Origin of the sequence: Methanoregula sp. (assembly GCF_041645475.1) — an archaeon.
GTDB lineage: Archaea > Halobacteriota > Methanomicrobia > Methanomicrobiales > Methanospirillaceae > Methanoregula.
This window is the reverse complement of record NZ_JBAZQA010000008.1, coordinates 1-57,671: the sequence shown is the minus strand read 5'-3', so window position 1 is coordinate 57,671 and position 57,671 is coordinate 1. Positions and strand designations below refer to the sequence as shown.

Here is a 57,671-nt window from a genome sequence, read left to right as displayed (position 1 = left end):
TCCCGTTAACGCACAGGGTTACCCCGAGAAGGATCGTGATCGCGCCAAGAACCTCCATCAGCAGCACAAAGACACCCGCAGGACTGATGTGGAGGAGAATGGTGAGGATAAGCGAGATGATACCCGTTGCCAGGCGGCTGTAAAATCCCTCGGGTACGGCACTTTTACCTTTTGTCACCCGGAAGAGGAGCATGCTGGCACTTGCGAGCATCCAGACCGTGAGGACGGCGAGGATGCCGGTCATCCAGTAGTCCATGGGCAGGAGAAACGCGAGGATTCCTGCACAGAATATGATGATTCCCGAGAGGAGATCCCGGGCCTTGTACATCCGGGGCAGCCCGGCCCGGATGGTCCGGATAAAGATCATGCCTGCAATGCAGAGGATTGCAAGCGGGAGGAGCAGCTCGAAGATGTTTTTGAAGATCCGGACCGGGTTATTGAGGATAAAGAGCCCCACGATTAAGAGGAGCAGCCCGTACACAACCTGCTCCTGCCAGATGAACCGCTGGGTTGCAAGGGTCTCTGCCATACTCTCGTTGTCAACCCTCCGTGTATCCATGATCAGGGTCATGAATGTGTCGCTGATCATGAGAACCAGCGGTGCGTCATCGATGAGGTGGAGCAGGGGATTTCTTTTCGGATCATACCGGTCCAGGTGCACCCGCCATCCGGTCCTTGTCTCGTGCACATGGAACCGGCCTTTCCGAAAGCTAGCAATGGTGCCCGGGGAGGGGACATTGATCCGGGACCGGATCCATCCGGCATCAAGGGGTTCGGTTACCGATGCCTTCGGTATCTCGACTTCCCATATACCCTGACTCAACGGGTCTAACAGATCATCCAGCCTGGTCAAAAATCCGCTCCTTCTGCTGCTCTCCTGTTGATGATTAGTGGGATGTCATATAATTTGAAGAAAACGAATGGAAAAAACCTGATGCGGGCTGACCGGAGCACATCTTCCGGAGATGTTTTCTTGTGTATCCGGCCCAGCTATCCGGCCCGTCACGGTATCGCATAATCATTTCCCGAAAACCGGGTGCCGTTAACTCCCTTATGCGGCGGGTTTGCTGCCTGACCGCGGGGAATAATTAATCTGGTTGCGTGCATTACAGAAGAGTGTCATGCTACGAGAGAACCGCTCTCCTGAAATTCCTTCTGCAGGCAATAATCCGGGTACCCCGGTCATCTCGTTCCTGTCAGAAGCGGACGCAGGACCGGTAACGCAGCTCTATGCCGACATCTTTCTTGCCGATGAACCCACGTCCGTGCGCATAGCGCCCGATCCGGCCCGGCTCCTCCCCCTTGCCCACTGGTACGTGGGCCTCCTTGCCCGGCGGGGATTCAGCTTCGTTGCCCGGGCCCCTCATACCGGCGAGCCGGTCGGGTTCCTGTTCAGTTTTGACATCACGGATGATTTTTGCGAAGATCCCATGCGGTATGCAGCCTACCTTGACAATTTCCGGGAGGCGATCGCCATGATCGATGAACTGGAAGAGCGTTTTCTCGACCGGCGCAGTATTCCTCCCGGCGCAGTCCTGCATGCCCTGCAGGGTGGCGTCAGCAGGGATTACCGCCGGTGTGGCCTGCTCAAGGCCATGATGGAACGGCTGGTAACCCGGGCCCGCGAGCGGGGATACCGGCAGATCGTTGCCGAATGCACGAACCCGGCTTCGCACAAGGCATTACTGGCATCCGGGTTCTGCCAGGCCGGCTTTTTAGCATACGACACCTTCCAGATCAACGGTGCGCCCTGCTTTGCCGGGCTCAGCGGAGGGCTCTCTCTGATGGTGCTTGATCTCTGACTGCCGGATTTCCGGCAAAATGGCCGCTCATTTACGGCGTTTTGTGACACATTCGAGAGAATGCCCGGATACAATCCCCTTCAATAATCCAGCCCTCTGACCGGATCCAGATTGATCCTGCTATGTACTGCCCCATTATTTCGAGTGAATGATCCTGAGCATCTCGATCCTGCTGTGGATGACAATAATGCAGATCCCTACTCCCAGGGAATTTGCAATAATCATCTGGGGGATGTTTTCCATGAAGATTGTACTGGCAACACTGAACGGGTTGACCAGGACAAGGATCAGGATGCCGTGCATCAGTTCCATGAGAGCGCCAAAGATCATTGCGAGAACAATCCCGGGTAATTTCCCTTTGCTGAAATGGTACAGTGCTCCGGCAAGGAGCCCGGCAAGGATCGTGCCAAGCGAACAGGCAACAGCAGATGCCCCGCCCAGGGACAGGCGCTGAATGCCACCGATGAGCCCTACTGCAAGACCGGCATACGGGCCGGCTATCAGGCCGGCAACGATAGGACCGATGTCCCGGATATTCATGATGGAGTCGTACTCGGTCTGCATGCCGACATATGTCCCGAAAATCGAGAACAGGCCAAACAGGACGACAAGGATGATATAATCCCGGAACTGCGCTGTTTTCGTTATGACCCGCTCGATCGGTTCCAGTTTTGTGACGATCTCGATAAAAACAAAGATAAAGATTTCAGCTGAGGCAAAAAGGGTGAGATACGGTCCCAGCATACTCCCTGAACCCGCTGTTGTCATCCTGCTCCCTAAAAAATTGTCTTACGGACTTATGTTATCCGCATGTTGTTAATTGTTGTCCTTATCTCTTAAAACCGGTTACGCCTCAAGCGGGCGATCCCCATGGGTGTTTTATCCCCGGGGGTTCCTGGCGCGACGGCCGGACAAAAGCCCACGGAGTTTTCTGTATGCCCGGGTTTTCCTGTACGGGTAAAATCCGGAACCGGTTGGGACTAAAACAGTGAGAATCCTCCCCTTTTCCGCTGCTGTGAAAATCGTTAAATACACCGGTTGGCAGACATGAACGCATGCCACTCATGACATGGAATGATGAACTGAGTGTTAAGGTCAAGGAGATTGACGACCAGCACAAGAAACTCATCGGACTTATCAACTGCCTTCACGATGCCATGAAAGGCGGACAGGGAAAACAGGTGATGGAATCCACCCTCCAGGAACTTGCATCCTATACCGTCTACCACTTCCAGGCTGAAGAGAAGTACATGCAGAAGTTCAGTTACCCCGGGTATCATGCGCACAAGCTCAAGCACGATGCCTTTGTCAAAAAGGTCTCCGATTTCCAGAAAGATTTCGAGGCCGGCCGCCTCGGTCTCTCCCTGGAACTCATGAATTTCCTCAAGGAATGGGTTACAACGCATATCATGGATACCGACCGGCAGTATTCCGCAACGTTTGTAAAAGCCGGGCTTAAGTAAAACGGGCATGTCGCGGGATTATCCCGGGGGCTATAGTATCCGGCCCCTTTGCAACCGGTGGCCCGGGGGGAGAGGAACCGGTCAGGGCCGGAAGTACCACATCCTCCCGTTGCCATCTTTCTCTTCTTCCAGGGTCCGGTCTTTCACGCACTGCTTTACATATCTCCTGAACAGCTCTTGGGAAATATCCCCGGCCTGCCAGGTCATGGTGGCGAGACAGAATTTTCCTTTGGACCGTTTGAGATAGTGATCCAGTTTCTTCTCCAGCCTTGTTTTTATGGGATCGGATCGTTTCCCGGTTTTTTGTGATGTGTTGTCAGGGCCGCAGGTGGTGGACCTGCCCAGGTTTTCCGCACCGGTTTTCCAGATATACTTGCACCGCTTGCAGCGCAGGGTCTCGAGGAGAGGATAGACCCGGTCGCTGCCACAGAAAGGACATACTGGCATGGTTCTTCAAACCTGTACCGGAACGATCGGCCGTTTTCTGTGCATCCTGCAACAACAGGTGGAAAACAGGGTCCGCATTCCGTTCACGGTAAAAATTTCCTGCAAACCCTTGTAATCATGTTGCTCTCTCAAAGGCCCCATGATGCAATGGTTCCGGTTCATGATTTCACGTACTCCCGGACCGGCATATCGAGGTTGAAATTTCCCGTGCTTACCATGCGGACATGCGAGCCGGTCACCTTCCTGTACGTAGCGGGATAGAGGTTACGGAAGGTGATATTGCCGTCTGCCCGGATTGAGCTGAGAACGCTTGAAGTGAACTCGTCCGAGAGCCACTGGTTGATGTCCGGATCATAGGTTGCCCCGAGCGAGGGCTCGCTTTTAGCTGCCCCGGTCAGGTAAAGGATACCCGGGGCCGTAACATTGGTTACCATGCTCTCCCCAAAACAGGTATCCACGAAAAAGGCCATCTGCCGGTACTGGTGGTTCTGCCCCATCGAATCCGTAAGCGCGGCAAACTCCTTTGCAGTCAGGACTGAATTACCGGTCCCGAATACAATCTCTCCCGGTGAACCATGACTCGCAATGTACACAAATACATCCGTGCTGGTATTGCCCTCGATGACTACCGGCGTGGATTCGCTCTTGTTGCCGGTCATGATGTTTTCGAACGTTGATGCGCTCACATTTGCACCATAGTAATCCACATCCGCCGCTGACCTGATATTGGGTCCTTTCGGGGTATTATGGACATCTCCCCTGAGGGGATTTTCCGGAACGGTGGGAACATCGTCGTATATCATGAGGATGATGTCTTCGTCGCTGACACCGTTCTGGCGGAGCAGGGTATAGACCGTGAGAGCATCGGACTGGTGCCGGTAATTGGTCCACCCTCTCGAAGGCCCGACAATCACGGCCTGAAAGTTTGTTCTGTTTACCGGAGCACTATAGGTTCCGAGAAGGGCTCCGGAAGAGGACATGAGTCCGACCGAGGCATGGGATCCCCCGGCCGATTCACCGCCGGTTTTGTCCGGAACCGTGCTGTTCACTGAATCGAGGACGCGGAGGGTCCGGAACGTGCCGTTGCTCACCTGCCAGTGGGAGTAGTACGAGGAGATCGGATCTACCCCCAGCACTTCATCGTACTCGAGGCCGCCACTTGCGCCGGTGATCCAGGGCATGGGTCCGCTCTTGATCTTCTCAAGCGCTGTGCGGACGCCCTGCGCATCCCAGCCGGTGACCGTTCCCTCGCCATACACGACCCGCCGGACCGAGTCCGGAAGCGACTCGAAGGGCTCTTTTTCCTGCCGGGCCTCGGTAAACGCAGCAACCAGGAGGGCATCATAGGCAGGCGCTGCATAATCTGCCGGGCGCTGCCCGAATTTCTTCTCGTATGCTTCAGTAAATCCGGTTGAAGGATCTGCCGTGGGGTTCGTGCCCTCGAGCCCTTCGGCAGCAGCACCAAGTGAACTTACCAGGACCGGTGTGGCTGCGGAATCGGTAAAGAAGAGTTTTGTCCGGCTTCCGGACCGGTCAACCGCCCGCTTGATCCTTGCAGCATCTTCCGGATAAGCAACGGCAATAAGGTAATCCGGGTCTGTCGCCAGAGCATCGGCAACATCGGCTTCAAGCGCAGGTGATCCTTCGTTGAACTGGCGGATGAAGGGGACATCGATGCCGTATTCGGTTGCAAAGAATCCGGTCCAGTCATAGAACGTGTCGCCATAGGTGCTGCTGTCCGCGAGCAGGGCTACTTTTGTTGCCCCCTTGCCTTTTAAGATCGTGAGGATGACCTTGACTTGGGCTGCGTCGCCCTGCACAGTCCGCCAGACATACCCGTTCTTTCCAAATGCCCTGAGAATATCCCCGGATGTCGCGGACGGGCTGATGAGGACTTTCTTTTTTGCAATGAATGCGGGAGCGAGCGCGTACACCTCATCACTTTTTTCCGGTCCTATCACGATATGGATGGAATCGTCGTTCAGGAGCACCCGGCCCAGCTCTGTTGTATTTCCAGAGCCCGTGTCCCTGTACACGAGCTCAACCGGCCTTCCTGCGATCCCCCCCTGGCTGTTGATGGTGTCTTTGGCCCATTCGAGCGGCTCTTTGAATTCCACATCGCCGGTTATCGGGAGGAGGACGCCGATACGGACCGGGGTATTTGCGTGGATTACCATATACCCGGCCCAGGCTGCGGCCAGAAGGATTACCATGATGAGAGCGATGAGCCCGAGCGTTTTTTTGTTGATGGATATCACCGTTGCCTTTAAGGAAACCGGGTATTCACGCGTGAGAAGCAACCGGTTTTATGTACCACAAGATGGGGATACCAAAAAGATAAGGATAGTTATCCGGGCCTCATTGTTTTGCAGTCCGCTCATCACGCTGTCAGTCCTGTCCGGGGTTGTCTGCGTTCCTCCATCGCACATTCGTGGAAGATCTGGGTGGATGAACCCCCGGCCCCGAACACTCGGGGAAAAAAGATTATCCGAACCCAGGTGGAAGCCCGTCCCGGATGTTTCGTGCTTTCTGTTTGTTAAGTTCCTTCACGTAGTCATCAAACCAGTGGATTCGTGTACTTACCGGGAACGGAATTTTTAAAGTACTAATAATTGCTTCTCCCGTATCTAATGTCTGGATCTCTACTTCCATCTTTGATAAATCCTGTTTGGCACTTCCCATTACGATATCACGATCTCCACGATCACCGAGTCCCATGACAACAAATGTGTTAATTTGGGCTAGTACTTTCGGATCAACATTTTTTGGTTGTTGTGTAATAACACAAAGACCAACCCCAAATTTTCGTCCTTCCATGGCGCATTCACGGAATATCTGAGTCGATGCTCCACCACTGGATAATACTCTCTGCGCCTCATCGATTGCGATTAATACTTGTTTTTTAGCAGGAGTGTCATCATCAACACCAAAATTCTCTGTCGTTTCTCGATGTTTGGCGAGAATTTTTCGTGTAATTATTGATAAAATAAAAAGTTCGCTCCTCTCACTCATCCGGGGAATGTCAATGAGAACGACTTTCTGATTGTGTAAGGCAGTTAATATTTCGTTAAATACCGATGTCTTTTCTCGGAAGAATTTTTTATTACCCTGAACGATAATATCGATTTTTCGTTTGATCGATTTTAGTGTTGAAGGATAGAAACTGCGTAATTTGTTGGCAATTTCCGGATAATCCCCCTGATATACATTTTGATTAGTTGCATTTGGCAGGGTATCTATATCGGTGTTAAGGAAAAAGGGAATCGTTTTACTACAATCGAAATCATCTAGAGATTCGATTACTTCCCATTGTGGCGGAGATAACTCAAAAAGGAGGCCGAGATCGCTCATTCGGAAATCATCGTATTCAAGCATGAGTCTATTGGCGGAATAGTTTTTTCTATGGGTTTCATCAATTGTGAAAATTGCTAGATGGTCTTTTCCTTCGGTATATGCTGGTAAACCGAATGTTGTTTTTCCCGTGCTCGAGGGTCCACCTGTTAAATATTCCCCATGTGGATCCACAATGAGAAGACCAAAATTATGAACTTTCATGCACGATGCACAGAATACCCGCATGAAATTGCTCTTTCCCATACCCGTTGTTGCAAATACTCCCATATGTTGAGGCAATACTTCGCTGGGGATTTTTACCGGGACCTCTTTGAGGTCATTCTGGCCAGTTCGCATCACCCCTATTTCGATATCTCCCATCAGTTTTGTTAAAAATGCAAAATCTTCGGCTTTCGGAATTGTGACTTCGGAAAATTTTATTGGGACTGTACGGGGTTTCCTGAATTTTCCTGTCTCATCAATAAATCCGAGAGGGACCGCTTCAATTCCGAGAAAAACATCTTCACCAAGACCGTAGAATTGTTCGCTGAATGGACGGGTATCCCAGTTTTGATCGGCGAAATTACTCTCATGGAATAGATCGATTACCTTTGCAAAAAAAGTATACTTCTTTCTTGCATCCTGAATTTTAACAATATCCCCAACAAACAGGTTCGCATCGTGAGGTACAATAAACCGATATGACAGCACGCTCTTCCCGATCAATCGGAATTTTGTCTTGTCTGAATTTTCAATATCGTTTAAAGTCATCATGAATATCACCAAAAAGTAAGTCAAAAATTTCCTTGTTCAATCCGTGCGATGAAAAACCCTTCATGAGATCCTGTCGGATTTGTTCCATCACCGTTTTGTCGATTACAACGGTCCTGTGAGCATCCAGTAGGGGATAAGGGTATCCAGGTATTCGCCCATCATCGGAACATGCAACTATTGAGTTCATAATCAGTTCAACCGTTTTTTCATCCGTTCCTTTTGGCAGTTCCATTTTGAGGGGGAAATTCTTAGATGGATGTACGGAAGCCACATACAGATCTCCCTGTCTTCCCCGTTTGTAAACCGCGCTATCAAGCAGATGTTCATTAATCCGAACCCACCAAGGCCCTGACATGCCAAATTTACGGGCCATGCCCCCAACTGTAGGTAATAGGGGATGCCCACCCCCCCATGTCGCATGAGTCCGTTTCGTGATTGCTGCAAGGAGTACGCCACGGTCCTGTGCGGTCTGGATAATTTTCTGCAATATGGGATCATGATTCTGGTCCGTTACGCGTAATGCCCCATCAAGGAGAAGAAGGGATCCTTTGGGAAGCTGCTTGGTCTGTTGTAATGCAATCCAGTATTCAAGGGTGTCACGGAGAATTTCCGATACTTTTTCTGCATCATTGTTTTTCAGATTTGTTTCAGGAAATATGCCAAAACAATCACTCATGAGGATCTTGAAATCCTCGTTCTCTTCTTCCGGGCCGACAGAAATTACGGAGAGGGGTGTTATTGCCCGTGAATGACGTTCTCCTTTGGAAAAGGTTGTCTGGACTGCGCGAATTGCAGCGAGCGCAAAACTACCCGATTCAGCAATGATAGCATTACTCCCGTCAATTGCACAGACAATACCGGCAGATTTTCTTTGGATGGGATGGATATCCTGGTCGGTGAGATGGCTGAACTCAGAAAACTTTTCAACCAGATCATAGGGCATCTGATGTGAGATTCGTTCGAGAATAAGGGTGATTGATTCATCATAGGATTTTTTTAGGGTCATCACTCCACCACCTTTACCCGGCTTGCGCCATCTGTTCCCATCTCGATGACGAGCGTGTTTGCAAACTCGCCCTGCATCTCGGCGATGTGCGAGATGAGGAGGATCTGGGGGAAGCGGGACTCTTGCGTGCGGAGTGCGGTGAGGAGGTTGTTTCGCCGCTCCTCGTCCTGGCTCCCGAAGATCTCGTCAAAGATCAGGAACGTGCTCTCGTGCACCTGGTGGAGTTCCGCAAGGTACCGTGAGAGGGCGATCCGGAGTGCGACCGCGATGTCGTCCTGCTCCCCGCCACTAAAGCGGTCGATGGCGTAATCGTTGTCAACGTCACGAACGAGAAGGTTGAAGTCATCATCGAGAAGCACCTGCTCGTACCGTCCGCCGGTGATCTCGCTGATTATCCGGCTCACTTCGCCTTCGAGCCGGCTCCGCACGACCTGCATGAGGTACACCACATACTCCGCTATGAGGGCCCGGGTGAGTTTGAGGAGTTCTATCTCGTCTTTGAGGGCGGCTGCCTGTTGCTTTAAGCCGGCGATCTGCTCTGCGGCTTTTTTATAATCCACGATTTTCTCTTCGGCGAAGCGGAGGTCCTTGGTCGCATTCGCGATGATAACCTCCTCATTCCGGAGGGCCACATCGGTCTCTGCGAGGGAGTTCTCGATTCTTGTTGTCTCTGCCGGATCGAACGCGGAGGCAGCGATCTCTTTCTCTAGAATCGCAAGCCCTGCGTTCCGTTCCGCAATGCGGGTAGTAAGTTCGGCCAGTTGTTGCTTTGTGGTGACAGCCTGCCCGATCTTCTTTCCGAGCTCGATGAAGCGGGCCTGCGCCTTCTGGACATTTGTGGCCTCGGCCTCGCAGATCTTGCAGGCTGTATCGTCGTAGGCGAGCGCTGCCATTGTTTCGGCAAGGACCTGCTGCTCCCCGGTCTTTTTTGCATGCTTCTGTCTGAGTTCCACAAGCTCGGCCTCGTACCCGACCCGAAGTTTCAGCCTGCCGGCAATGGTACGGAGCGTCTCAAGGGATGGAACGAGGGCACTGATCGCAGTTTTTTCTTTTTCGAGCCGCTCTTGTTTTTCGAGGTCGGTTACTGCCCGCTCTTCGAGTTCCCGCAGTTTTACCGAGAATTCCGCATCAAGGCACCCGAGGTGCTCCCCGAGTTTCTGCCGACAGAGCGGGCAGATGCCATCGGACCCGGCTTTTCGCAGGGTTTCAAGGTCGGTGGTTATCTTCTCCCGTTCCTCGCGGTATCGCTCCTGCTGTGCGGAAAGCGTGCCTGCCCTCTTCATGATCTCGTTCAACCGGTAACTGAGCGCACTGTCGAGCCGGTCGTCCGCGAGCTCCTGGCCGGCTCCGATGCCGGCCCGGATGGCGGTGCAGAGCCGGGTATGTTCAGCCTCATCCTTGTCGAGGCCCGCGAGGAGTGACTTCTGCTTCTCTTCCCGTGTGGCAAGATCGGCAATCTCGCGCTTCAGAAAAGCGATCTCCCCGGTGAGCCGGACATGTTCGGCCTTCTTTTTCTGGAGGAGATCGAGCCGTTCCCGTACTTCCGCGTACGAACCGGCGGTCTTCTCGATCCGGTGGTACTCGGCCTCCTCATCCGCGACCAGGGCGAGGGCTGATTCGAGTTTCTTTGCCCGGATTGTCTCGTCCGCGAGTTCCTGCCGGAGTGCCTGCTGCTGCTCGCGAAGCCGGCTGTATGCCAGTTTCTTCTCGGCAAGGACTTTCTGCTGCCCGTCGATTTCAGCCCGCTTCTTCTTAAAAATGTCGCGGGTGGTGATGTGCTCAGCAATTGCTGCCGTGAACCTTGTAACCGATGCCTGAAGTGTGGCGAGTTCCTCTTCGCTCTGCCGGCCGGCCATTGCCGCAAGCTCGCCTTCCTTCCGCTGGAGCTCCCCGGCTTTTGTATCGATCTGCTCTTTTAGGATCTTCTGGCTCTCGGTGTTCAGAAAATCGATCCCGAGCGCCCGGAGAAACCACTCCTTCCGCTTGCCCGGCGTGTTTTCAAGGAGCGTTAAGAGATCTTTCTGGCCGGCGTAGATCGTGTTTTTGAAATCTACCGGCCCCATGCCGAGCGTCCTCCTGACTTCGGTCTCGACCTGGCTCACGCCCGTTGCCATCATTTTTGTGTTCTTGTAGAATTCTGCTTCGTGCGTGACGCTCTTTGCCTTCTTGAAGATGCGGATGACTGCGTACCTGTCACTACCTATCGTGAATTCGAGCCGGACCTGGCACTTCTCTTTCTGGCCAGCAAAACTGGAAACAATGTAGTCGGCTGTGATCCCGGTTGCCTGCACGCCGTACAGCGCAAAGAATATTGCTTGGACGAGGCTCGACTTGCCCGTACCGTTGTTCCCGAGCACGCCGGTGATACCATCTTTGAAGTTGATCTCGGCGTGCCGGAACCGCTTGAAGTTGTCGAGCACGAGCCGGTCGAGGATCATTCTGCCGTCCCCCGGTGCTCGTCCATCACGGACTGCAGGACTTCTTTCCCGCGTGCGAGCGCGAACTCCTTCTGCTTTGCGGAGATCTGCTGATTTCCTACAAAGCCCTCAAACTCCTGCAGGTAATCGATCATCCGGATGTCCTGCTGGAGCGGGACGGGTGAATCATCTTCCTCCGACTTCACCCGGATTTTCAGGTCCAGGAGCTGTTCGCGGACACTTGCAAGATCCCGCATGTCGATGCCCTTGCCATGCTCCCGCGAGAGACCATCGAGCGTCACCTGAGCCATCGCGTATTTTGGCAGGTTCTTCTTTGTCACCCGGGCGATGATCTCTTCCGTGATATCCCCGGGGTGGACGCCCTGGCACTTGATTGTCCCACAGTCCGCCATCGGGGTCTTCGGGAGTTCGAGGTGCGTAACCTCATGCCGGCCCGGGTCCACGAGAAGCCCGCCCTTCTCGTCCCGAATCTCCCCATACGTGAGAAACTCGGTCGAGCCCGAGTACCAGGCATTGTCCGTGATCTGGCACTGGCGGTGGTAGTGGCCGAGCGCAATGTAATCGAATCTATCCGAAAGGATCGTGCCGTCCAGCTCGTGCTCGGCAACGGTTGCGAGCCTCTTGTCCTTGATCGCGGTTGCGAGCCCGTGGGTCACGAGCACGTTCGTGTGGCCGGGTGCGAGCTCTACCTGATCATAGGCTGCCCGGTAGTCTTCCACGCGGAGCATATTCGGGATGAGGTGGAATATCGTGTCGCCGATCTCCACCTTCTCGTACCGGAACCTGTAGGCCGCGGTGATTTGCGACTTGTGGTACGTGAGGACTTCGAACGGCGAGGTCGTGTACCGGGTCTTTACCATGCTGTGGTTGCCGGCAATGATGACGAGCGGGATGCCAGCTTCACTGAGTCTTTCGAGTGCTTCCAGGACGGTTGTGTAGGCTTTGGTTTTTGGTTTTACCGTATCGAAGAGGTCGCCGGCATGGACGAGTACGTCCGGCTTCTGGCGGATAATCCCATCTATCGCTTGGAGGAAGTTGTCGTAAACCTGCTTCTCCCGGAGGTTCATGCCGGATTCGGGATCGAGCCGGTTGAACGCAGCGAGACCCAGGTGGGTGTCGGCGATGTGGATGAGTTTCATCGTATACTTTTGTATGGAATTTTATGGGATATAAGGGGGTGGGGGATGGGGGGAAAATGGAAGTGGGATGAGTGGATTATAAAGAAAATGCATCTAGATACAAATTTTCATAGCGATGACGATACATTTTGAGAAAATCCTTTTTTTTATTGAATGAATGAGACCTATTGAACATATTAATAAATTTTTATCAGCAATAAATCCATTTAACAACTTTTATTATCATTCCACTTTATTGTTAATCTAGGTGTACCATGTTACGACAACCGGTTCAATCGAGCAACCTAAAATCTGTAGGTTATGACGAACACCAAGAAATTTTAGAGATCGAATTTATTAGTAGTGGAATTTATCAATATAGCAATGTTCCTAGAGAAATGTACAATAATTTAATGAATGCCCCGTCCAAGGGGAAATTCTTTGCCCAATACATAAAAGATCGTTTCCCCACAAAAAAAGTGGCTTGAAAACCACAATGCCATGATAATCGAATCAATTCATGTAAAAAATTTTCGTTCAATCTATGATGAAAGGGTTTCTTGTGAGCGACTTACAGCATTAGTGGGAGCAAATGGATCAGGTAAATCCTCATTTCTGTATGCATTGAGAGATTTTTATTCAGGATCGCCCACGATTAGCCTTGATGATTTTTATAATCAAAATGGTTTAGATGAAATATGCATATCCATAACTTTCAAAGACCTCTCTACTGAGGCCGAAAAGCAATTCTCAGAATATTTACAAAATAATATACTCACTGTTGAGCGAATTTTTAAACTCAGTGATACTGGAAAAATTATATCCGCGTATCATGGATCAACATTACAAAATCTGGAATTTGAAGGAATAAAAAATGCATTTGAGATTAAAGATAGTGGAAAGACCGCAAAGATTGTCTATGACGAATTAAAGAAAAATCTCAAATATTCATCACTACCCGGGTGGGTTAAAACACTCCGTCAAAATAAAGAAAACTTGGGAAAGTGGGAATCTGATCATCCTCAAGATTGTGTCCGAATACGTGACAATGGTCAATTTTTTGATTTCAATGAGGGAAGTCAAGGGAATTTAGGAAGATTCTCCCGACTATTGTTTATTCCCGCGATCAAAGATGCTAGTGAAGAGGCGTATGAATCAAAAAATTCAATTTTAACAAAATTGATGGATTTGGTTGTTCGAAGTGTCATTGCAGAAAAGGAAGAAATCAAAAAACTTAGAAACGACACTCAAAAACGTTATGAAGAATTAATGGATCCCAAAAAGATCCCGGAACTTAAGACCCTTTCGTCTCAATTGACAAAAACTCTGAATGACTATATACCCGATTCGAAAATAGATCTGAAATGGGTACCTCTCGGTCAAATAAATATCCCTCCCCCAACTGCTGAGTTGAAATTATCAGAAGATGGTTATTCTTCAACCGTTGATCGGACAGGGCATGGAATTCAACGAGCATTCATATTAACGATTTTACAACATCTCGCGATAATTCAATCAAAACTTAGTCTAGCGAAGCAAGAAATCACAGAGATGTCTCCTGGAGCCGGACATACTTCTGTAGCAGGTAAAAACGAACTACCCAATTTAATATTGGCTATCGAAGAACCCGAATTATATCAACATCCAAATCGTCAACGACATTTTGCAAAAGTTTTATCTCAACTAGCACAAGGCAGCCTTCCCGGTGTTGCTGAAAAAACTCAGATTATCTATTGTACCCATTCTCCGCTTTTTGTTGGTATCGACAGAATTAATGAAATCCGCCTATTAAAAAAGGTAAATAACGGTCCGAAGAACCCTAAGAAAACGATCGTTGTTAGTACCACTCTTGATCGCATTGCGGAGATAATGTGCACCGTGTATCCAGAACCCCCGGGCCATTTTACCGGTCAAAATATTATTCCTCGACTAAAAACGATTATGACTCCATGGATGAATGAGGGTTTTTTTGCAGATGTTGTTATTCTCGTTGAAGGTGAAGATGATCGTGCGGCAATACTTGGCATGGCTCATGTGAATAATCAAGATCTAGAAGCAATGGGATTCGCGGTTATTCCATGCATGGGAAAAACAAACATTGATCGCCCATACCTCATTTTTTCCGAATTGGGAATACCCGTTTACATCATTTGGGATAACGATTCTGGAAAAGGAGTGACCGAAGGAAGTTGTATTACATGTCGACGGCCTCTTGATAAAAAGATAAATCCCTTAGAAAATCGTCGGTTATTACGACTAATTGGTTCAAATAAGATTGAAGATTGGCCGTGTTTTATTGAAGAAAATGCAGCTTGTTTAGAAAAAGATTTAGAAAGTACATTAAAGAGGGAGATTGGTAATGATTTATACGAGGCATTAATTCGTAGATATCAAGATGAATTTTCAATATCAGAAAAGAAAAATGCTCAAAAAAATCCTGTTGTTATCATGAATATAATCAAAGCGGCAAAAGAGCAAGGAAAATCGTGTATCACTCTCGAAGCAATTGTTCAGAAAATCTGGGCATTAAAGAAATAAAAATAATGTTTAATGAAGAAAATTAAAAGGCAAATTATTTCTTGTAATATTAAATATATAAATCCAAGGAGTCATTCTTGGATTAAATGCTATTGAACATCACATAGATAGCATGTATGGCGTTACGCCATGCAAATGGAATAGTAGGCAAATGTAGAACATGTGACCCATATTCCAAGGATAAAGTCGCTGGCGCGACTTCATCCTCGTAACACGGCTCACCTTAGCAAGAATGGCTCCTTTTTTGATACCATGGAATTTTTTGTAAGAAATGAATGTGAACTTAGTGAATATTTACATTCGCGTGGGCTTGCAAATTTTGATAAGCAATTCGATGAAGAAAAAGATTTTTTCAATCGACTTACTTACAAAAACCTGCCCTATATTTATGATCTCAAGCATCTGGCTGAAATGACTAATGCTTCAGCTGAACAGTTAGAAGTTTTCATTTTGAACAAAGAAAGAGCATATTCCTCATTTGAAATTCCCAAAAAAGTAAAAGGATATCGAAGAATTGATGCCCCCTCAAAACCTCTGAAAAATGTGCAACGATGGATTTTAGATCATATTTTGTATAAATTAAATCCTGGAAAATATGCGCATGGCTTCATTCCGACGCGATCGATTTTCACAAATGCTAAAAAACATGTGAGAAAGCAAATCGTGATGTGTATAGATATCAAAGACTTTTTTCCAAGTATTAATTTGAAAAAAGTAAGAAATTACTTCAAAATTATTGGATATAATGATAGAATTTCATTGGTTCTCGCTGAACTTTGCACATTTAACTTTCGATTATCTCAGGGTGCCCCTACAAGTCCGATGTTATCAAATTTGATTGCATATTCTATGGATCAAAAAATCGCTTCCTTTTGTAAACTGAGACGTTTATCCTATACGAGATATGCAGATGACATCGCAATCTCCGGTGGTCGGATCCTCCCTAAATATAAAAACCTAATCCGGAAAAAAATTGAAAGAGCCGGATTCAAAATTAATGTAGAAAAAACACGAGTTCTTTGTCGAGGTTCCTGTCAGAGAGTTGCAGGAATTGTTGTTAACGAAAAACCTAGTGTTGGAAGAGAGTATAAAAGAAATTTAAGGGCAATACTGCATAATTTATTAAAAAATGGTCCAATTTTTGAAAATCGAGATAATGATCCACTATTTCGAGAGCGAATTCTCGGAAAAATTTCACATGTTATCAATATTGAACCGGGTTTAGGGAAAAAATTTAAAGACCAATTTTTTTCTATCGATTGGGATGAATATACAACTCAAAATCAAAAAATAATTGAAACTGAATTAAACATCAAAACCTTAAAAAGAAATTCATTCGCTAATGGTATTATTCCATTTGATCTGATTCATTCGTTTTCAGACATTCCAGAGATCTCAACAAAATCTATGCTAGAACTCAGGGAACAGATAGCTGGATTAAAAGAAAAATGTATTTCTCACCCTACTAAAGACGATTGTAATTCTTGTTTGCTTAAACGCGATAAAGACGAATATAAAACCTGTATAAAATATATTTTGGGTCAGTATTTACGAAAAACTGGGGGTACTCACCATGGACATGAGATTTGTGATATAGGAATTGTTGATAAAATATCCGAAAAAAACGGCTGTAATATTTGCTTCATTATTAAGCCAGATTTAGAATCAGGGTCTGAACGAGATGGCTATTTCCGCCAATTTCATGATTCTATCCATAAAAGTGGGATTAATATTGTTACAACGGTTACCATGACAGATATTGATAACGCATTAAGGGATCGTATTTATACGGCTATGAATGAAAATCGTATAAAAAAACACTATTGCTTCATCACAGAGGTAGAATTTACTAGGATTTATTCCGATTTCTTACAAAAACATTGCAATGAATAAAGCGCTTTGATTGTTTATTAGCATTTTATATTTTATTGAAATTGGGTCTCTACTGATAATCCAAGACTTCTCAATTATTTCAAATGATTCAGCATATGTCTTCTGGCTTCAGATTTTAAGTGTTCAGATTTTTTTGGCATCTTTCTGATTGTTGTAACGACCTCTTTGGGGTGAACACAATTTCCCTACCTTAAAAAATCTTCGTCCAATTGGAAAACCGGGCAGTTTAAGGGCTTATTTTGGATGAGGGTATGCCCAGTCAAGTACTATGCATAAGCCTAAGCCCCCTCTGCCAAGTCCCCCTCAAACCCCTTGTTGTTGATTACCCAGACCCATTTTAATTTTCACTCCATGCTCCGCACCTATATCAACCGCATGGTCAATCCCTGATCAGGATTTTCATGACATTTACCGATCTCCTCCTCCCCGCTATCGCATTTATCCTGGGCATCGTCGTCGCATATCTCTTCTTCCGTCAACAGATCAGCGCAATCGAAGGGCGGGCACGAAACGATCTCGAACGCTGGAAAATAGAATGCACCACTGATATCCGGAAGGATTCGGTCAACCGCTCCCGCTCAACGCTGAAGGGAAGGATCTCCGAACAGATGGCCCCGTTCCTACCGGAGTTTCCGTTTTCTTCCGCTGACGCCCGGTTCATCGGCAACCCGATCGACTTTGTGGTCTTTGACGGGTATACTTCGGTAAAGGACGACAAAGGCGATGTGATCAATATCGTTCTCGTGGAAGTGAAGAAAGGGAAAGGAAGACTTACGCGGGAAGAAACGCTGATCAAGCGGGCGGTCGAGGAAGGACGGGTTTCGTGGCAGACGATATTCCTGAAGGATGAGGGGCCGCTATAGAGTTCCGGCTGAGTGAGGCCGGGGTGCATTGATTAGGTGGGCGAGGTGGGTGTCGGCAATATGGATTAGTTTTTTTATGGCAGATTTTGAATTTTTATTTTCATTCAAGGTTTGATTTCAAAAAAATCATTGCGATCATGATCTCGATTGAAAACCGGATCCGGATCAACCGGACCTTGAATTTTTATTTTTCAACCAGACTTTGATTGAAAAAAGATTCAGCGGATGGTGCCGGGAAATTTTTCCGGCACGGTCTCCGTGTTCCCCGCTGAAATCCTATGTACCCCTGATGCCAGTTCTCCCGGTGCAACTCTCCCTTTGTCGAGATGGAGCCCCGGAAACCCTTTCTTTTCCGACGGAGAGACCCTCCTCTCCGACGTAAACCCGATCCCCAAAACCGCCCGTCCTTCCATTTTCCGCAACCTCCTCCTGTTTTCCGGACGAACGCCCCTCCAAATGGTGCTAAATGCTGTCATGAATTGCCGACGTGAAAATGAGGAAAAATGGGTGAAACAGTGTCGGTTTTCCGGGAAATAGTGTCGGTTGGGTGGTGCAGAGGGAGCTCCTGGTGGGGGGCCTCCGTCGGAGAGTGCGGGCCGGGAAATGGCAGGTCACGTTGGGAGATCTTGACACACATGTCTCCGACGGAGAAATCCCTTCTCCGACGTAGGATCGATCCCAAAACCGGCTTTCCTTTCATTTTCCGCTACCCCACCCTGGTTTCCGGACAAACGGCCGCTGTAATATGGCTACATATGACCTCTACATCTCCGACGTGAAACTGGCCGGAAATGGGTGAAACTCACCCTCATTTTAGAGTAATATGACCTCTGGATCTGGGAAGATGGGCAATCGGGGGCCGTAGATGGCCCGGATCGGGGGTAGTGAATATACTCCTGTCAATGCCCTCACGATGGCATTTCAGGATCTATCCCCATTCCCCTATGCCAAAATAAGCCCGTATCGGGCTCTGATTCCTTTTTTCCGAAACGGGCCGATTCCGGTAACCCCCCATATAACGCTCCTTTTCAGTTCCTGTGGAAAATAAGCCCTATAATCGCCCCGTTTGCCGGAATGCGGCTGGAATAGACCTCGTAGAATGGCCCTTAATGGTGGCCCGGTCGACCCGGTTTTTGCCCCTTATTTCCCCCAACCGGCACCCGGAAATGCCCGCAGAACGCAGATATGAGGGCCGGATTTTCCGGGGGTGGGAACTGTGATAATCTCCACAGAATGGATGCCGGTCAGTTCTGCCCGGCTCCACCGATTCACATTTCTGTTTTTGAGGGCTCCGGACTCCTTTTTGGCAGGGTCCAGATTGAAACAATGCTCCCGTCAGAAACATCAACATTTACCCCGATCATATCCTGGGGAGTGTCGATCAGAACCGCAGTGACTTTCAGGGTCCTGTCGTTTATTCCGGTAGTTGCAGGGCCAACATTCGTCACGGTAAACCCTTGTGAAATGTATAATCTCACCGTCTCGTTCTGCAGTGCTATTTTTACTGCTGTTGCGTTGAAGTCCTGTTCCTTGATGGTGGTCGTGATGGTTGTCAGCGTTGTATTCTGTTCCGATATCACAGAGGATGGTACTCTGGTTTCATGAAGGCATCCTGCGGAAATAACCCCTGTCATGATGCAGGCAAGGAAAAAAATAGTGAATAATGATTTCTTCATGATACCCACGAAACGAATGAATAGGATCCTCCGCTCATAGCATTTGTATATTGTCCCGAGCCCCATGTATTGAAATTCGATTGAAGTCCGCTGTAGGCTCCCCACAATTGATAACCTGAGTCCTTGAAGAGATACCCATACTGGAATGTTGGATGCGAATTTTCCGGGGAAAACACGTTGTTCCCCTGATCCCAGTTTTCATTGGCACAGTTTATCCCTGTCTGACGGGATAATAAATGACCGTTCCTTACCCAGTTATTATTAATCCAGATATTGTAAACATATCCCGACACGGTTCCGCCATTGTGGGTATATGATTCCAATGTATTTGATACAAAGATCTGGTAATTTTTCTGTGAGGAATCTGCACTGCCATGGAATTGCCATCCTCCTTCATCATTATCATACGTGAAGTACCGTGGACTCGGATCGTTTACAGACATAGTCGCACCAGCCTCTGTCCAGTCTTCCCCGGAAGCTGCAGGTTTACCAACATGTGTTGTAACAACATGCTGAAATGTCCCGGTTGAACTTACGGGGAGTGGTCCAGGGCTCATATCAGTATTGATACCCGTATAGGTGTTCTGATCATTGATCATCATCAATGCACCGGCTGTGTTATGTACCAGTGTATTTCTTAACAGATTGGTCTTATTCCTTGCATTCACGTCAGTAGTCCAATCGGGGGAATATCCAGGTCCGCGAATCAGATCAATATTTTTTTGTTCCTCAGCGGTTGGAGGTGTGCCTTTCCAGCTGGCTCCTGTCCGGGGATCCCACCCGTATCCGTTTTTCTGTAACAGATCGGTGATTTGAGAATCCTTGTACCCTTTTTCTCCATTAGAGTAATGATTTTCTTGGACGGGCTGACATAGTTTTCAAGATACGACCTCTTATCCACTTTTGCCTGTTGAATGGTTGTGACGGTTTGTTCATTCAATGGAATGTGTTCTTCAACGGATGCAATCTGCAAAATTGAGATGATTTCAGGATCTGCATTGGGATCCATTGTCTCATTCAGATTATTCTTTTGTAGTTCCCCTGCACTCACCATCGGTACCATCGCCATCGCTGCCAGCAATAGTGCCAGCAGGACGAGGCTCAGTTTGCGTAGTTTCATTTTTTTTCAACTCCGTTCGTTTTTTTAGATACGCTCCGCTCGCAAGGCACAGAGAAAACCTTCATAGGATCAGAAGATAACAATCTCATGCCTACGGGCGGGACCGGGTTCAACACAAAGTTCGTCGCTTGGTGAACCCGTCCTCTTCTTTTGGGACAACCTCCGGTTATTCCCACTGAACGATTTATAATACTCATATATACGATCTCTGTGCCGGGATCCGAACGATCGGGTATCGTTTTGGAAATATGCGGAGATGATCCGGCTGAAAAAACAGAACCCTGAAACGAATCTCATCCGGCGAATTGGAATTTCCCTGAGTAATCCTGGTCTTGCGCGTTTTTATGGCGGAATTTGTGTTTTTTTGTTCGTGCCGCGGATCCACTGTTTTCGATAGATGCGTACCCTTCCGGTTGAGGATAATTCCCGTCCGGTGATCTTCTCACACCATCCTTGCACCCGTCATCCTTTTCGTTGAACTGCTCCCCATGGGTTCCCGGGATCCCTCCCACGTCGAGGGAGTGCTCAGGAAACCCTGCCCCCACTGACGGAGTAAACGCCCTCACGTACGTAAACCCGATCCCGGAAAAAGGCGTTCCTTCCATTTCCCGCAACCTCCCTTCCGTTTTCCGGACGAACGCCCCTCCAAATAGTGCTAAATGCTGTCATGAATCTCCGACGTGAAAATGAGGAAAAATGTGTGAAACAGTGTCGGTTTTCCGGGAAATAGTGTCGGTTGGGTGGCGCAGAGGGGGTTCCTGGTGGAGGGCCTCCGTCGGAGAGTGCGGGTCGGGAGAATGCATCCCCCGAATTGAGGTCACGGCACCAAAAACCCCCGGCCGCCTCCCGCACTCCTCAGCCCCCGCCACCACAGAACCGTAGTCCCGGGTGGTCCCGCCGGCCGGGGCCTGATACGGGTGGGATACCCTGGTACGAAAGACCCCCTCCCCCCGAGGGAAATACCCCCGTATCGGGCTCCGATTCCATATTTCCGATCCCGGCCGATCCCGGTAAACCCCGTAAAACGCACCGTTTCAGTTCCTGTGGAAAATAAGCCCTAATATCACCCCGTTTACCGAAATGCGGGTGGAAACGACCTCGTAGAATGGCCCTTGCTGGTGTTCCCACCGGCGCGGTTTTTACCCCCTACATTCCCCAACCGGCACCCGGAAATGCCAGCAGAACGCGAATATGAAGGTCATATATTTTGACCGGAATAGTAAAAATCGGAGAACTCCTGGAATGAGCCGATCCCCCCTGGGCTATCCTGGTACCAGGTGCCCCCATCCGTGTACTGACCGGATAATTGTCCAGATACCATTGGAGATGAAAAGAATCGTGTGAATCCGGACAATCAGGTTGGATGATAGATTTCGGTACAAACGTCCGTGAAAAGAAGAGTCCTGCCTCCATGTGGACATTTTGTCCAGATAAGTGTCCAGGTGGAACGAACACAAAAGATTGATCTTTGTACGTTTTTCGAGGGGGGTAATTCCATCGTTATTGAAGTCGGACATGCTATCTCATGGTACGGCCGGAATATCCACCCGGATGCCGGGACCGGGGCGTTCCGGGTTGATGGATGGCCGGGTGCCGGCCTGCACCTTCATACCCTCACAGGATTAGCCCCCGGAAAGAACCCCTCAATCGTCAAAACATTAATCATCCTAATCGTGATTAGTACTAATCATGATTAGGGAGTTCATCGACCGCGAGGAGGAGCGGGCGTTGCTCGAACGCGAGTGGCAGAGCGCCGGAGGAAGGCTCATCATCCTCTACGGCCGCAGGAGGATTGGGAAGACCCGGCTGATCGATGAATTCATCCGGGACAAGCCCGGTATACTCTATATTGCAGAGGATGCTTCCCCGCATATCCAGATCGGCCAGCTCAAGACCCGGTGCGCAGAATATTTCGACGACTCCCTCTTATCAGAGCTGGATATAAAATCCTGGGACCAGCTCTTTACCTATCTCGCACAAAAGCAGCCCGGTAAAAGAACGTACCTTGTCATCGATGAATTCACGTACCTGGTAAAAAACGATCCTTCCATCCTTTCTGCGCTCCAGAAAGCCTGGGACCGGAGTATCAGTGGTTCCGACTGGTGCCTTCTCCTCTCCGGCTCGATCCTCTCGCTCATGAGCGATCTCGCCCTCTCGTCCACGTCGCCGCTCTATGGCCGGAGGACCCGGGACATGCTGCTCCCGCCGCTCCGGTTCTCCGATGCACGGCGGTTCTTTCATTTCTCATTTCACGATGCCCTCAAGGCATACCTGTCGATTGGCGGCGTGCCGGAATATTTACTCAAGGCCGGCGCATACGATGACAGCGATAATTTTTTCAAATCTGAATTTTTCAACCGGTACGGGTATTTTTACCACGAACCATATTTTATCCTCTCGCAGGAGTTCCGGGAGCTCAAGGTATACCAGTCGATCCTCCACGCGATTGCACTCGGGAATACATCCCCGACATCCATCGCCCAGTTCTGCGGTCTCGACACCCGCCACGTGTACCCGTACCTCGACTCCATGATCCGGCTGGGGCTTGTAGAAAAAGAGGTGCCGGTTCTCGGGAATCCCCGGCAGGGAATCTACCGGATCCGGGACCGGGTCTTTGATTTCTGGTACTGCCATGTTTTTCCGCGCCGGCAGGAGATCGAGACCGGGCACAACGATACCCTTGTCCTGGATATGAACCCGTTTTTTGGCCGGCAGTTCGAATCGTTTGTGCGGGACGAGTTTGCCGGAATCGTGCTGCCGGGGTACCGTACCGGCCACTGGTGGTACAAGGAAGACGAGATCGATCTCGTGGCCCTTGACGATACATCATCTGCCATTGTTTTTGGCGAATGCAAGTGGGGCGATATCGCATACCGGCAGGCAAAAAGTCTCCTCGCTCTCTTAAAAACCAAGTCGAAGATCGTGCGTGCCGACCAGTACCGCCACCGGAAGTACGCGCTGTTCTCTGCCGGGACCATTGAAGGCAAGGATCGGCTGCAGGAAGAGGGGTACCTTGTTTTTGACAGCACGGACCTGGAACGAATCTGAAAAACGGGCCGGGTACATTTTTAAATCCCGTGAACGGAGGGCTCCCATCCGGGTCTCACCGGCCCTTCTGGTTGTGCCGGAGGAATGTGCGGGGATGAGCGGGACGTGGACTCCCCGGGAGTATGCGGTTGGGCCGGCGCGGGTCCGGGTCCAATCGGTCTCTGATCTTGAGAATTCCGGGAAGGGACCGGTGATGGTCCGGGAACCGGGGGTGCAGGGGGAACCTGAAAGATTCTGAAATCGTTTTGTTCTCACTCATGCGGGGTCGATTCTTGCGGTCTCCCCTACTATGAATTTCCCTCTTGTGAATTCACCGGCTTTCATTTTCAAGCAGCCATTTCCAGAGCGGAATGCAGCGAATCTTTTCTTCCTGTGACTCGTAATCTTTGGTAAGGATCAAAAGCCCGCTCACCTTCCCGTCAAATTCCCCGGCAAATTCCCGCAGGCCTTCATATTCCCGCTCGGGAATCGCATCACTGTAGCAGACATTGATAGCCGTTAAGGTATTGTCGGGGGATCTGATGACAAAATCCACTTCCCGTTCTCCCTTCCAGTAATACGGGGTCAGGCCGGACCGCATCAGTTCCACAAAGACAAGGTTCTCGGCAAGTTTTCCCTCGTCGTGTGAGAACCGGGACGAGAGTACGTTTCTGAGGCCGTTATCGATGCAATAGATCTTCTTGTTCTGCCGTGCCTGCGCCGGCAGCGAATATGAAAAAGCCTGTACCTCAAAGAGGATCTTAGCCATGCCGGCAAAGTGGATATAATCCCGGACTGTTTCGACATCGATCCCGAGCATCTCTTTTAAGCGACGGTATGAGTACGGGGAGGAGATGCTGGTGAAGAGATAATGGAGGAGACCTGCCAGGGCTTTCTGGTTCCGGACCACGTTTGTACGGATGATGTCCCGGTACACGATGCTGTCGTAATACGCTCTGAGGTAATCCTGTTTTGTTCGTTCGTCCTGCTGGAGCACGACAATGGGAAAACCACCTTCATGGAGGTATTGCCGGAGGCGGGTGGTGATGTCGTACTTTTGTGCTGCCCGTGTGGTGGCATCTTTGGGGGGGACAATGCCATGGAACCTGAGGTATTCTGAAAAATCCAGCGGGTAGACGGGAATAGAAAAGTACCGGCCCGAGAGGAGCGTTCCGACCTGTGAGTCCAGCAGGTACGAAGACGAGCCTGAGAGAATGATCCTGCACTGTTTGCGGTCGTAGAGGGTTTTTATCTCCCGCTCCCAGTTTTCCACAGCCTGTATCTCATCAAAGACAAGCCAGATGGTGCCTTTTGCCGCGACTTCCCGGCGGTACGTATCAACCGTTTCGAGCAGTGCGTTCTTCCGGTCTGCTACTTCCGGCTCATCGCAGTTGACAAAGAGGATATTTTTGGCCGGCACCTTGTTGGTTGTGATGAGCAGCCGGATGGTCTGGTACAGCAGGGTGGTCTTTCCCGAGCGCCGGACCCCGCTGAGCACGATGATCTCACCGGTTTTGAGATACCGCTTAATCGTTGCAAGGTATTTCTGCCGCTCCCGGCCGCTATCGAATGGCTGGCCGCTCCACCACGGATTCTGGTCTGCAAGCAGTTCGAAGAGCGTTGGCATACTAATGTGTAGGGTTATACCCCTCCATAAATGTTTGGTTGTGATGGGTTATAACCCGACAGGTTCTGGCAATTGTGATGGGTTATATCCTGTCATGTCTGGGGAATCGGGCGGGCAATGACGACGGAGAACCGGGACGGGATGCTGTTACTGTTCTGAAGGAGTCCGGGGAATATTCGGAGGAGCATGTCCGGCAGCTCGGGGAGATCTGTTCTGCGTTTTTCTCTTCGGATTTGATGAAGCGGGTGAAACGGTTGTATTGCGAGGTGCCGTTCATAATCATGCGGGAGGGACAGCGCGTGACCGGCACGATAGACCGTCTCTTGGAACTTGACAACGAGTTGTGTGCTGTGATCGATTACAAGAGCGAGGCGGTTGGGTATGCGGCGTTGGTGGAGGAATACCGGAAGTTGATGGAGGATCTATTGCGAGGCGGCGAGGAGTTGACCGGGAAAATTTGGTGAATGGGTGGTTGTATATTACAGGAGTTGGAGAGTTTTTCGTTGTAAATGAAGGTGACAAATCGGAGAAGTTTAAAAAAAGCATTGATATAATAATATCTCATATAAACTTTTGAGAAGGCATGAACTCACGTCAGCTTGTTGAGGTCGCATATAAAAAATATAAACAATATGTCTACTATGAGCAACTCGATCTTTTTCAAAGAAAAAAAATCGCAGATTTTGAATGTGATACTCGATTTGACAACAAATTAGATGATCTTGCTAAAATTGTTGATCTAATAAAAGAAGGATCGGATAATATAGAGCAACTCAATAATTTTCTAAATCTTGTTGGTTATAATTTAATTCCAAAATCAATTGGTCCAATTCCTTGTAATAAAAAACGAAATTCAAACGATTTTGATGAGAAATCGGTTCATTTTATAACAAATACAAGATCTGCTGAAAAATATCGTCTCGATGGAATAAACTATTTTATTGATGTACCTGTGGAATTGCAACTTATTAGTGTAATTTGGGTTATGAAAGCTGGAATACATATAGATTCTAAATTATCAGATTGTTGTTATTGGTTTAGGCTTAATGAGAGACTCAAAAAACCCAATGAAAAAAGCAGTCATATCTTTAAATTTTATAATAATCAGTATAGTGAATGGCGAAATAACGCGATCAAAAAAGCCGAGGATATATTAAAAAAAGAAAAAAAAGACATTGCCATTTTGAGTTTAGATCTTAAACATTGTTTTTATTGCATTCATCCCGATTTTTCAGCACTTAAGAAGTTCTTGGATGAAAAAAACCTAACTGAAAACGATAAAATATTTGCAATTACACTCACAAAAATTATTGAAAAAATACATAAAGCGTATCAAGAAGAAATAGAGAAAGATCACTTTTGTTATACTCATGGCCATATTAAATTTGAATCAGAAAAATATGTTGTACCTATTGGACTGGTATCATCTGGAATTATATGTAATTGGCATCTGAGTCGGTTCGATGAGCAAATAACTAATGAATTAAATCCCGCGTATTATGGACGATATGCTGACGATATTCTAATTGTAATTAGTAATCCGTATAATGTTAAAAGTGAAAACATATGTAATAAGGAATTTGTTAAAAATTTCATTGAAAAATACTTTGTAACGCGGGGTATTTTTTTTGAGAGAACTCAAGAACGGAAAAAATATTATTGTTTAACTGTAGATCCAAACCTTTGCATTCAGAGCGATAAATTATTTTTACATTTCTATTCTGCAAATGACTCTTTAGCCATGTTAGATGCCTTTAAGGAAAAGCTTACGGAAAACTCTAGTGCTTTTTATTTACTACCTGAAAAAGAAATGGAATTTTATATTAATAATTCTGCATATAGTTTACATTTTGAAGGATCAACAAACAAATTTCGTAGTATTACCGGAATTACAGAAAATATAACTGAGTTATCCATTAAATTATCAAAGATAAACCACGTTTTAATGCAAAGTGAGGTAAAACAAGAAACACTTGAGGAAATATCGGATCAGATTTTTAAATTTTATAAAGGATCGAATTTTATTAATTTTTGCCGAACGTGGGAGAAATATTTTACTTTCACTGTACTATCCCGACGACACCAAGATTGTGCAAAATTTTATTTTAAAATACAAGATGCCATAAAGAGGATATCTGATTTTAAACCTGATATCGGATATAATCCTGATGCTTCAAAAGCTCTTCTTAAAAGACAAAAAGCGGATTTACAAAAATATTTGGATATATCGATATCCATGTCTGTCTCATTACTGGGATCCAGTATTGAGTTATATTTCAAAAAACATATCGAAGAAGGTACGCATAATTGTAAATCCCCAAGATCCCTTAACCAGGATGTCTTCAATATCACAAGTATCTCCTTTACATTACGAAAATCCAATTTAATTCGTCATTATAATGTCGCGTATCCTCTAGTCAATTATACTGATTATGAGAATTCTTTGATTGATATAGAAGAAATTATTAAATACCTCTCAAAAGAACAAATTTTACTTTCAAAGAAAGACAATAAAATAAAATTTTCACCGAGGTTTATTCATTTTGATGAATTTTACCTTTTCTGGTTTATTCAAAATATCTATGGAAAAAATTCTTCGAAAATTTCAGATATTATCCCTCATTACTTGAATTTATCAACTATTGGGGAGTTCCAACTTCCAATCACTATAGAAAAAATATTGTGTATACCTGAATTACCCGGAAAAGAAAAAGAATGTAATGATAAGAATCAAAAAATTTCTGCGTACCATATTCATATACCTAGAAATATTTCGACAATAAATAATGAGAAGACTACTTTACGGATTGGCATTGCTAATATTAAAATCAAAAAAGAGGATGTTGAATCCAGTTATCTTCCTCGCAGAAAACAAAATGTGTCTCTTAAAAGAAGAGAGGAGCTTAACAAGATTTTAAATTTAGCAATAATCGAAAAGTGTGATTTGTTAGTTTTACCCGAATTAGCTGTACCCCCACAATGGCTCTCTTTAATGGTTGATTTTGCCCGTAGACACCAACTTGGGCTAATATTTGGGATGGAATACTTGATTGATAAAGAAAATGAAATTGCATATAATAATGTTGTTGCTGCTCTGCCCATAATTAATGACAAAAAATACAGAACTTGCTGTCCGATTATTCGATGCAAAAATCATTATGCTCCCGGTGAAATAATTGATTTGACTCGCGCAGGACGTTTAATCCCAATAATAAATCCCTATATTTATTACTTAATAAAGTGGAGGAACAGTCAATTTTCTATATACAATTGTTATGAGTTGGCAGATATTACACATCGTTCTATCTTTAAGTCAGATCTTGATTTCTTAGTCGCTTGTGTGTTAAATCGAGATATTGCATATTTCTCCTCTATTGTTGAATCCGTTGTTAAAGACCTGCATTGTTTTGTAGTTCAAGTAAACTGCTCCGAATATGGAGATTCACGCATTGTTCAACCCACGGAAAGTCGGCGAATGAATATTATTAGAGTTACTGGTGGTGAAAATAGTACAATATTAACGACAGATCTTGATATTGAAAATCTACGTGATTTCCAAAGTTTGGATTATTCGGAAACGGATGATCGTTTCAAACCAACCCCCCCGGGATTTAATCATTCTAAACCAAGAATGCGATGACTTTCTTTGTTCAAAAACTAGGATGAAATTATTATCTTAACAGAAATGTTCGGTAAAACTTTAGTGTACATATACCAAAATGACAACGATGTTCTTCTTCTTCGATACCGAAACCATCGGCCTCCCGAACTACTCCGCCCCAACCGCCACAGAAAAATGGCCTAGGGTAGTTCAGCTGGCCTGGGCCCTCTATGATAACGAAGGCAACCGCGAATGCCTTAGGAGTTTCATCATTTACCCGACTGACTTTTCCATCCCCATGGACTCCGCGAACATCCATGGCATCACGACCGAGCGGGCGAAAGCAGAAGGCGTGTCGCTCTATAATGTGCTTCCGCAGTTCAACTCCGATATGGAGCGATCAACAACGGTCATTGCCCATAACCTCGACTTCGATCTGCCTTCGGTCCATACCGAATTTTTGCGGTGCAAGCTTGAAACGAATCTCCTCCAGAAACAAACCTTCTGTACCATGAAAGCACCGGAGATAATCACCTGGTGCAAATTCCCTTCAAAATCCGGCCGGGGCTACAAATGGCCCACGCTCATGGAGCTGCACCTGCAGCTATTCGAAGAAGAATTTACTGACAGCCACAATGCCGGTGCCGACGTGGAAGCCTGTGCCCGGTGTTATTTCGAGCTACGGAAGAGGGGAATTATCGGGTAGGGAGACCATGGTAGGGAAGACCCCCTCCCCCGGGGGGAAATAACCCCGTATGGGGCTCCGATTCCTATTTTCCGATCCCGGCCAATTCCGGTAAACCCCGTAAAATGCTCTATTTCAGTTCCTGTGGAAAATATGCCCTAAAACTGCCCTGTTTGCCGAAATTCGGCTGGAAACGACCTCGTAGAATGGCCCTTAATGGTGGTCTGACCGACCCGGTTTTTGCCCCCTTATTTCCCCCAACCGGCACCCGGAACCGCAAAAAGAACGCGGGATAACGAGGTCATATATTTTGACCGGAATAGTAAAAACCGGAGGAATCGCCTGGAATGAGCCGATACTCCCCTTGGTGATTGGAATTTCCCTGTCTAGTGTCGATCCGGAAGTGAAATATCCGTATCAATATACCTCTTCGCATACTCCGCAATCTGCAAATTTTCCGGCACAAACTGATCATACTTCTCGCGTGTCCGTCCCTTGAACTTCCCTGCAATCTCTACCGGTGACGGGCACGATTCCAGCATCTCTTTGTACGTCTCAATGATCTGAACTGGCGAGGCACCCTTGAATTTCAAAGCAATCTCCTCATCTTCAACATGAAGTCCGGTAAACTCCTTGCCTAACGTCAAAAGCGTCCGGTGTTTTGCCGAGCCGGTCCACGTAAACCAGTACGTATGAACACCCTCGACAACAAACGGATTCTCCGCAAGCCCTGCTTCCCGGGCTGCATGCTGTGCCTCCCTGAGCATTGTCTGTGCCGAAGGATTGAGATATGCGGGAGCGTAGTCAGAGGTAACGATCTCACGCATCTTCTCTCTAATCTTTGGATGGATCTCTGGCTCACCGATTCCGGAAAATATCGGGACTTTTCCTCCTTTCGATGGCTCGACAAGGATCTCGCATCGCTTAAAATCAATCTCCAGGATCTCCCAGCGACGCCCCGCGAGAATCAGGAACTCACGGGTTTCAAGGTCAGGGGCCGACTGGATGCTGCCGATCTTTCCTCCCTTGTGGATGACGCTGAACTCCTTGGGTGTGGAAAATGCCGAGTAGAACTCGAAATTGTTGACAATTATTTCTCCCTCAATCCCAAGGATCAGGACACCTCGTTCATCCTGCTCGATCAGGTCAGCGTCACCCATGCTTCGTAAAATCTGGACGAAATCCCCTTGCTGGACATTCTGGAAAGCCCCATCTTTTACAAGGGTATCGAACAGATCTTTCGCTGTAGATCCGCCGTGTTCTTTGATGACACTGAGGATCTGCTGGATCAGGGTTGAGAAATGGTAATAGCCAATCTGGGGTGGCTCACTCCATTTTTCGATCATCAGCTCCGACATTGCAACGGCCCGGAGAAGTTCGGGGTGTAATCGTTCGACTATGGAGTCTTCCTTCAATTCCTTCTCGATGATGAACATGATAAGGATGGAGGGCTCTCCCTCTTTGCGCCCGCTCCTGCCCAGGCGCTGGGTGAGCGAATTCACAGACCATGGGGCGCCGATCTGTCCTATGCATGAGACATTCCCGACATCGATTCCCATCTCAAGGGTACTTGAACAGAAGGTTGCGGTGGGCCGGTTTGATTTCAGGGCATCTTCTGTGTCTTCCCGCTCACTTTTGGATAATGACCCGTGATGAATCCGGAAATAATCCGGTAAGTCCTTTCGTTCCAGATATCTTCTTGTGCCGTCTGTGAAGAATTCCAGAAGTCCCCGGCTGTTCACAAAAATCAGGGCAGTTTTTCCATAGAAATAGGTGACAATATCTTCGATGACCGGTGAGGGTGCCTCTTCTTCACCCACCGGTTTTTTTTCGGGGTTTTCTTTGAGATTGTAACCCCGTACGAGGTATTTCACTTCTTTTTGTTCGCTCGGATCGGAAATGATCGAAATCGAATCCGGGTTACGGGGAATGAGCCACACTTTTGCCAGTTCCGGATCACCAAAAGTCGCAGAGAGCCCGATGAGCCGGACCCCTTCCGGGCTCCTTTGCATTACTCGTGAAAGCAGGCTCTTCAGATGTGCTCCCCGTTCAGATCCGATGAATGAGTGCATCTCGTCAATGACGATGAAGGAGAGCGAACCAAAAAGCCGGGAGAATGTGTCAGGGTGATTGATGAACAGGGACTCAATTGATTCGGGAGTGATGAGGAGGACACCGGAGGGATTTTTTAAGAATTTTGCTTTCCCGCTGCTGCCGACATCCCCATGCCATTTGAATACCGGGATTTCAGAGAGTTCACAGAGTTTTTCCAGGCGCTGGAACTGGTCATTGATGAGTGCCTTAAGGGGGCCGACATAAATCGCGGAAATCCCGGTACCTTTATTCTCAACAATCTGCGACAGGATCGGAAGGAATGCAGCTTCCGTTTTTCCTGATGCCGTTTTTGCAGAGATTATCAGGTTTTTATCTGACGTATACAGTGCCCGGATGGCGTCCTCCTGGATCGGTCGCAACTCTGTCCAGCACATCTTGTAGAGTTTTTCCTGAATGGTTGGATGCAGGTATGAAAATGCGGTTTTTTCCATGGGTCTTCCTGAAAAATTACAGTTTGAAAGATACCAGATCATCCATGGGTTTTGGGGCAGCAGGTTTTTCCGGGATATTCTCTTCCGGGTTTTCATTGACAGCGATTGGATCCGGCGTTTTCTGAACGGTCGTTTTGTTCAGCAGGACTTCCCACGAGGTCCCGGGATTTTGTTCAAGAATTGAGAGCATCCGGACATAGCTCTTGACGATATCTCCCGGTGTCAGGAAAAATTCTGCACCAAGGGTATTCTGGCAGTGCTGGAGGAATCCTTCGATGCCTTTATCCGGTATGAGATATTTTGCAGGATCCTCGTAAGCAAAAACACTCCTGATATTGTGGAGAAGGACGTAGGTATCTTCCTTTGAGAGATTCTCCAGTTCGATGACGGGTCCACTGAAATCTTTCAGTCCCGCGATATTGAAATCATCTCTCACGGCCAAACGCCGGGCAAGGGCCCCATAACTTACGAGACCTCTCCGTTGATCCTTGAGGCATTCATCGGTCCCGGCAAAAATAAATCCTGTTCCGGATACGTTTCCCTGAAGACAATCATTCACGATATGCAGGATTGTCTCATAATTCGAATTGCGTGCCTGCGCATTATTTAGCCGGTGAGACAGCACTCCCAGCTCATCAAGGTTGACAAGAAGCCCGGAATACCCGGCCAATTTAACAAAGCGGCCCCACAACTTCAGGTAGTCGTAGATATTGTCGTCTTCAATGATTGTCCTGACCCCGAGGTCCTGCCGGGCTTCGGTCTTGGTGGAATATTCTCCGGAGAGCCAGCGGATTGCCGAAGTTCGAAGCGCATCATCGCCTTTCTGATAGCCTTCAAAATATTTTCCAATGACGGTGGCAAAATCATATCCGCTGACAAAGTCCTGGAGGCATTTTAGTTCCTGAGGGATCTGCTGCAGGATCTCTTCAGTAGTTTTGCCATCCTTACGAAGACGGCAATCAAGATCGGAGATCCATCGCTCGATAAGGCCGGACAGTGCACCGCCTTCAGGTTTTGCCCGGACAGCAAAATTATGTACAAGTTCCGTATAGAGTGCCCGGGCCTGATTTTCTTTTGAATATAATCGTCGTTCAAGATTGATATCGGCCTGGGCCACAACAAATTTCTTCTCAAGAGCAACAATTCGGCAAAGGTTTAAGAAAAAACTCTTCCCGGAACCATAACGTCCAATAATAAACCGGACCGCAGCCCCGTCGTTCTGAATTTTTTCCAGATCAGATAAAATTGCACTTACTTCATTTATTCTACCAACCTGGATGTGCTCAAGTCCAATCCTTGGAACAACCCCGGCACTCAGGGACTGAATAATTGCGTCCCGTTCTCTTTGTTTCAGTTTTCCCATAACCCGCACCACATACTGAAATTCATTTCTGGTAATTGATCACGATACGGCTTTCGTTTTCTTCCAGCAGGAAATCACCCAGTTCTTCATCGGCCCAGGTATTGATATCATCAAAAGCTGCCCTCGGCATCAGGTTGTGTTTTTTCGCAAGACCGGTGAACTCATCCTGGCTTAACTCCGCCGACTTCATGATGTCATGCAACATCAGGAGATATTTTACGTCCAGCAACGGGATGGTTTCAGGAGGGAAGGGAAGATCGATATCATTTTGCGGTGAATCTGCTTTGATTGAGACTTCCGGAACGTTCACTTCCGGTTCAATATCAACCACAATCTCTTCCTGCTCTTGTTCAAATACTGAGGCGAGAATGATCTGAACTGCCCGGGTGTCATCCATCGTTTGTCTTAATTTTTCCTTGTCTATCACAAATGCCGGTTTGACTACGGGTGGGGGTATTGCCTCGCCCTTCCGGGCTTTTCCGGGTTTCTGGACGGTTACCGGCTCATCCGGAATATGCCCGACAAGGAGTTTTTTGATCAGTTCATCGGATACAGCCGGGTCTATCTCCAGCGCTTTGAAAACGGTTTTGAGTGCCTTCTGTTCTTCTTTAACGAATTTGTCATCGAGAAGGACGATCTCTCCAAGGAAATTGGCAAGTGTAGTCTTTTGTTCCGGAACCAGATGTTTGCTCAATCGTTTGCCAATTCTGGATAAGGACGGGGGCTGGATTTCAAGTACTCTTTGTAGTCCTTTGAGACATTGAATTTCTAAGGAATTCAACGAGAATTGTTCTGAAATAAACGTGTGAAGGTATTCTTTCTCGATATCGGAAACATTTTCATCGGATGCTGCAATCCCGTACGCCAACTCAAAGATTAATGCTGCACTCTGAAAATTTTCTGATAGCCGTTCCGCTGCACCGTGAATGGGGACAATCGCGACATTATCGCTCCATTTATACGAAGTACCGGTTGTTGTTTGATCCGGCACGAGAACCCATCCAAAATCCCTGACCGTTGATGTTACCATCCCGCTCTGGCTTGACGTAAGCGCATCACGTTTCTCTATCCCGATCCGGAGGGCAACATCGGAAACCTGAAGGACCAGGGATCCATCGACAAGAGGTTTGGCTGAAATAAAATTGCGCCACGCTTCCAGTTCAGGATGAGGAATTTCTCCTTTAAGTGCTTCAGGAAGAGCATTATAGACGTCCCGCGTGATCTTTCCCTCAGCCTTTGCCAGCTTGTTGCACGCAGGTTTGATCTCGTCGATACAATCGACCCAGATTTTCCTGAGGGTTTCAAAAGGCAGAGAGCCGAGTCGGGGAATGGGAAATGACAACGGTTTGATGAGGCCGGGTCTTCCCGGGTAGCCAACATATTGCAGCAGCGACGGACTGGCGGGTCGGTAACTCAGTTGGAACTGATCCGATTCAGATGAGATAGGAATCCCCTGCGGGAACTGTTCGGAAAATTTTTTCTTAAAGAGTTGCTTCAATAAAGCGGGTGCCTTTCTCGTTATGTTTGTTCTTGCGAACCCATCAGAATTTTTTGCAAGAGAATAGCAGAGATCCCACCGGAGGGGTAATCTGTTCGACCAGTGCCATGACAGGACAACTTTTGTTTGATTCTCCTCAAGATTGTCAAACTCCGGGAAAAATTTTCTGATATTGGTATCTTTCATACCGGTAAGCCGTGAGCCGACAACGTATGCCATGAAATGATTAAGGTACGAATTGAAGGACCCCGATGAGGAATAACGTGACAACAGACGGCGGACTTCATCCAGAATTACTTCATGATCTGTATTGTCGAAAATGGCTCTTCTCTCAAGACCATAAAAAAAGATGAACGCGTACCCGATTTCATTCAGCTCGTCATTTCGTCCCCTTGACAGCCACGAAAGGTACCTCCCTCTCTGTGCGGGTGTAAGCCCGGAGTATTGCGGCCAATACGGCAATGGTGGAAGAATTGTAGTTTCATGTTTTTCGGTTTTTAATCCTGTGAAGATACAGGAGGCCTCTGGATAATTTGAATTTGACCAGTACGTTAAAGGATCGCGAATTTTAAAACCATGAACCGTTATCAGCTGGCCCATTCCGACCCATGTCATGCCGGACGTTGCATTTTTTGCGTTAATTATTGGTGGATCATAGACCGAATGTCCGTGAACATTTATTGAGCGATATTCATCATCGGACTGATCCAATTCGGTATTTCTTTGGGTTCCAGAAACTTGTTGGGTTTTTTGAATTTTATTGGGATAATTTTGAATGACCGAATTATCCTTTAATATTTCGTGGGTTTTTACGTTTTCATGAGAGAGTTCAGGATCGTTCTTTCGCCCGAGAAGATTGCAGATCGAATCGAAAAATCCAGCCATATTGATCTCTCCGTTAGTATCGAACCTATAAAATTTATTTGAAAAATATCTGGTAAACAATATGGCCCTTTTCTCTCGCTAGAGTTTAATTGAAATTTAAATTTCAGAAGATATGTTCGTAAAAAAACCTAATCACACACCCATTTCGAAACACTCAATTAAGATACTCACCCGAATGATGATAGTGAACACTATCCTGCGCTCCGCATTTGATGATCCGAAATGACCTACACAAACTCCACCATCTTATCCGACAGCAAAGGCAACCGGATTAATCTCGGGAAGAAAATCGGCAGTGGTGGTGAGGGGGATGTCTTTGAAATCACCTCATCCAGTCAGAATCTTGTTGCAAAAATTTATCATAAGCCAATCGATTCCCAAAAACAGGAAAAACTCAGATTAATGGTCAAGTGCTGTAATGATGAGCTGAAAGCAATTTCTGCCTGGCCAACCGATTTGATATTTTCCGGACACAGAGGTCCGATCTGCGGCTTCACAATGCTGAAAGTTTCTGAATATAAGCCGGTTCATATGGTCTACGGCCCGTCACACCGGAAACAATTATTTCCTGATGCCAACTGGCAGTTTCTGGTAAGAGCCGCAAAGAATCTTGCTTCAGCGTTTTCTGTTATTCACCAGTTTGGTTATGTTGTCGGAGATGTGAATGAAGGAAATATCCTGGTGAATCATCATGCCTGTATCCGGTTGATCGATTGTGACTCTTTTCAGGTGAGAGGACACGATGATAAAAAATTCTTCTGTGAGGTTGGTGTTGCACAGTTCACTCCGCCGGAACTTCAAACCCTGAAGGATTTTAAAATTGAAAGGATACCGAATCATGACAATTTTGGCCTCGCTATCCTCATATTCCAATTATTGTTCATGGGCCGACATCCCTATTCCGGTGTTTTTCATGGAAGCGGTGATATGCCTATTGAGAAGGCTATCATTGAATACCGGTTCGCATTTAGTAAAACGGCCCATCTCAAAAATATCTCCCCTCCTCCCAATTCTGTTGATTTGTCAATAGTCCCGGAAGAATTGGGATCTGCATTCGAGCAGGCATTTACCGAAGTGGGTGTCCAGCGTCCTTACCGCCCCAGTGCAAAAAAATGGTGGGAATTACTCAATGACCTTGAAAACCGGCTGAAACAATGTCATCTGGAGCCAATGCATGTTTATTATTCAGGTTTATCGTCGTGTCCCTGGTGTAACCTTGAAACTACATCCGGTATTTTATTATTTTTAGAGCTCGAAACAGCGGTCAAATTCGATCTCAAGAGTATCTGGCAAAAGATCGTTTCCATCAAACAGCCGGGTTCCGTTCCGATCATCAGTCCGAAAGCATATAATTTCCAACCGGATCCTCTCTCGGTTCCGCTGCAAAATGCTGTACGGAATACCAAGATCCGGAGAATTGGCGGAGTTCTCATAATTATTTTGGCGCTGGTGCTTAACCTTGGATTAATTATCCCGGCAATTATCCTCGGGGCTATTTTCTTCTTTTATCCGGGCAAAGAACAGGCTGAACGGAAAAGAAGACAGAAATTATTTGAAATCTGTCGGAATAACTGGCGTTCCATCAATATCAGATGGAAATCTGAAGCCGGCGATGCTGAATTTAAAGAACAATTGAACCAACTGATTCTCCTAAAACGAAATTACGAATCGATTGAAAAAGAGTATAATCAGGCCCAGGTTGCGTTACATAATACTGTAAAAGAGAGGCAGTTAAGGAAATATCTTGAAACTTGTTTTATCGATGGGGCCAGTATTCCTCGTGTGGGACCGAATAGAAAAGCCACATTGAGATCCTTTGGTGTTGAAACCGCTGCGGATATCTCGTTTGGAAAAATACGGGGAATTCCGGGGTTCGGCGATGCATTAACTGTTGAATTACTTGGATGGCGTCAGCGCATGGAACGTAATTTCACATTCAATCCCTTAAAAGGGGTTGAAAAGACCGATATTCAATTATTAAAACTAAAATATCAACCCCGTATGCGACCCCTTGAACGCGAACTTCAAACCGGAATTGAGACATTAAATCAGACTCAACAGAAAATTTTTAAAACACGGGGAGATTTACAGTCCACTGTAGAGACGAGTGCAAAAGAATTGGCCCTAGCGTACGCCAATCTCAAACCGTTTAAATTTCTTTGACAAAACCAGAACCATTATTTCTTGAGAATAACCTCATCAAATCGATAGACAAACCCAAATCCCCTCCAAAATAATATCTGGTGCTCCTCTTCCCCGGCACCAAAAACCGTCGGGCCTCCCAAAATATTCCGCACCGACCTCCACAGAAAAATGGTCCCGGGGGGTCCAGCTGGCCTGGGCCTTATGTGATAACGAAGGCAACCGCGAATGCCTCAACCGTTCCATCATTTCTCCGACGGAGAACTCCCCCTCTCCGGCGTAACCCCGATCCCCAAAACCGCCCGCCCTTCCATTTTCCGCAACCTCCCTTCCGTTTTCCGGACGAACGCCCCTCCAAATGGTGCTAAATGCTGTCATGAATCTCCGACGTGAAAATGAGAGAAAATGGGTGAAACAGTGTCGGTTTTCCGGGAAATAGTGTCGGTTGGGTGGTGCCGGGGGGGTTCCTGGTCGAGGGCCACCGTCGGAGAGTGCGGGTCGGGAAAGGGCAGGTCACGTTGGGAGATCTCGACACACATGTCTCCGACGAAGAAACGCCTTCTCTGACGTGGGGTCGATCCCAAAACCGGCTTTCCTTTCATTTTCCGCTAAACCCCCCAAGCCGGTTCAGGAAACTGCCATTGTAATAGTGTTCTCAGCCTGTTTTTTGGGGCATGGTTTGAGCCGGAATATGGCAAACGGGAATCATTTTGAGCGTATACGAAAACTACTATGTCATTTTTTGACGATACTATGTCGTACGGTCAGCTGAAATGGGAGATCAGGGGTCATTTTGACCCCGGATGGGGGGAGATGCAATTTTGGTGGATGCGATTTAGGGATGCAGACCCCCCGGAATATGAGTTAGTCCTCGTCGTCCCCCTCGAACTTGTCGTTGTTGGGGTTCAACTGGTCCGCATGATTGTCCATCGCCGCATCATGTGCGTCGTTGTTCGGATTCATCGAGTTGGACCGGTCATCGTTTGAGCTGTGGCCGTGGCCTCCTTTTCCCATTGGTGTGTCACCTCCTTTGTGGTTGTGAATGAAGATGGGTGTGAGGGTGGATATCTGTCAGATTCGAAATAGTTTCCCAGGTTGTCAAGTATTCATTTTTCCGGCTGCTTTCGTTTTTGCATCTGAAAAAATTTCAGGGCAAACTTTCCATCTTCGGTAATAAAATAAGTTTTTTCTTTTTTGCTTGCGGGATGGTTCGCTTCAGTTATGAGCCCATCCTCAATGAGTTCTGCCAGATTTTTCGTCAGGGTTCCTCTCGAATAGATCCGTTTGGTTGTTTTGTCTCCAGTATCCCTGACGGGCTGATATCGTTTTTTCATTTCCTGAAAAAGATTCCTTCCAGCTATCCCACCATCTTTTTCTTTTTCAATTATTGGCGAAAAAAAACAATCTAAAATTCGTCCAAGATTCTCATTCCGGGAAATATCCCGAGGATGCATTTTTGGAATAAACAACCGCTGGATCGTATCATCTGTGGGTGTGTGATACACTTTTCCCCCAACCCAGATTGACATCAGAAATAATCCATTCGAGAGGGGTTTTGTTCCACCGGAAATATTGAATGAATATTCCGCATCGGGAAATTTATCGTAAATCTGGAGAACTGCATCCCGGACGGATTCGATCGATATGGAGTCCATCCAAACCGTTTCAAAAATAATTTTCATCCGTCTGGATGTTTCTTTCACTTCACGGATTGCATCCTGAATATTAAGTTTGATATTTTTCCTCACTTCGTTATCAGTTTTTGAGATTGTACAGATATCTTTTTCGACGACAACATATATCCGGGAAACGTGCCCCTCCTCTTTGATCGCCAAGTGAACGGTCTTCCCGATATTTGCCCCGGAAGCAATAATGTGAATACGTTCCTTATCGTCCATGATCATCATCTGAAGGTTTTCACTTAAATTTTGTTGCTATCTTGGGAAACGATTGCAAATTTCATTCATATCCATCATCAAAAAAATATCATCAGCATGTCCTCAGCTGGTATCATTAAATCCGTCAACTGGCATCTGCTCTCCACTTGCAACTACCGCTGCAGATTTTGTTTCGCCCGGAATCTTGGAGAAACTCCGGTCTCTTTCGACAAGGGAGTAGAAATTATTCAGAAACTTGTTGATCTGGGTATGGACAAAATTAATTTTGCCGGTGGCGAGCCCCTGCTCCACCCGCGTCTTCTGGATTATTGCAGGGTAGCCAAAGATCAGGGAATGACGGTCTCTATTACAACAAATGGCTCACTTCTCAATGAGGACTTAATCGGAAAAATGAGAGGGGTTATAGACTGGATTGCGCTTTCAATTGATTCAGGCAGCGACGAGATCGAAGCTCAGCTCGGGCGGGGATATGGGTTTCATGTAAGACATTGCATTGGAATAGCTGGTCTGATTCGAAATGCCGGAATACGGCTGAAGATGAATACAACTGTCACGGCCTCAACGTATCGGGAGAATATGATTCCTCTCGTTCAGACAATAAAGCCGGATCGCTGGAAAGTTCTCCAGATGTTGCATATTCACGGAGAAAACGATGATGCAGTTGAGGATTTGGCAATAACTTCTGACCAATTCAATCAATTTGTTGGGAATCATCTTCATATGCATCTGGATTGGGGAGAATCACCGGTATTCGAATCAAGTGATGAAATCGAGAATTCATATTTCATGATCACACCTTCGGGTAATGTGAAAATTGATACAGGGAATATAATCACAAAATTTTCTCTGGATGACGTTATCTCTCTCGGTGTGGAACACGTTGTGAGTCCGGTAAAATATCAAAACCGGGGCGGTATATACGAGTGGGCGAAACTATATCCATGAAATTCTTCTCTAAAATCCTGTTGGAAGATATCCGATATCAAATTTCAAATAAGAGGTGAAATTTTGGAAAATTTTTGGAAATCACATGCTTATTGTTTTTTAACTGCATATTTACTCGAATCAAGAAAAAAGTTTATTGAAGAAAAAGGGGGATTATCCGAAGAAAAAATTGAAAGTTTTTTGAAACATGGGGGACTTCTCAATCAATTTATTTTAAGATCTCAACGTGATCCTGGTTTTTATTCATATCTATGTCAAAAGATTTCACAGGATAAAAAAACAATCTGGCTTACAAAAAAGTGTGTGCAACAGTTGTATTATTCAATGAATGATGATATAAACAAAAATCTTTTTCAAATATGCCCAGATTTACCCCCACGAAAAAATATTGAAAATGCAGGAAATAACCCAAGATCAGGATTTCCGGTTTTAAATTATAAAAAAATATCTCCTGATTTACAACAACAAATGCATTTTTTACATAAGCGTTATGATCACGCCATAATAAACGAAGATCGAGTGGAAATACAGACAATAAAATCGATCGTTGAAGAGATTAGGACCAAGAATTGTTCATTTTGGACCGTATTTGACGACGAAGAATTTTATTTTGAAACTTCTTCATCAAATCGACGGAAATTTTTTTCATTGCGTTATTTATTTGCGAATTTATTGAGATACGATTACTTTAAATTCACTCCCCATCCAGATGACGGGTTTTCACTTGGATTTATCGATTTTACGTTTCTCACTCAAACGATAATTCCAATGATGGAGGAATTGGGATTTGATAATGATCTTAAAAAAGCAAATGTTGATAGTGCGTACCTTGCGGAAGATATCAAAAAAATCGCCTTTATTATTTGGTTTAAAGATCTAAATGAAGAAAAAAAATTAGGTATTCTGAATGATATTTATCCCCTGAAAATAAATCCGGCAGTTATTGAGAGTAACACAGATCTTTTTGAAATTGAAAATTTTTTTTCCGATATTAAGAAACTCATTAAAGATGGTTACTACGATCTCTCATCAAAATACCTTTCACATGTTTTAGAATTATCCCGTAAAAAAGAGGATTATGAAGCGTGTTTTAGATCCCTGATGCTTCTTGGTTCCATTGAAGATAAAAAAAATGAATGGGCTCGTTCCCGGGATTTTTATTTTGATGCATATGAAATTCTTGAGAAGGCTAATCGTGTCCGTGTAGATGATGCAGAACTTTTCGATAAAGGGTATTGTTATATCAGAATATGCACTGCTACTTCTTTGCTAGGGGATAAAGAGACCTCCGAAAAGTTCTATTTAAAATTTTTTCAAAATATGCAGGATACAAGTTTATTGGACCGTGTGCTTTTGAATAAAGAATTAATAAAGCACTTCCATTTTACAAAACAATATGAAAAAGAATACCAGTTAATTAAACAGTGGTCAGATTTCTTCTTAAAAGTTGATCACAACGAATTTCAAAAATTTGAAGGGCAAAGAAAATATTTAGACCAATTTAGAAACCCAAAGAAAATTGGGACATTTAAATCAGAAGAAATAGTTGCTCGGGAAAAATCCCAAGAATATGAATTATGTTTCATCATGGGTATGAAATTTCTTTTAATATTTCAATACGATCTTGCCGAATATTGGTTAAACCGGGGTTATGAAATACAACCAAACAATGAGGTTCTCAGAAGACTCGCACATATTGCATTCTATCGAAATAACTTCCCTCGCGTGAAAGAACTTTGCGAACAGATCTTATTATCCGATTCAGAAGATGCATTTGCATTTAAGACCCTGGCTGTAGTAAATTATTATTCCGGTGATTTCAAAACATCTACAGAGAATTTCGGTCGTGCGATTAATTGTGCGAGTACCAATGTCATCACCTATCCGTTTTACGATCTCCTGCTGGAATATAATCAACACGACAAAAAAGAGAATCCATATGTTGCAATTCAATCGATTGTTCGCGTTTTCGTCAAAGAAGTTCTCATTGCGAAAAACAATACTCAATTATTGGAAATTCTTTCTGATATCTCTCAAGACACAACTATCAAAATTGAGCCCTTGGTATATTGGGCCCTGCTCGGTGAAGATTTTTCAGATTTAGGTTTCCTCGAAGAAGGATTAGTTTGTTATAAAAAAGCGCTAGAAGGATCTCAATTTGACGATTTCTCCGCAAGGGTCTGCAACAAAATTGGACATAATCTTCTTAATCAGGATTTAATTGAAGAAGGGATCCGGTATTTCCAAAAATCGACGGAATTCGAACCGTCCGCTTTTTTCTATTTTGCAGACCTTGCAGATGCTCAGGCAAACAATCTTGAATATCGATCGGCAGTTACCAATTTGGACAGAGCAATTTCTCTTTGCAATCCTGAAACTGAAACTGATATTATCTCCAACTTGAGAAGAAGCAAAACACAATATCAGGAATTAGCAGTAACCACGATTGATTTCTCGAAGATCAAAAAGGATCCGGATGTATTCAAGACATTATTTTCGGCCGAACAATTAGTATTAAAGCAATTCAAAAAAATTGAAAAACCGGAACAATTTGATTTTTCGGTTGCAATCATTCCCTATGCAAAAGCAATCGAAATTTTACTTGACACACACATCACCGAACCATTCAAATTGAAAATCAAATCACGAAAATATATTTTTAACCGTTGTGGCGGAATAAAGGATGGTTACTGGGATGGTGGAAATTTACGGAAATTGTATATCAGTCCTTTACCGTATCCACTTAAAAGCGTTTTAAGTTCAAGAGCAAAAAAAAATAAAACGATGGCATTAGGTAGTTGGCTGAATTTAAAAACTGAAATTTATGACGCTGCTTCTAATCCAATCGTTAAGGATTTTATTCAGATTGTCGAAAATAAAATTGATAAATCCGACTTTGAGAAAATGGGCTATGCTTGTAATATAATTGCAGAGTACCGAAATGAAATAGCACATGGCAAAGTTAAGACCTGGGAGGAGGTAATTCAAATCCGTAAGGAAATTGTTGAAAAGATAAATTTCATTATTGCGTTATTTGTGAAATAAATTTCCTTTTTTTTGCTATCCATCTCGGAGCTGGTATGCTATTAAATCCGTCTAGTACTATGCATAAGCCCAGCACCGTCTCATCACACCAGCCCCGGTATCACAAAACTCACAAAAGCAAGCCCCCGATCCCCGTCCGGCCTCCACCAACCACTCTGACAAAAACCAAATCGATCAACTGATCGTGATCAAAATTTTTCAAGCGACCCGTTTTCAAAATTTTTTCAGCATGATCCACGGGAAATTTTTTACAAACTCACAAACTCTACTCAGCCCTGCCCTGGCATCCACCTCATCGCCATGGAGGTGCCCCAAAACGCACATATTCTCCGACGGAGGACCCCCCCTCTCCGGCGTGAACCCGATCCCCAAAACCGACCGTCCCTCCCTTTTCCGCAACCCCCCTCTGTTTTCCGGACGAACGCCCCTCCAAATGGTGCTAAATGCTGTCATGAATCTCCGACATGAAAATGAGGAAAAATGAGGGAAACAGTGTCGGTTTTCCGGGAAATAGTGTCGGTTGGGTGGTGCCGGGGGGGTTCCTGGTGGAGGGTCTCCGTCGGAGAGTGCGGGTCGGGAAAGGGCAGGTCACTTTGGGAGATCACGACACACATGACTCCGACGGAGAAAACCCTTTTCCGACGTAGGGTCGATCCCAAAACCGGCTTTCCTTTTATTTTCCGCTACACCTGCCTGGTTTCCGGACGATTGGCCCTCCAAATACTGCTAAATACTGTCATAAATCTCTGACGTGGAAATGAGGGAAAATGTGTGAAACAGTGTCGGTTTTCCGCTATTCTCATACATTATTTCAAAAAGTATTTGAAAAGGAATGGATTAAATTCATAGGTTATGTCGGATCATTTTTATCTCTCATTAATGGTTGTCGTGGCTTTTTTAATTCCTAATCACCAAAAAAATTAATCCTTTTTTGATATTGATTCAAACCCCTTTTTCGCCTCAAAAATAAAAGACATGACTAAATTTTTATCTTTTCGACCCCATTTATTCTCGACACCAGTGTGAACATCTACTCCTGCAGGTCTCACTTGAAGAATTGCTTGACGGACATTTTTTGGATTCAATCCTCCGGCAAGAATTACAGGAATTGGTGATATCTCTACTAAATATCGACTGATTTTCCAATCATGTGTTTTCCCCGTCGCACCACAAGCTCCAGAAATTGGATCATATGTGTCAGTGATAAATGCATTTACTATCGGACTAAAGATTTCTATGTCATTTTTTAATGAGTTGACATTGCCCTTGCGAATAATTAAACTTTTAAAAATCTGAATTTCGGGATACATTTGTTTAAGCATGTGCATTTCATCAATCGAAATCTTACCATGTATCTGAACATAAGTAGTTCCTAAATATTTGCATAAATTAAAAATTTCTTCGGCGGTTTCAAGATATGTTATAAGAATTCCTTTATAGGGTTTTTTTAATGATTGAATTATTTCAGCAGCATCAGCATCAGAAATATCTTCTTTATTAATAGGAAGGCGTAAAGGAAAACCTAAATATTCAACACCGCATGCCATTAACAAATTCGCTTCATTTCTATCACTCACTCCAGCTATTTGAATCAAATCTTTTATTTTTTTCATTATTCGTACCTCTGCACTTATAGTTTATAAGTCTCATTTTTGAGGGTTTCAAATTGCTAATAATATATTAAGATATTGTATGTATGATGAGATTAAAAATATAAGCCACCATATGCGCAATCCCATTGCCGGTCTATCATCAACAGATTACTTCCAATCAAATGAAGATTTCACTACGTACAATTCCTCTTCCAGAACCTCCCCGATTTTCCCATACCGACCCCCCAATCCGGCAACGCAACAAGTTCCATTAAACCACTTTTCCGGAACGGAGCCCCATGCGCTCCCGTATTGGGATCCGCGACCCCTGTTTGGCCTAAAATTCCTAAAAGATTCAGTTGGGGGGTCCGGATGAGCGGTTATGACATGAGGGGAATTCTCCAGCGAAGGATATGCCTCGCGACATGCACACGTCATCCGAAGGAGAAACCCGCACCACTTCGGAGACCCCTCCGGAAAACAGGGGTTCTCTGGATGGTAATTGTGCTGCATTTTTACGATAAGTGGATGCTGGATTTGGATAATAGAGGAATCCGGGCCCTTAGTGTAACCGGATTTACCCCGGGAAGGGAGTGGGGGTCGGGAAAGGGCAGGTCACGTTGGGAGATCATGGCTCATCTGTCACCGACGGAGAAAACCCTTCTCCGACGTAGGGTCTATCCCAAAACAGGCTTTCCTTTTATTTTCCGCTACCCCTCTCTGCCGGTTCAGAGATCGGCCATTGTATTAGTGCTGTCAGGCTGCTTTTTGGGGCATGGTTTGAGCCGAAATATGATAATCGGGAAGCATTTTGACGTATCCGGAAACTACGATGTCATTTTTTCACGATACTATGTCGTACGGTCCGCTGAAATGGGTGATCCGGGGTCATTTTGGGCCAGGATTGGGTGATCCGGGTTAAGGTCTCCGGGAGAGGAGTTCTCCAACAGAGACATGGATTGAGGAAAAAAGGTTCACTTCTCTTTCGAATGTTCCCGGTAAAACTCGATCAGCCGGTTGAGAATGGTATCATAGCTCTCTGATTTTTTGCCAAGATCGGCTAACTTGTCCCGCGTTTCCGTCTGGATCTTGATCGTGGTCAGAGACATATCTCATCCTTTTCTTTTTTGATCCGTCTGCCCGACAAGATCTGATAAGAACCTGCGTCCTTCTTCTGATGTGAGATATTGTTTTATTTCATCCGTGAGATTTTTTCCCTGGGAATCAAAGTAAAACCGGAGAGCCGTTGTAATAATATCCGCACGGGTATCAAATTCGCCACTCTCAATAAGTTGATTCATCTTTTTTTCAACATCCGGTGGAATCCGATAACCCGTTGAAGTCCTGGATTTTTCAGTGGATATTTTGCGGCTCATTAGTATAACACTGGTGGTACAACATTATCACCGTAAGTTTCACTACAGCAACTAATATGAGTTACATTAATTATCCCCCAGAAGAATATAGATCAGGCGCGGCAATGTCGGCCGCTACTGAAGCAGAATGGATGTGACACCGGAGCTGACCAATGCCCGAAAACCCCAGGATTAATTTACGAGCGCCCGACCCCGCGACCGATATCCTTCTCTGCCGTGTTCCTCGTCTCCCATATCCTCCTGGCATTTCAAAGGAAGATGACACCTGCCTCTTCGCCCACCCGGTCCACAGCAGCACAACCATATTTTACCTCCGGTACCTGGATGAATTCGCCGGCCAGCCGGTGATCTGCCCGCTCGACCCGGACGATGCAGCTGCATTCATCATCGGGCTGGCAGGATTTGAGCTCACAGGGATCCCGGCACCGGAGCAAAACTGTATCCGGGAATATTTCCCGCGATGGTTCGGGAGGAGAAACGCGTGCGAGGGCGATCCGGCAGAACGCAGCCCGGACACTCCGGTGACGGGAAATGAAACCCGGCCGGATGTTCCTCCCGGATCGTCTCCCCTGACAGGATCCTCTGTTGGCAGGTCGTATCCATCCCCCTCCCCCGATCCCGCAACCGATACCATCCTCTACCGCTCGCTTCGCCATAATCTCAGCGATGGAAAGCGACAGGAATACGGCGTGGATCTGTTCGCTGTGCACGAGGCAGATGGGATACCTGTTCTCTACTTCCGGCACTGGCGCTGGAGTGACACCGGCCCGGGCATCTGCCAGATCACGTCCCGGGAAGATGCGGCCCTGTTCATCCGGGAACAGTTCACAAAGCCGGGCCTCTTCTCCGGGTGGAACCACCGGGGGCTGCACGAATTTTTGCCGGAAGTGTACGGGAAGGAAAGATAGATTGTAGGGCCGGCGGTTTGCATCTCTCATTCCCCCTCGCGTCAATCCTTCTCATGGGATGCGACCCTGCATTATTTCCCGCGCATCACGTAGACGAGGACCAGGACCTGGAGGACCACCGCTGTGACCGCAACAACAATCATTGGAAAAAACGGATCGTCCAGACCTGGAAATATCCGGATATTCAGCCTTGGAACCGCAAAAAACGTAACGACCGCGACAAACCCTGTGATAAAAGTCAAACCTGCTGACAGGATAATTGAGAGTTTCATCTTTTTATCGGGATTGAACAGGGCCTCCCCGAACGGAGTAAGATGGAAATACACCCATTTGTGGCCGTCTTCACGCGATTCCACCAGCCCTGACTCCTTAAGCAGTTCGAGATGGTGGTGGATGGTCGGTGGTTTTAACGACAGCTCCTTGGACAATTCTGCGTTTGTCTTCTGGCGGGCACGAAGGGAGGAGAGAATAAGGATCCGTGTATCAGAGGACAAACTGTCGATGGTGGTTTTATCGAGCGTATACTCTGCCGGATCTTCCATGATGAAAGAGTAATGGGAAAAAATATTATATCAATTCTCTTGATGTCGCCCGAATCAGGAAAAATGCAAACCCGGTTTGCAGGATTGTTAGATGAAAATCTTCCATTTTCCCATGCGTAATCATCAGGTCGTTTCAAATTACCCATGAAGATCGCAGGTCTTTGAGAACATGGAAGTGTGAAAACAATGAAAAACTGGATAATCTTTTCCGGGCTCCTCTGCCTGCTTCTCCTTATTGGAAACGTATCAGCGGAAACGTTGAGCGTATCGGGCGTTGTTGTCGATGACAAAACCTACACGTCGCTTGCGCCGTGCTATACAAGCAACCTCATCAAATCGTATGGTCCTGTCCCGGTCTACGATAAGGATAACCGGGTGATCTCACGCGGAATAATGTCAGACTTCAGGGGTTTTGTCGAACGCGATGCGCTGTATCAAAAACTGCATAACCTCTATGAAGCAACGAAAGTACCGGTGAACAAACAGTACGCATACCCGAATGGGCCGGTACTTTCCTACGGCTACAATGCCCTGGGATCTGTTGCCGTAGGGATTTATGATAAAGGGACCATCGATGAAAAGACCATGGATGCAATGTATTCGGTCATCGCGGCCGAAGCAAAAAAGCAGGGGATCGATGACGTCCCGGTAATCTTCTATAAGGAGCCCACAGCGCGCCTTGACCTGGGCAGGGCTGATACGTGGAGACCTGTCATAGGTGGCGTGCAGGTAGGTAGTTCAATTGGGGCTTTGACCTCGGGTTTTGCTGCGACACGGGGCGGGGAGAATGGTTTCATAACCGCAGGGCATATCGGCAGCGTTGGCAGCACGGTCTACCAGCCGGATCTCTCTGCTCCTATTGGGAGTGTTACGGTTTCATCGGGAGGTACGTCTTCGGATTCAGCCTGGATCCAGTACAACAACGTGGCAGGACAGATCTTCGAAAGTTCTGGCAGCCAGCCTTCGATATACGGGACCTCCAGCCCCTCTGTTGGCCTGGGAGTCACGATGTCCGGCATCACATCCGGTATAAGTACCGGCACGATTATTCAGGAAACCTCACTCTATAACCGTTTCTTTAGTAAAACAATTGACAACCAGTGGTACGCAGATTTCTCTTCTGCAAGTGGTGACAGTGGTTCCCCCGTCTACTTCAAGGATTCAAATGGGAATATTCAGTTGGTCGGGTTATATTGGGGACAGGGTAGTTATTCAACGTTCTCTCCTATCTCCAATGTCCTGAGCGACCTGAGTTAGTTTCATCCATTTTTTTTTAATTTTCAGGAAATTAATGTGAACTGTTTCACTCTGGCATATCCAGCGCAGCTCATTCATGTTGATTGCGGGAAATCAGGATCAGAAATGTGGCCCCGTGGGTCCAGCGGGCCTGTGCCTTATACAATAGCAAATGCCTCAACAGTTTCATCATTTACCCGGGTGGACTTCACGATTCCCTAGGACTCCGCAAATATCCACGGCATCACGACCGGGCGGGCGAACGCAGAAGGCGTGTCGCTCCATAAGGTGCTCCCGCAGTTCAACGCCGATGTGGAGCGATCAGCGCCGGTCATTGCCCACAATCTTGACTTCGATCTGCCTTCGGCCACTACGGGATTTTTGCGGTGCGGGCTTGAGACGAATCTCCTCCCGGAAACAAATGTTCTGTACCATGAAAGCACCGCAGGACCGGGAATTTTTTCATCGCGATCACGATCCTGATCAGAAATATGATCCGGATCACTTAAACCTTGAATTTTATTTTTCATTCAAACCCTGATGAAAAATGTTTCAGCAGACCCTGGTGAAAAAATTTCAACCGCACCCTGATTGAAAAACCGTGCCTGCGTTCGTGCATCAGTCGTGAACGATTCGTGTGCGTTAGTGTACCGGTACTTACCTTTTCATCATCAAACCGTGATGAAAAATTTTTCACCAGACTTTAAAATTGGATAAGAATGAGGTGAAAACCGATATCCCGCATCATTTTCTATGGATGTACCCTGCCACTCCGGCATATATCCCAAACGAAGCAATCGCAATTGTCACCGGGAGCGGCGCAGGCTGCGCTGTCGTTGGATACGAATAAACACCGGATTGATTCTCGTTTTTCATCTGCTGCGATATGAGCCATTCGATATCTTCCGGCGTTAACTGGGAAAATGTTTTGCTTTCACCGGATTGTACGACTACAATGCTGTCTTCACCGGTATTGAATCCCTGAATATGACCCGGTCTGGACGAATAGACCATACAAATGTTCTCGTCAGATTGCTTGGAACCGAGATCGTTTATATAATAATGGGAATCAGTTACAGAATCATGAATTACCCCGTGAACTCCGGTATAGTCGATAGTAAGTTGAACAATGCAATTTTTTACCACGCTGCCCGAACTGTTTTCGAGTCGTCCTACAAATGAGTTGCCCCTGTTCAAATCCGGGGTATAGGGAATAATTACATAGGGAATACCATCGAGATGGATGGGAATTTTCTCTCTGGACATCAGTCGTTGTTTTAATTTTTTTGCGTCAATGCTGATGACATCGTACTCGGTTACCCCGGCAACCTGCGGATAACTATTTTTATCACCATTTCTGATATCAGAGATGTTGTCGAAAATGAGAATCGGTGGTTCACGAATATCAGGATGTTGTGAGGTGATCATGGTTTGTTCGCCGGTCGCTGCATTCGTTGCCGGCACCAGACAAGCTATTAACAGCAAAAAAAACAGAATAACGCTATGATTTCCGAACTTCATCTCCACTCACACCTTTAATGGTACATTCAATCAATATTCTTCGTCTTTTTTCAGCTATTGAAATAACTGGGGATCCTTTTCAGTGGTTTCGAGGTATTGTAAAATACCCATACATTCAAAGTGATTCATAATTTGTTTTTATTTCCTGATAAAAAATGATGAGTGGGTTATCGATAGCCGGCAACCGTATCCTTTGTTTCGCTTAATCTTCTCGCGTTATCATGAAGGGCATCTCCGTGATAGTTTGGTGATGAGAAATAATTCGGATCCGCTAGGGCACCCCGCCACATCACTGAGTACTTCACATTACCACTCTCGGTCCAACTTATTGCACGGTTGTAGTTTTCCAGTTGGATTGCTTCGTCGAGTAAACCCGCTCGTACTGTAAAACCAGATTATCTCCCTCTTCCCTCACAACAAGTAAGAAGACATCGCCCGGATAAATCTGCGATTCCAGCTTGCGGATCTTTTTATTGTCTCCTTTGCGTTTTTAGCGCTCATCATAGTAAGAAGACATCGTACCATAGATCTTTTAGTTGTCGGTACAATGTGTTCTGGATCACGATTTTAACCGATCAAAAAATTCTTAAAACCATCTTTTTATCCTGTTAGGGAAAAACAATACCGGTCATGACATCAAAATACACACTCCTGATCATTATGGGCGTCTGCCTTGTTGCCGCTCTTCTTGTTGCCGGTTGCACCCAGCTGACGGCACCCTTACAGACACCTGCAGGCACTCAAACCAATGATACAAAGATTGATAGACTCAACTCAGCCGCGGTCTATTGCGGGCAGATTGGTGGCACCCCCAATACGGTGAAAAACGTTGATGGCAGCGAATATGGTATGTGTGCTTTCCCAAATAATACTGAGTGCGAGGAATGGGCACTCTTCCGTGGCGAAGGATGCAAACTGAATGTGACACTAACCGCTACCCCGATAAAATAACTTTTTGCTCAGTAAAAAACCACAATGAGAAAAAATTGTCGGGACGTGTAAATGGTAAAGACAATCATTTACTCGGGCGGATTTCACGATTCCCCGAAACTCCGCAAATATTCACGGCATCACAACCGAGCGGGCGAAAGCAGAGGGCGTGTCGCTCTACAACATGCTCCCGCAGTTCAACGCCGATATCGAGCGATCAGCGCCGGTCATTGCCCACAATCTTGACTTCGATCTGTCTTCGGCCACAATGGGATTTTTGCGGTGCGGGCTTGACACCCGTCTCCTCCCGGAAATAAACCTTCTGCACCATGAAAGCACCGGAGATAATCTCCGGGTGCAAATTCCCTTCGAAGTCCGGCCGGGGCTACAAATGGCCCATTCTTACCGAGTTGCACCTGCAGCTGTTCGAAGAAGAATTTACGGACAGCCACAATGCCGGTGCCGACGTGGAAGCCTGTGCCTGGTGTTATTTCGAGCTGAGGAAGTGGGGTAATATCGCTCAGGGTGGCCGGATCCCTCTCATGCACCGCATCCTTGGGCAGAACGTAGACTGGAAAATCCACTTAAAACGTGACCTGGGGACGCGGCCCTCATCCGGCAAGAAAAGAGCCCGTTGCATTGAACCAGCCCTCCGCATTCCCGAAGATCGTGGCAGTGATGCGTTCCTGGAATGCGTCCCGGTTCAGGGACTGCGATGATGAGATAATACGCGTCCTGTCAAAGGATACGGTGATAATTGTCTGCGAAGCAGGATCTGTCTCGAATGTTGCATACACACCGGATTCATAGTGCGAACAATCCGAAGGTCTTTTTCCGGATAATATCCCCTGGAATTGTGTATTGCTGCAGGAATCTGGCAGCAACGTCCATTCTGGCGATAAAACCGGTTGGTTATCCGGAGGGGATGAAGGATCGCGTGGTCCCTCGACCATGAAACTTTGGTACAACCGCAGCGGCTCCTGCGGGAGTCCGTCACCGGGCTTTTCAATGGAGTCAGCAGTAATTTTTAACATGGTTCCGTTTTCTGTTTCCACCAGGGATTGAGAATAGTTCGTGAAATACGAAAGCGAGTTCCCAATGAGATCTTTGCTCATGTTTTTCCGGAAATTCCCGGATGGGAGTGGCATCATGAGCGTGACATTATGTACCGGGGTATCAGGATAGATTTCAATCTGGTAGAGGCAGGTATTGTACTCTTTCTGGTAACTGATGAAACCAATTGACGTAATAAGCAAAAAACATAGAAGAACACCGGCAGACACCAGCAACCCGGCCCACGGTTTTCCCATAAAAATCGTGTCGACGCTCTTCACGTTTGGTTCGGCAGGTTTTCCGGATTTGATCAGGAGCGTTGTGCAAAATAACGTCACGGACAGCAACAGAACGAGCCAATAAATTGCCGGGGGAACCTTGTTATTATAATAGAGGACGGTAAGGTAACCATTAATAAAAAAGAGCATCCCGTATACAAGCGCGATGATCGCATGCCCTTTTATTTTGTAATAAAGAAAGACCATCACAATGACCGTGATGAAGATGAGTCCCATGGCATACAACACGGCGGGAGCTCCGGCGATCTTATATCCAAGGAAAAATGCTTCAGGATTGATAAACAGGATGACGAATACCGACAGGATGTTGATCAATAATAAACCAATGAGAGAATACCGGGATAAATCCTTTATGAATTCCAATCTGTTACGGTTTTCCGGCTGCAAGATACTTCACTCCATATAAGTTTCATAAGTATATACGCCTTTAATTTTCACATCGCCAGATTCAGGTTTCCCCGAATGGTGCCCTGTTGTGTCTGTCCTTGTATCATCCCAGTCCGGTACAGGTGCTTCCCGTACCGGAATAGATCCATGAAACATTTTGTCTTTGGCGGGAAAAAATACTGAAATTTCCATGAAATCATCTCTGTTGGATAAAAATAATTATTGGGGGTAATATGGGATCGACATCTTGAGCATGGACATTGTCGGATTCGAGTCCGAAGTATCGATATCATGGTTCCAGATATTGGAAACATAAATCCACGGATGATATTCCCTGGTAATACTGCCATGGTTTCCAGCTGGGTACCCATAGGTACGAGTGCTGCTCCAGCTCAGGGAATATTGGATATTGGAAGCATCCCACACGGTGAATTGAGCAGAATCCTCATAGGTCCCGATTTCTAAATACCTGTAGTAATCGTACGTTACATCCAGTGTCGGGTTTGGGTGGTCTTCATCATAATAATAGAGACGGTATGTATACGGGTAGGAATTCCCCCAGGTCAATACCTTATACAGCGTATTACCTCCAGCGACATTGTACGGTAACCCAGCATCATCAAAACCATATCCCCCATAAACATCGGGATACGTCTGGTACAGATTCATAAGAGGAGCAGATACTATGGAATCCGTTTCGGGCTTGTTGATCTCATCCGTCATGGTAACGACACCGAGAACTTTTGGCGTGATGACTTTTGCGTCTTCTAATTTAAGACCGCGTTTTTCCAGTTCCATGTCATTGGATACTTTTTTGAAATGCTCGGTGACAATGATCTCTTTCAGGATGGTTCTGTTCGTTTCATCAAGATGAACCCCAGTCAGCGTATCCAGACGAGCGACAATTTCATCAAGGTTCTTTTCGTATTTTTTGAGAACTTCCTTTGTAGGTTCTGAAAATCTATCTGTTCCAGCCTGACTGGAATAGAGAATTTTTTCGTCAACCATTTTATTGATATCTGCATCAATCGGTTTAAAAAGGTCCCGAACTTTTTCTTCACTGGTAAGACGAGCCGGATCTTTTTCCTCCGCACTCACCATCGGTACTATCGCCATCGCTGCCAGCAATAGTGCCAGCAGTACAACGCTCCATTTGAAAAGATTCATTTGTTTCATACCTCCATTTTTTCGATACGCTACGCTCGCAAGGCACAGAGAAAACCTTCATACGATCAGAAGATACTCTTCTCATGCCTACGGGCGGGACCGGGTTCAACACAAAGTTCGTCGCTTGGTGAACCCGTCCTCTTCTTTTGGGACAAACCCCGGTTATTCCCACTGAACGATTTCTAATACTCATATATACGATCTCTGTGCCGGGATCCGAACGATCGGGTTTCTTTCTGGAAATATGCGGAGATGATCCGGCTGAAAAAACATTACCCGGAAACGAATCTCATCCGGCGAATATGAATTTCCATGAGTAATCCTGGTCTTGCGCGTTTTTGTTGCTGCGCTTGCGCTATTTACTCGCGACATTGATCCAATATCATCCATAGTTGCGTACCATTCTGGGTGTGGATAATCCCCATCCGGTGATTCCCTCACACCCTCCCTGCACCCGTCATACTCTTCGTTGAACTGCTCCCCTGCATAAATCCCGATTGTCCCTGATGCCCGCTCCGACAATACCGCCCTCCCCCAGAGAGTGTGCCCTGGAAACCCTGTTCTCTCTGACGGAGAAAATCCCGTCTCCGATGTAGGGCCGATCCCAAAACCGGCCTTCCTTCCATTTTCCGCAACCACCCCCTGTTTTCCGGGCGAACGCCCCACCAAATGGTGCTAAATGCTGCCATGAATCTCCGACGTGAAAATGAGGAAAAATGAGGGAAACTGTGTCGGTTTTCCGGGAAATAGTGTCGGTTGGGTGGTGCATCGGGGGATCCTGGTGGGGTGTCTCCGTCGGAGAGTGCGGGTCGGGAAAGGGCAGGTCACGTTGGGAGATCTTGGCACACATGTCTCCGACAGAGAAAACCCTTCTCCGACGTAGGATCGATCCCAAAACAGGCCTTCCTTTCATTTTCCGCTACCCCACTCTGGTTTCCGGATAAACGGCCGCTGTAATATGGCTACATATGACCTCTTATTCTCCGACGTGAAACTGGCCGGAAATGGGTGAAACTCTCCCTCTTTTTAGAGTAATATGACCTCTGGATCTGGGAAGGTGGGCAATCGGGGGTCGTAGAGGGCCCGGATCGGGGGTAGTGAATATACTCCTGTTAATTCCCTCACGATGGCATTTCAGGATCCCTCCCCATTCCCCCATGCCAAAATACGCCCTTATCGGGCTCCGATTCCGTTTTTTTAATTCCGGCCGATCCCGGTAAACCCCGTAAATCGCTCTTTTTCGGTTCCTGTGGAAAATAAGCCCTATAATCGCTCCGTTTGTTGAAAATCGGCTGGAATCGACCTCGTAGAATGGCCCGTAATGGTGTTCCCGTCGGCCCGGTTTTTGCCCCATATTTCCCCCAACCGGCACCCGGAAATGCCAGTAGAACGCGGATATGGTGGGCATATATTTTGACCGGAATAGCAAAAATCGGAGAAATCGCCTGGAATGAGCCGACACCCCGGGGGTGATCCCGAGAATACGGGCTCCCCGGTGCTCCTCCTGAAAAAGACCGGCCCCACCACCCGGATCCTTATGGCACAAACATGGAAGAATTACTTCCTCCGATCAAGGAATCCATCGGGGCATCGCAAGCACTATCTGTGAGAACGATCACCACATTACTAAGAACAATACCATCCGGAGGCCGGATCCTCTCATGCACAGCATCATCAAGCAGAACATGAACGAGATTATCAGGATAAGTGCTCACCACCGGGTCCGCCGTCTCGCCGTATTCGGTTCCGTAACGGATGACCGGTTCGACGCGGACAGAAGCGATCTCGATCTGCTCGTTGAATTTGAAGAGATGCAGCCTGCCGAGCACGCAGACCAGTTCTTCGGGCTTGCTGAAGATCTCGAACGCTTGTTCAGCCGTCCGGTTGATCTTATCGAACCGGGGGCTGTTCGCAATCCGTATTTCCGCAAGTCCCTGGAAGAAACGCAGGTTGAAATTTATGCTGCCGCATGAGACCCGTAAATATTTTTTTGATATCGCGGCATCCTGCGATCTTATTGCGCAGTTTACTGCCGGTAAAACGTTGACAGATTACCAGAACGATCCGCTCCTTCGATCGGGTGTTGAGCGCCAGTTTGAAATAATCGGTGAGGCCCTCAGCCAGGCAATCCGGCACGATCCCACTGTTGCAGAATTGATCAGCAACACCTCACGAATAATCTCATTCCGTAACCGGCTCATTCACGGGTATGCCTCGGTTGCAGACAATGTTGTATGGGGTGTTCTTGAAACCAATTTACCTGTGCTCACCCGCGAAGTAAACGCCCTTTTGGAAAAAAAGCGACCTGATTCATAACCCGGTTCCCCCGGACATCTCACATCTCCAATGCATCACGACCGGGCTGCATCCCCTGACCGTCCATGAGGTCACATTCACTGTTGCATGCGAATTTATCAGGTATGAGCAGGCAGTTGGCCTTCTCAGATATCGCACTGCGACCCGTATTTTATCTCGCTATTCCGGGTTGGGCTGGCTTTCTGTTCCGGCCCAAAGAGGGGTTTTTGGGATATGAAATTCCCCGGTGTTTTCTGAACAGTTCAACAATCGGGCCGGTTCCGAAAAATAGTCCGATCTCCGGGATCATCCGGAGCCGGTGGTATGGATCGTGGCAAAAAAATCAGGATTTGAGTTTTGATTGCGCTCTGTCTCGTTCCTTTTTGGCATCGTCATTCGTTGGATCGATTTTCAATGCCTGGTCACAGGCTGCGATGGCCTCGGAATACTTTCCCTGATTGTTGAGGACACTTCCCTTCGTGGCCCATGCATTGGCATTGTCCGTGTCAATTTTCAATGCCTGGTCACAGGCTGCGATGGCCTCGGAATACTTTCCCTGATCGTTGAGGATACTTCCCTTCGTGGCCCATGCTTCGGCAGAGTCCGGGTCAATTTTCAATGCCAGGTCTGAT

46 protein-coding genes (1 of these 46 running past the window's edge) are annotated in these 57,671 nt (G+C 46.5%); 19 read left to right on the top strand and 27 right to left on the bottom strand.

What is annotated here, in order from left to right; all coding sequences use genetic code 11:
- Positions 1 to 853, bottom strand: the 5' portion of a protein-coding gene (locus tag WC598_RS08135; protein ID WP_372960986.1) for a hypothetical protein. The gene continues 41 nt to the left of window position 1, outside the view; the window shows 853 of its 894 coding nt (coding positions 1-853); its start codon is at positions 851 to 853; its stop codon lies off the left edge, out of view.
- A gap of 268 nt (positions 854 to 1,121) precedes the next feature.
- On the opposite strand from WC598_RS08135, the gene WC598_RS08130 reads away from it, so the two are divergent.
- The gene (locus WC598_RS08130) at positions 1,122 to 1,802 is read left to right on the top strand and encodes an N-acetyltransferase family protein (protein ID WP_372960985.1); all 681 of its coding nucleotides are present in this window, start codon (positions 1,122 to 1,124) and stop codon (positions 1,800 to 1,802) included.
- A 135-nt stretch (positions 1,803 to 1,937) separates the two neighbouring features.
- Here WC598_RS08130 and WC598_RS08125 read toward each other — a convergent pair whose 3' ends face one another.
- Positions 1,938 to 2,546 (bottom strand): LytS/YhcK type 5TM receptor domain-containing protein, encoded by a 609-nt coding sequence (locus tag WC598_RS08125; RefSeq protein ID WP_372960984.1) that lies wholly within the window; start codon positions 2,544 to 2,546, stop codon positions 1,938 to 1,940.
- Between the two features lie 311 nt (positions 2,547 to 2,857).
- Between WC598_RS08125 and WC598_RS08120 the strand changes: the two genes are divergently transcribed.
- Complete coding sequence (locus WC598_RS08120; protein WP_372960983.1) at positions 2,858 to 3,265, top strand: bacteriohemerythrin; 408 nt, start codon at positions 2,858 to 2,860, stop codon at positions 3,263 to 3,265.
- Between the two features lie 81 nt (positions 3,266 to 3,346).
- Here the strand turns inward: WC598_RS08120 and WC598_RS08115 are convergent, their stop codons facing one another.
- The 6 genes from WC598_RS08115 to WC598_RS08090 form a co-directional block, all read right to left on the bottom strand.
- Positions 3,347 to 3,712, bottom strand: coding sequence for a hypothetical protein (locus tag WC598_RS08115; RefSeq protein ID WP_372960982.1), 366 nt, complete (start codon positions 3,710 to 3,712; stop codon positions 3,347 to 3,349).
- Positions 3,713 to 3,870: 158 nt separating this feature from the next.
- Entirely contained in the window at positions 3,871 to 6,012 is a 2,142-nt protein-coding gene (locus WC598_RS08110) for a C13 family peptidase (protein WP_372960981.1), read from the bottom strand.
- A 184-nt stretch (positions 6,013 to 6,196) separates the two neighbouring features.
- The gene (locus tag WC598_RS08105; protein ID WP_372960980.1) at positions 6,197 to 7,819 is read right to left on the bottom strand and encodes an ATP-binding protein; all 1,623 of its coding nucleotides are present in this window, start codon (positions 7,817 to 7,819) and stop codon (positions 6,197 to 6,199) included.
- Positions 7,797 to 8,825 carry a DNA double-strand break repair nuclease NurA gene (locus WC598_RS08100; RefSeq protein WP_372960979.1) on the bottom strand — a complete coding sequence of 343 codons (1,029 nt, stop codon included), beginning with the start codon at positions 8,823 to 8,825 and terminating at the stop codon, positions 7,797 to 7,799. The genes WC598_RS08105 and WC598_RS08100 overlap by 23 nt, the downstream gene beginning before the upstream one ends.
- Complete coding sequence (locus WC598_RS08095; RefSeq protein WP_372960978.1) at positions 8,825 to 11,263, bottom strand: AAA family ATPase; 2,439 nt, start codon at positions 11,261 to 11,263, stop codon at positions 8,825 to 8,827. Before WC598_RS08095 ends, WC598_RS08100 begins: the two co-directional genes overlap by 1 nt.
- Positions 11,260 to 12,402 (bottom strand): exonuclease SbcCD subunit D, encoded by a 1,143-nt coding sequence (locus WC598_RS08090; protein WP_372960977.1) that lies wholly within the window; start codon positions 12,400 to 12,402, stop codon positions 11,260 to 11,262. Before WC598_RS08090 ends, WC598_RS08095 begins: the two co-directional genes overlap by 4 nt.
- A 254-nt stretch (positions 12,403 to 12,656) precedes the next feature.
- On the opposite strand from WC598_RS08090, the gene WC598_RS08085 reads away from it, so the two are divergent.
- The 4 genes from WC598_RS08085 (at position 12,657) to WC598_RS08070 (ending at position 17,675) form a co-directional block, all read left to right on the top strand.
- Positions 12,657 to 12,869, top strand: a complete 213-nt coding sequence (locus WC598_RS08085) for a KTSC domain-containing protein (RefSeq protein ID WP_372960976.1) — start codon at positions 12,657 to 12,659, stop codon at positions 12,867 to 12,869.
- Between the two features lie 13 nt (positions 12,870 to 12,882).
- A complete protein-coding gene (locus WC598_RS08080; protein ID WP_372960975.1) occupies positions 12,883 to 14,919 on the top strand; it encodes an AAA family ATPase in 2,037 nt (678 codons plus the stop codon).
- 162 nt (positions 14,920 to 15,081) lie between these two features.
- The gene (locus WC598_RS08075; RefSeq protein ID WP_372960974.1) at positions 15,082 to 16,812 is read left to right on the top strand and encodes a retron St85 family RNA-directed DNA polymerase; all 1,731 of its coding nucleotides are present in this window, start codon (positions 15,082 to 15,084) and stop codon (positions 16,810 to 16,812) included.
- A 401-nt stretch (positions 16,813 to 17,213) separates the two neighbouring features.
- Complete coding sequence (locus WC598_RS08070) at positions 17,214 to 17,675, top strand: Holliday junction resolvase-like protein (protein WP_372960973.1); 462 nt, start codon at positions 17,214 to 17,216, stop codon at positions 17,673 to 17,675.
- Positions 17,676 to 17,893: 218 nt separating this feature from the next.
- Here WC598_RS08070 and WC598_RS08065 read toward each other — a convergent pair whose 3' ends face one another.
- The 4 genes from WC598_RS08065 to WC598_RS08050 all read right to left on the bottom strand — a co-directional run bounded on the left by WC598_RS08065 (position 17,894) and on the right by WC598_RS08050 (position 20,471).
- The gene (locus WC598_RS08065; RefSeq protein WP_372960972.1) at positions 17,894 to 18,151 is read right to left on the bottom strand and encodes a hypothetical protein; all 258 of its coding nucleotides are present in this window, start codon (positions 18,149 to 18,151) and stop codon (positions 17,894 to 17,896) included.
- A 792-nt stretch (positions 18,152 to 18,943) separates the two neighbouring features.
- Positions 18,944 to 19,309, bottom strand: coding sequence for a hypothetical protein (locus WC598_RS08060; RefSeq protein ID WP_372960971.1), 366 nt, complete (start codon positions 19,307 to 19,309; stop codon positions 18,944 to 18,946).
- Between the two features lie 38 nt (positions 19,310 to 19,347).
- The gene (locus tag WC598_RS08055) at positions 19,348 to 19,953 is read right to left on the bottom strand and encodes a hypothetical protein (RefSeq protein WP_372960970.1); all 606 of its coding nucleotides are present in this window, start codon (positions 19,951 to 19,953) and stop codon (positions 19,348 to 19,350) included.
- Positions 19,954 to 20,057: 104 nt separating this feature from the next.
- Positions 20,058 to 20,471: a hypothetical protein gene (locus tag WC598_RS08050; protein ID WP_372960969.1), complete on the bottom strand. Its 414-nt coding sequence runs from the start codon at positions 20,469 to 20,471 to the stop codon at positions 20,058 to 20,060.
- Between the two features lie 1,689 nt (positions 20,472 to 22,160).
- Between WC598_RS08050 and WC598_RS08045 the strand changes: the two genes are divergently transcribed.
- Complete coding sequence (locus tag WC598_RS08045; RefSeq protein ID WP_372960968.1) at positions 22,161 to 23,519, top strand: ATP-binding protein; 1,359 nt, start codon at positions 22,161 to 22,163, stop codon at positions 23,517 to 23,519.
- Between the two features lie 310 nt (positions 23,520 to 23,829).
- On the opposite strand, the gene WC598_RS08040 is transcribed toward WC598_RS08045, so the two are convergent.
- Complete coding sequence (locus tag WC598_RS08040) at positions 23,830 to 25,125, bottom strand: ATP-binding protein (RefSeq protein ID WP_372960967.1); 1,296 nt, start codon at positions 25,123 to 25,125, stop codon at positions 23,830 to 23,832.
- Between the two features lie 77 nt (positions 25,126 to 25,202).
- Here WC598_RS08040 and WC598_RS08035 point away from each other — a divergent pair, with 77 nt between their 5' ends.
- The 3 genes from WC598_RS08035 (at position 25,203) to WC598_RS08025 (ending at position 29,432) form a co-directional block, all read left to right on the top strand.
- The gene (locus WC598_RS08035; RefSeq protein WP_372960966.1) at positions 25,203 to 25,589 is read left to right on the top strand and encodes a hypothetical protein; all 387 of its coding nucleotides are present in this window, start codon (positions 25,203 to 25,205) and stop codon (positions 25,587 to 25,589) included.
- Between the two features lie 119 nt (positions 25,590 to 25,708).
- Entirely contained in the window at positions 25,709 to 28,765 is a 3,057-nt protein-coding gene (locus tag WC598_RS08030; protein WP_372960965.1) for a reverse transcriptase domain-containing protein, read from the top strand.
- Between the two features lie 79 nt (positions 28,766 to 28,844).
- Positions 28,845 to 29,432: an exonuclease domain-containing protein gene (locus WC598_RS08025; protein WP_372960964.1), complete on the top strand. Its 588-nt coding sequence runs from the start codon at positions 28,845 to 28,847 to the stop codon at positions 29,430 to 29,432.
- Between the two features lie 365 nt (positions 29,433 to 29,797).
- Here the strand turns inward: WC598_RS08025 and WC598_RS08020 are convergent, their stop codons facing one another.
- Genes WC598_RS08020 through WC598_RS08010 form a run of 3 tightly spaced genes read right to left on the bottom strand, consistent with a single transcriptional unit; the run spans position 29,798 to position 35,703 of the window.
- A complete protein-coding gene (locus WC598_RS08020) occupies positions 29,798 to 31,957 on the bottom strand; it encodes a DEAD/DEAH box helicase (protein ID WP_372960963.1) in 2,160 nt (719 codons plus the stop codon).
- Between the two features lie 16 nt (positions 31,958 to 31,973).
- A complete protein-coding gene (locus WC598_RS08015) occupies positions 31,974 to 33,320 on the bottom strand; it encodes an ATP-binding protein (RefSeq protein WP_372960962.1) in 1,347 nt (448 codons plus the stop codon).
- Positions 33,321 to 33,342: 22 nt separating this feature from the next.
- Entirely contained in the window at positions 33,343 to 35,703 is a 2,361-nt protein-coding gene (locus WC598_RS08010) for a TerB N-terminal domain-containing protein (RefSeq protein ID WP_372960961.1), read from the bottom strand.
- Between the two features lie 222 nt (positions 35,704 to 35,925).
- Here WC598_RS08010 and WC598_RS08005 point away from each other — a divergent pair, with 222 nt between their 5' ends.
- Positions 35,926 to 37,866, top strand: a complete 1,941-nt coding sequence (locus tag WC598_RS08005; RefSeq protein WP_372960960.1) for a helix-hairpin-helix domain-containing protein — start codon at positions 35,926 to 35,928, stop codon at positions 37,864 to 37,866.
- An 843-nt stretch (positions 37,867 to 38,709) separates the two neighbouring features.
- Here the strand turns inward: WC598_RS08005 and WC598_RS08000 are convergent.
- Positions 38,710 to 38,859, bottom strand: coding sequence for a hypothetical protein (locus tag WC598_RS08000; protein WP_372960959.1), 150 nt, complete (start codon positions 38,857 to 38,859; stop codon positions 38,710 to 38,712).
- A 92-nt stretch (positions 38,860 to 38,951) separates the two neighbouring features.
- Complete coding sequence (locus WC598_RS07995) at positions 38,952 to 39,743, bottom strand: hypothetical protein (protein ID WP_372960958.1); 792 nt, start codon at positions 39,741 to 39,743, stop codon at positions 38,952 to 38,954.
- A gap of 96 nt (positions 39,744 to 39,839) precedes the next feature.
- On the opposite strand from WC598_RS07995, the gene WC598_RS07990 reads away from it, so the two are divergent.
- Together WC598_RS07990 and WC598_RS07985 are read left to right on the top strand one after the other, a co-directional pair.
- Positions 39,840 to 40,688, top strand: a complete 849-nt coding sequence (locus tag WC598_RS07990; protein ID WP_372960957.1) for a viperin family antiviral radical SAM protein — start codon at positions 39,840 to 39,842, stop codon at positions 40,686 to 40,688.
- A 63-nt stretch (positions 40,689 to 40,751) separates the two neighbouring features.
- The gene (locus tag WC598_RS07985; RefSeq protein WP_372960956.1) at positions 40,752 to 43,733 is read left to right on the top strand and encodes a hypothetical protein; all 2,982 of its coding nucleotides are present in this window, start codon (positions 40,752 to 40,754) and stop codon (positions 43,731 to 43,733) included.
- A 920-nt stretch (positions 43,734 to 44,653) separates the two neighbouring features.
- Here the strand turns inward: WC598_RS07985 and WC598_RS07980 are convergent.
- The 3 genes from WC598_RS07980 to WC598_RS07970 form a co-directional block, all read right to left on the bottom strand.
- Positions 44,654 to 45,346, bottom strand: a complete 693-nt coding sequence (locus tag WC598_RS07980) for a phosphoribosylanthranilate isomerase (RefSeq protein WP_372960955.1) — start codon at positions 45,344 to 45,346, stop codon at positions 44,654 to 44,656.
- 953 nt (positions 45,347 to 46,299) lie between these two features.
- Entirely contained in the window at positions 46,300 to 46,434 is a 135-nt protein-coding gene (locus tag WC598_RS07975) for a hypothetical protein (protein ID WP_372960954.1), read from the bottom strand.
- A 3-nt stretch (positions 46,435 to 46,437) separates the two neighbouring features.
- The gene (locus WC598_RS07970) at positions 46,438 to 46,701 is read right to left on the bottom strand and encodes a hypothetical protein (protein ID WP_372960953.1); all 264 of its coding nucleotides are present in this window, start codon (positions 46,699 to 46,701) and stop codon (positions 46,438 to 46,440) included.
- Between the two features lie 152 nt (positions 46,702 to 46,853).
- On the opposite strand from WC598_RS07970, the gene WC598_RS07965 reads away from it, so the two are divergent.
- The gene (locus WC598_RS07965) at positions 46,854 to 47,609 is read left to right on the top strand and encodes a hypothetical protein (protein ID WP_372960952.1); all 756 of its coding nucleotides are present in this window, start codon (positions 46,854 to 46,856) and stop codon (positions 47,607 to 47,609) included.
- A gap of 71 nt (positions 47,610 to 47,680) precedes the next feature.
- On the opposite strand, the gene WC598_RS07960 is transcribed toward WC598_RS07965, so the two are convergent.
- A complete protein-coding gene (locus tag WC598_RS07960; protein WP_372960951.1) occupies positions 47,681 to 48,151 on the bottom strand; it encodes an ArsR/SmtB family transcription factor in 471 nt (156 codons plus the stop codon).
- A 186-nt stretch (positions 48,152 to 48,337) separates the two neighbouring features.
- On the opposite strand from WC598_RS07960, the gene WC598_RS07955 reads away from it, so the two are divergent.
- On the top strand, positions 48,338 to 49,408 hold the full coding sequence (locus tag WC598_RS07955) for a hypothetical protein (RefSeq protein WP_372960950.1): 1,071 nt from the start codon (positions 48,338 to 48,340) through the stop codon (positions 49,406 to 49,408).
- 252 nt (positions 49,409 to 49,660) lie between these two features.
- Positions 49,661 to 49,870, top strand: coding sequence for a hypothetical protein (locus WC598_RS07950; RefSeq protein WP_372960949.1), 210 nt, complete (start codon positions 49,661 to 49,663; stop codon positions 49,868 to 49,870).
- A 261-nt stretch (positions 49,871 to 50,131) separates the two neighbouring features.
- On the opposite strand, the gene WC598_RS07945 is transcribed toward WC598_RS07950, so the two are convergent.
- A complete protein-coding gene (locus tag WC598_RS07945; RefSeq protein ID WP_372960948.1) occupies positions 50,132 to 50,908 on the bottom strand; it encodes a hypothetical protein in 777 nt (258 codons plus the stop codon).
- 630 nt (positions 50,909 to 51,538) lie between these two features.
- On the opposite strand from WC598_RS07945, the gene WC598_RS07940 reads away from it, so the two are divergent.
- Positions 51,539 to 51,859: a DUF333 domain-containing protein gene (locus WC598_RS07940; protein ID WP_372960947.1), complete on the top strand. Its 321-nt coding sequence runs from the start codon at positions 51,539 to 51,541 to the stop codon at positions 51,857 to 51,859.
- A gap of 590 nt (positions 51,860 to 52,449) precedes the next feature.
- On the opposite strand, the gene WC598_RS07935 is transcribed toward WC598_RS07940, so the two are convergent.
- The 3 genes from WC598_RS07935 to WC598_RS07925 form a co-directional block, all read right to left on the bottom strand.
- Positions 52,450 to 53,505 carry a hypothetical protein gene (locus WC598_RS07935; protein WP_372960946.1) on the bottom strand — a complete coding sequence of 352 codons (1,056 nt, stop codon included), beginning with the start codon at positions 53,503 to 53,505 and terminating at the stop codon, positions 52,450 to 52,452.
- Positions 53,506 to 53,583: 78 nt separating this feature from the next.
- Entirely contained in the window at positions 53,584 to 53,769 is a 186-nt protein-coding gene (locus WC598_RS07930; RefSeq protein WP_372960945.1) for a hypothetical protein, read from the bottom strand.
- Positions 53,770 to 53,796: 27 nt separating this feature from the next.
- Entirely contained in the window at positions 53,797 to 54,753 is a 957-nt protein-coding gene (locus WC598_RS07925) for a hypothetical protein (protein WP_372960944.1), read from the bottom strand.
- A gap of 1,652 nt (positions 54,754 to 56,405) precedes the next feature.
- Between WC598_RS07925 and WC598_RS07920 the strand changes: the two genes are divergently transcribed.
- Both WC598_RS07920 and WC598_RS07915 read left to right on the top strand, forming a co-directional pair.
- Positions 56,406 to 56,717, top strand: a complete 312-nt coding sequence (locus WC598_RS07920; protein ID WP_372960943.1) for a nucleotidyltransferase family protein — start codon at positions 56,406 to 56,408, stop codon at positions 56,715 to 56,717.
- A complete protein-coding gene (locus tag WC598_RS07915; RefSeq protein WP_372960942.1) occupies positions 56,704 to 57,060 on the top strand; it encodes a DUF86 domain-containing protein in 357 nt (118 codons plus the stop codon). The genes WC598_RS07920 and WC598_RS07915 overlap by 14 nt, the downstream gene beginning before the upstream one ends.
- 322 nt (positions 57,061 to 57,382) lie before the next feature.
- Here the strand turns inward: WC598_RS07915 and WC598_RS07910 are convergent.
- On the bottom strand, positions 57,383 to 57,671 hold a 289-nt coding region (locus WC598_RS07910; protein WP_372960941.1), incomplete at its 5' end, for a tetratricopeptide repeat protein.

What these genes read in the sequence shown, in the direction of transcription:
- WC598_RS08130 (WP_372960985.1), top strand. Translation starts at nt 1,122, where the DNA reads ATGCTACGAGAGAACCGCTCTCCTGAAATTCCTTCTGCAGGCAATAAT.
- WC598_RS08125 (WP_372960984.1), bottom strand. Translation starts at nt 2,546, where the DNA reads ATGCTGGGACCGTATCTCACCCTTTTTGCCTCAGCTGAAATCTTTATC.
- WC598_RS08120 (WP_372960983.1), top strand. Translation starts at nt 2,858, where the DNA reads ATGCCACTCATGACATGGAATGATGAACTGAGTGTTAAGGTCAAGGAG.
- WC598_RS08115 (WP_372960982.1), bottom strand. Translation starts at nt 3,712, where the DNA reads ATGCCAGTATGTCCTTTCTGTGGCAGCGACCGGGTCTATCCTCTCCTC.
- WC598_RS08105 (WP_372960980.1), bottom strand. Translation starts at nt 7,819, where the DNA reads ATGATGACTTTAAACGATATTGAAAATTCAGACAAGACAAAATTCCGA.
- WC598_RS08100 (WP_372960979.1), bottom strand. Translation starts at nt 8,825, where the DNA reads ATGACCCTAAAAAAATCCTATGATGAATCAATCACCCTTATTCTCGAA.
- WC598_RS08095 (WP_372960978.1), bottom strand. Translation starts at nt 11,263, where the DNA reads ATGATCCTCGACCGGCTCGTGCTCGACAACTTCAAGCGGTTCCGGCAC.
- WC598_RS08090 (WP_372960977.1), bottom strand. Translation starts at nt 12,402, where the DNA reads ATGAAACTCATCCACATCGCCGACACCCACCTGGGTCTCGCTGCGTTC.
- WC598_RS08085 (WP_372960976.1), top strand. Translation starts at nt 12,657, where the DNA reads ATGTTACGACAACCGGTTCAATCGAGCAACCTAAAATCTGTAGGTTAT.
- WC598_RS08080 (WP_372960975.1), top strand. Translation starts at nt 12,883, where the DNA reads ATGATAATCGAATCAATTCATGTAAAAAATTTTCGTTCAATCTATGAT.
- WC598_RS08070 (WP_372960973.1), top strand. Translation starts at nt 17,214, where the DNA reads ATGACATTTACCGATCTCCTCCTCCCCGCTATCGCATTTATCCTGGGC.
- WC598_RS08065 (WP_372960972.1), bottom strand. Translation starts at nt 18,151, where the DNA reads ATGACAGCATTTAGCACCATTTGGAGGGGCGTTCGTCCGGAAAACAGG.
- WC598_RS08060 (WP_372960971.1), bottom strand. Translation starts at nt 19,309, where the DNA reads ATGACAGGGGTTATTTCCGCAGGATGCCTTCATGAAACCAGAGTACCA.
- WC598_RS08055 (WP_372960970.1), bottom strand. Translation starts at nt 19,953, where the DNA reads ATGATGATCAATGATCAGAACACCTATACGGGTATCAATACTGATATG.
- WC598_RS08050 (WP_372960969.1), bottom strand. Translation starts at nt 20,471, where the DNA reads ATGAAACTACGCAAACTGAGCCTCGTCCTGCTGGCACTATTGCTGGCA.
- WC598_RS08045 (WP_372960968.1), top strand. Translation starts at nt 22,161, where the DNA reads ATGATTAGGGAGTTCATCGACCGCGAGGAGGAGCGGGCGTTGCTCGAA.
- WC598_RS08040 (WP_372960967.1), bottom strand. Translation starts at nt 25,125, where the DNA reads ATGCCAACGCTCTTCGAACTGCTTGCAGACCAGAATCCGTGGTGGAGC.
- WC598_RS08035 (WP_372960966.1), top strand. Translation starts at nt 25,203, where the DNA reads ATGGGTTATATCCTGTCATGTCTGGGGAATCGGGCGGGCAATGACGAC.
- WC598_RS08030 (WP_372960965.1), top strand. Translation starts at nt 25,709, where the DNA reads ATGAACTCACGTCAGCTTGTTGAGGTCGCATATAAAAAATATAAACAA.
- WC598_RS08025 (WP_372960964.1), top strand. Translation starts at nt 28,845, where the DNA reads ATGACAACGATGTTCTTCTTCTTCGATACCGAAACCATCGGCCTCCCG.
- WC598_RS08020 (WP_372960963.1), bottom strand. Translation starts at nt 31,957, where the DNA reads ATGGAAAAAACCGCATTTTCATACCTGCATCCAACCATTCAGGAAAAA.
- WC598_RS08015 (WP_372960962.1), bottom strand. Translation starts at nt 33,320, where the DNA reads ATGGGAAAACTGAAACAAAGAGAACGGGACGCAATTATTCAGTCCCTG.
- WC598_RS08010 (WP_372960961.1), bottom strand. Translation starts at nt 35,703, where the DNA reads ATGGCTGGATTTTTCGATTCGATCTGCAATCTTCTCGGGCGAAAGAAC.
- WC598_RS08005 (WP_372960960.1), top strand. Translation starts at nt 35,926, where the DNA reads ATGACCTACACAAACTCCACCATCTTATCCGACAGCAAAGGCAACCGG.
- WC598_RS08000 (WP_372960959.1), bottom strand. Translation starts at nt 38,859, where the DNA reads ATGGGAAAAGGAGGCCACGGCCACAGCTCAAACGATGACCGGTCCAAC.
- WC598_RS07995 (WP_372960958.1), bottom strand. Translation starts at nt 39,743, where the DNA reads ATGGACGATAAGGAACGTATTCACATTATTGCTTCCGGGGCAAATATC.
- WC598_RS07990 (WP_372960957.1), top strand. Translation starts at nt 39,840, where the DNA reads ATGTCCTCAGCTGGTATCATTAAATCCGTCAACTGGCATCTGCTCTCC.
- WC598_RS07980 (WP_372960955.1), bottom strand. Translation starts at nt 45,346, where the DNA reads ATGAAAAAAATAAAAGATTTGATTCAAATAGCTGGAGTGAGTGATAGA.
- WC598_RS07975 (WP_372960954.1), bottom strand. Translation starts at nt 46,434, where the DNA reads ATGTCTCTGACCACGATCAAGATCCAGACGGAAACGCGGGACAAGTTA.
- WC598_RS07970 (WP_372960953.1), bottom strand. Translation starts at nt 46,701, where the DNA reads ATGAGCCGCAAAATATCCACTGAAAAATCCAGGACTTCAACGGGTTAT.
- WC598_RS07965 (WP_372960952.1), top strand. Translation starts at nt 46,854, where the DNA reads ATGCCCGAAAACCCCAGGATTAATTTACGAGCGCCCGACCCCGCGACC.
- WC598_RS07960 (WP_372960951.1), bottom strand. Translation starts at nt 48,151, where the DNA reads ATGGAAGATCCGGCAGAGTATACGCTCGATAAAACCACCATCGACAGT.
- WC598_RS07955 (WP_372960950.1), top strand. Translation starts at nt 48,338, where the DNA reads ATGAAAAACTGGATAATCTTTTCCGGGCTCCTCTGCCTGCTTCTCCTT.
- WC598_RS07945 (WP_372960948.1), bottom strand. Translation starts at nt 50,908, where the DNA reads ATGAAGTTCGGAAATCATAGCGTTATTCTGTTTTTTTTGCTGTTAATA.
- WC598_RS07940 (WP_372960947.1), top strand. Translation starts at nt 51,539, where the DNA reads ATGACATCAAAATACACACTCCTGATCATTATGGGCGTCTGCCTTGTT.
- WC598_RS07930 (WP_372960945.1), bottom strand. Translation starts at nt 53,769, where the DNA reads ATGGAAATTTCAGTATTTTTTCCCGCCAAAGACAAAATGTTTCATGGA.
- WC598_RS07925 (WP_372960944.1), bottom strand. Translation starts at nt 54,753, where the DNA reads ATGAAACAAATGAATCTTTTCAAATGGAGCGTTGTACTGCTGGCACTA.
- WC598_RS07920 (WP_372960943.1), top strand. Translation starts at nt 56,406, where the DNA reads ATGCACAGCATCATCAAGCAGAACATGAACGAGATTATCAGGATAAGT.
- WC598_RS07915 (WP_372960942.1), top strand. Translation starts at nt 56,704, where the DNA reads ATGCTGCCGCATGAGACCCGTAAATATTTTTTTGATATCGCGGCATCC.